Origin of the sequence: Amycolatopsis minnesotensis, assembly GCF_039529815.1 — a bacterium.
Lineage (GTDB): Bacteria > Actinomycetota > Actinomycetes > Mycobacteriales > Pseudonocardiaceae > Amycolatopsis > Amycolatopsis minnesotensis.
The window spans coordinates 17,521-74,746 of sequence record NZ_BAAANN010000034.1; the positions used below are offsets into that span (position 1 = coordinate 17,521).

A 57,226-nucleotide genomic window follows, 5' to 3' on the forward strand; every position below is an offset into this window, starting at 1 on the left:
AGGCCCCCTCCCCGGGGGGGGACCCCCCTTCGAGGTTTCCGGTGCCACGCGGGTGCCGAATTCGCGGCGCTGGATGCCCTGAGGGTCGCCTTCGGGGCGTGAGATTCGCTGAGGGGCGCCTTGGGGGCATGTGGTTTGGAGCAGGGCGGGCCCGCGAGGGTCAGATTCGCGTCTCTGAAGGCCCCCTTTTGGGGCGCCAGCACGGAAATGAGTCGCGGGATTCCGGCCCGTGCCCTGAGGGGCGCCTTGGGGGAATCTGACGCCACAATCTCGCCCTTCGTGGCGCATGGCGTGGCGGTGCTGGATGCCGTGAAGGGCGCCTTCGCGGCGTGAGATTCGCTGAGGGGCGCCTTGGGGGCATGTGGTTTGGAGCAGGGCGGGCCCGCGAGGGTCGGATTCGGGAGATTCGCGTCTCTGAACGCTCCTTTTGGGGCGCCAGCACGGAAACGAGAAAAAGCCGGGCCGCGAAATCCCAGCACATTCCCCGAAGGAGCCCTTCAGGGAATTGCCGGGCTCGCACCAAAGCAGCCGCCAGGAATCGAGAGCGCCGCGAAGGTGCCCTTCACGGCACCAGCGAACCCCCGGAAAAGATCAGAGCTTGACCGGGTAGACGGGTTCCGGGACGTCGGGCTTGATGCGGTGCTCGACGAAGATGCCGTGCCACAGCATGAACACCAGCAGTGCCCAGAGCTGGCGGCTGCGGTCGAGCTGACCGGCCTTGTGCTCGTCGAGCAGTGCCAGCACGGCCTTCTTGTCGAGCAGCTCGTCGGTCTTCGAGTCCGAGATGATGCCGCGGGCCCAGTCGTACATGTCGGTGCGCAGCCAGTGCCGGATCGGGACCGGGAAGCCGAGCTTGCGCCGGTTCAGCACGTGCTCCGGGATGATCTTGGCCAGCGCCCTGCGCAGCGCGTACTTCGTGGTGCCGTGCGCGAGCTTCTGGTCGAGGGGGATCGAGGCGGCGACCTTGAACACCTCGGCGTCGAGGAACGGCACCCGCAGCTCCAGCGAGTTCGCCATGGTGACCTTGTCCGCCTTGACCAGGATGTCGCCGCGCAGCCAGGTGTAGAGGTCGACGTGCTGCATGCGCGCCACCGGGTCCCAGCCGCGCGAAACGTCGTACCAGGGCGCCGTGACGTCCTGGAAGCCGACGCCTTCCCGGTAGTCCCGCAGCACGGCGCGCAGCTGCTCGTCGCGGAAGTTGCGCGCGTTGCCGTAGTAGCGCTCCTCCAGCGTCAGCGCGCCGCGGCGCAGCAGGTCCTTGCCCCGGGTGCCCTCGGGGATCTTCGTCGACACCCTGCCGAGCAGCTTCCGCACCCCACCGGGGATCTTTTCGAACGGCGCCAGCGAAATCGGCTCGTTGTAGACCGTGTAGCCGCCGAAGAGCTCGTCCGCGCCCTCACCGGAGAGCACCGCCTTGACGTGCTTGCGTGCCTCGCGCGCGATGAACCACAGCGGTACCAGCGCCGGGTCGGCCACCGGGTCGTCGAGGTACCAGACGATGAGCGGCAGCGCCTCCATCATCTCCTCGGCCGACACGGTGCGGACGACGTGCTTGACCCCGATCGCCGCCGCCGACTCGGCCGCGACGTCCACTTCGGAGTACCCCTCGCGCTCGAACCCGGTGGTGAACGCGATCAGGTTCGGGTTGTGCTCCTTCGCCAGCGTCGCGGTGGCCGTGGAGTCGATGCCGCCGGAGAGGAACGCGCCGACCGTGACGTCCGGGTCGGAGATCATGTGCTTGGAAACCGAGTCGCGCATCACATCGGCGATGCGCTCGTACAGCGCTTCGGCCTCGGCCTGGCCGGTGACCGGCTTCGCGGCGAACTGCGGGTGGAAGTACCGGGTGAACTCGACGGTGCCCCCGGGGCTGAGCCGGAACGACGTGCCGGACTCGACGCGGCGGATCCCGAGGTGCAGCGACTCCGGCTCCGGCACGTACTGCAGGGTCAGGTAGTGCTGCAGCGCCGTCGGGTCCAGCTCCTCGGCCACGCCGAGGGTGGACGACAGCTCCAGCAGGCTCTTCTTCTCACTGGAGAAGGCGACACCGTGCGGGCCGGCCGAGTAGAACAGCGGCTTGATGCCGAACGGGTCGCGCGCGCCGAACACGGTCTTGGTGTCGGCGTCCCAGATCATGAAGGCGAACATGCCGCGCAGCTTCTTCACCGCGTCCGCGCCGAGGTGGTGGTAGGCGGCGACGATCGCCTCGCCGTCACCCTCGGTGGCGAACTTCGCGCCGTGCTCGGCGGCCAGCTCCTCGCGCAGTTCGAGGTAGTTGTAGATCTCGCCGTTGAAGTTCATCGTGTACCGGCTCGGCGACTCCGGCGGGCCCCAGGTCAGCGGCTGGTGCGAATGCGCGAGGTCGATGAAGGCGAGCCGGTTGAACCCGTAGACGACCTCGGCGTCGGCCCAGGTGTCGGTCTCGTCGGGGCCGCGGTGGCGCTGGCAGCGCAGCGCGGCGCCGACCGCGTCACGCGCGTTCGCCGCCTCGGTCTCGGTGGCGCAGATCAGTCCAAGCAGGCCGCACACGCGTAGTCACACACCTCAGGTTTGTGGCCGGGAAACGAAGCCCCAAGTATGCCGGTCGCCGACGAGGGCACGGGCGCGCCCCGGTGTCCGCGCGCGACACCGCCCGCCCGTGGTTACCCCTTGGTCAGCGAGACCGGGCAACTCGGCTAGGCTCCGCACTGTCCAACAGATCGGTCTAGGAGGCTCTGGGTGAAAGGGCACGACGCAATGCCCGAAGCAACGCGGCCCAAAGCGAAGCGTTCGGTGAGGACCACCAAGATCGCCGCATTGGGTGCGCTGGTCGCGCTCGCGGTGACCGGGTGCTCCGGCGACGAGGTCCTGCGCTTCGGCTGGCCGGTCGGGGTCACCCCGCAGGCCGACAAGATGCGCGATCTGTGGACCTGGTCCGTGATCGCCGCGCTGGTCGTCGGTGTGATCGTCTGGGCGCTGATCTTCTGGACGGTGGCGTTCCACCGCAAGAAGAAGCTCGCCCCCGGCGAGAACGAGGAGCTGCCGAGGCAGTTCCAGTACAACGTGCCGCTCGAGCTGTTCTGCGTCGTCGTGCCGGTGATCATGGTGTGCGTGCTGTTCTTCTTCACCGCCACCACCGAGGGCTCGGTGCTCGACAAGAAGAAGGACCCCGACGTCACCGTCGACGTGGTCGCCTTCCAGTGGAACTGGGAGTTCCGCTACCCGGGCACGGCGAAGCCGGACGGCCAGCCCGTCTCCACCGTCGGCAGCTCCGGCGAGATCCCGCTGCTGGTACTGCCCACCGGCAAGACCATCCAGTACAACCTCCGCTCGACCGACGTGATCCACTCGTTCTGGGTGCCGGAGTTCCACTTCAAGCGGGACGTCATGCCGTACCCGGAGAAGAACAACCAGGACTTCTCGTTCCAGAACTCCATCGACCGCGAGGGCTCCTTCGTCGGCCGGTGCGCGGAGCTGTGCGGCACGTACCACTCGGTGATGAACTTCGAGGTGCGCGCGCTGTCGCCGGACAAGTACCAGCGCTACCTGCAGCTACGCACCCAGCTCAACCCGATGACCGCCGCGCCGAACACCGCGGCCGAGGCGCTGACCGCGCTCAACTGCGGTGAGCTGTGCACGCCGCACGCGGTGACCACGCAGCCGTTCGACACCGACCGCACCCGACGGACGGCCACCGGCTGAGGCCGGGTACGCCCAGCCAGCCGCCAGCAGCGTGTGAGAGTGAGGACAGGACCATGAAGGTCGAAGCCCGGATCTTCGACATCATCACGGGGTTTGCGTTCCTCGTGGCGATCGTTTACGGCGTCATGACCGCGTACATGAGCGGTTACGGCGTCGAGCCGGTCGGGCTGGTCGCCCTGATCCTGACCGGCGGGTTGTCCCTGCTGGCCGGGAGCTACCTGCGGTTCGTGGCGCGCCGCATCGAGCCGCGCCCCGAGGACAGGGAAGAAGCCGAGATCAGCGACGGTGCCGGCGAGCTGGGCTTCTTCAGCCCCGGCAGCTACTGGCCCATCGCGATGGCCGCCGCCGTGGCGCTGGCCGGGATCTCGCTGGCGTTCTTCCACATCTGGATGCTCATCGCCACCCTGGTGGTGCTGCTGATCGCGATCGGCGGCCTGGTCTTCGAGTACCACACCGGCCCGAACGAAGAGTAGAACCCACGAAAAGGCCCTCCGGAACGCTGGTTCCGGAGGGCCTTTTCCGTGTGTGCCTCAGGTGCCGCGTGTGGCTCAGGCACGGGCGTCGCGTGAGAACGCCGCCCAGCGGGCCAGCAGGTCACCCGCCGCACCGCTGTCGATCGCGGTGACCGCCTTCGCCATGCCAGTGCGGAGATCGTCGTCGAGCGAGCCGGAGAAGCCGGTGAAGGCCGCCAGCGCGGCAGCCGAGTTGAGCAGCACGGCGTCGCGCACCGGTCCGGTCTTCCCGCTCACCAGCTCGCGCACGACCTCGGCGTTGACGGCCGCGTCGCCGCCGCGCAGGTCTTCCGCGGTCGCGGCGGGGATGTCCAGTGCGGACGGCCGCACGGTGGCCTTGCGCACCGCGCCGCCGTGCACCACCCACGCCGTGCTGGTGGTCGTCGTGGTCAGCTCGTCGAGCCCGTCGTCACCGCGTACCACGAGCACCGTCGCACCGCGGCGGGCGAACACCTGCGCGAGCACCTCGGTCTTGTCCTGGTAGGCGCACCCGATCAGCGCCGACGAGGGCTGTGCCGGGTTCGTCAGCGGGCCGAGCAGGTTGAACGTGGTCGGGACGCCCAGTTCGCCGCGGGTCGGGCCGGCGTGCCGGAACCCGGGGTGGAACACCGGCGCGAAGCAGAACCCGATGCCCAGTTCGGCGATGCAGCGCCGCACGTCGGCAGGTGGCAGGTCGATCGCGACGCCGAGTGCCTCCAGCACGTCGGCGGCACCCGATTTCGACGACGCCGCGCGGTTGCCGTGCTTGACCACGGGCGCACCGGCCGCGGCCGTCACGATCGAGGCCATGGTGGAGATGTTCACCGACCCGGACCGGTCACCGCCGGTGCCGACGATGTCGACCGCGCGCCCGTCGACCTCGACGCGGCGCGCGTGCGCGAGCATCGCGTCGGCGAGGCCGGAGATCTCGGCCGCGGTCTCGCCCTTGGCGCGCAGCGCGACCGCGAACCCGGCGATCTGCGACGGCGTCGCCGCGCCGGACATCACCTGGTTCATCGCCCAGGCGGTGTCGGCGGCCGACAGGTTTTCGCCCGCCATCAACGGTCCGAGCAGCGCGGGCCAGGTGTGCGGCACGGCCGTCACCCGCTGACGACAGGGACCCGCCGCGCGCGCAGGACGTCGGCGACGGTCTCGGCGGCGGTCAGCGGGTCGAGCGGGTGCACCAGCACGGCGTCCGCCTGCGACCAGGTCGCGAGCCACCGGTCGTCCTTGCGCCGCACCGACACCACGATCGGCGGGCAGTCCGCGATCTCGTTCTTGAGCTGGCGGGTGAGCCCGATGCCCCCGGTCGGCTGCGCCTCGCCGTCGAGGATCGCGAGGTCGACGGTGCCTTCGTCCATGTCGGCCAGCACGTCGCCGACACCGGAGTGCTCGACGTACTCGACCCTGCCGATGTCGGCGGCGGGCCTGCGGCCGATGGCGGAGATGATCGACTCGCGGACCTCCGCCCGGTGGCTGAACACCAGGATCCTCATCGGCTGCTCGGACATGCTGCCTCCGGCCTTTTCGCGTGGTGGGTCACGCGATGCTATCGCCTGGCGCCTGTCCCGCGGTACCGGGCTGGAGGGCGTCCCAGCCGAGTGAATCCCCGCCGAGGCGCTGCGCGAGCCCGGCCATCCGCGACCGCTCCTGCGCGCAGTGCAGCGCGTCGAGCACCTGGACGCGCCGGGCGTGCACCAGCACCGTCCCGCCGGTGGGGGCCTCCGGTCCGCCCAGCGCCCAGCCGTCCTGGGCGAGCACCTTCGCCGCCTCGGCGACCCGGCCGGGTGGAAGCCGGAGGTGGTGGCGCAGCACCGCCGGTTTTTCCGCTACCCAGCCGGGTGATCGTGCCAGCGCGGCGGAGTCCGCTTCGGCCACGTCGAAGGCCTCCACGACCACTTCGAGCCCAGGGCTGTCGATCGACAGCGGTGGCTCCTTCGGCTTTCTGACCAGGTCACGCACTCGATCTAGGAAACCCACGAGTAGCCCCCGTCCTTTCTCGCGTCCAGTGTGATCAAGTCGCGCGCGCGACCCGCCGGGACCCGAACGGCGGGGTCCGGGCTCGGGGAGACATAATGCGACTCGTGACAACGGCAGCTCCCACCATCAGCCAGCGGGTGCACTCGCTGAACCGGCCGAACATGGTCAGTGTCGGCACCATCGTGTGGCTGTCCAGCGAGCTCATGTTCTTCGCTGGGCTGTTCGCGATGTTCTTCACCGTCAAGGCACAGAACTCGAGTGGCCACTGGCCGCCGATCCTGGAGTCCAGCGGTGAGCCGATCCACCTGAACGTGCCGTACGCGATCCCGTTCACGGTGATCCTGGTCGCCTCGTCCTTCACCTGCCAGCTCGGCGTGTTCGCCGCCGAGCGCGGTGACGTGTACGGCCTGCGCCGCTGGTACATGCTGACCCTGATCATGGGGGCGATCTTCGTCGCCGGCCAGGGCAACGAGTACCTGAACCTGATCGGCGAAGGGGTGACGATCCCGTCCGGCGCGTTCGGCACGGTCTTCTACCTCACCACCGGTTTCCACGGGCTGCACGTCATCGGTGGCCTGATCGCCTTCGTGTTCCTGCTGATGCGCACCAGGCTCAGCAAGTTCACGCCGGCGCAGGCGACCTCGGCGATCGTCGTGTCCTACTACTGGCACTTCGTCGACATCGTCTGGATCGGCCTGTTCGCGGTCATCTACCTGATCCCGTGACCGCAGAGCCCGCCACCACTGGTCCCGAACTGACAGCAAGGGTTGCCGCAGAATGACCACCACGGAAAAGTCTTCGAAGGGCCGCTCCCGCGCCCGGACGAAGGCGCGCAGGCGGATCGCCGGCGCGCTCGCGCTCTTCGTCGCCCTCGTCGGTGCGGGCGCCGCCTACGGGATCTTCGCCCCGAAGCCGCAGACCGCGCAGGCGCAGGGTGACCCGGCGCTGCTGCGCCAGGGCGAGCAGGTCTACAACAACACCTGCATCGAATGCCACGGCGCGAACCTCGAGGGCGTGAAGGACCGCGGCCCGAACCTGATCGGGATCGGCGAAGCCGCCGTCTACTTCCAGACCTCGTCCGGCCGCATGCCCGCGGTGCGCCAGGAAGCTCAGGTCGCGCGGAAGCCACCGAAGCTGACGCCGGAGGAGATCGACGCGGTCGGCGCGTACATCCAGTCGCACGGCGGCGGCCCGCAGCGGCCCGCCGAGAAGGGCGAAGCCCTGCGCGGGCCCGACACCGCCCGCGGTGGTGAGCTGTTCCGGCTCAACTGTGCGTCGTGCCACAACTTCACCGGCCAGGGCGGCGCGCTCTCCGCCGGGAAGTTCGCCCCGGAACTCGCCCCCGCCACCGAAGAGCAGCTCTACGACGCGATGCTCAGCGGCCCGCAGAACATGCCGAAGTTCTCCGACCGGCAGCTCTCGCCGGAGGAGAAGAAGGACATCATCGCTTACGTCAAGTCGGTGTCGGACGGTAACAACAACCCCGGCGGTAACGGGCTCGGTGGGCTCGGCCCCGCCACCGAGGGCCTCGTGGCGTGGGTAGTGGGGATCGCCGCGCTGGTCGGCGTCACCTTGTGGATTGGATCGAAGGCATGAGTGGCGAGGAAGTGAAGCCGCCGTCGGAGGCGGAACTCGCGAAGATGGACCGGGACCAGCTCGTCGAGCTGGGTACCAAGCTCGACGGCGTCACGCTCGTCGAATACCCGGACCCGTGGCCGGTCAAGGACACCCGCGCGGAGAAGCGCGCGGAGCGCCTCGTCGCACTGTGGTTCGCGATCTCCGGCCTCGCCGGGCTGCTGTTCGTGGTGTCGCTCATCTGGTGGCCGTGGAAGTACGAGGCGCCGGACAACGAGCACGGGCATTTCCTGTACAGCCTGTACACGCCGTTCCTCGGCATCACGCTCGGCCTCGCCGTGCTGGGCCTCGGCGTCGGAATCCTGCTGTACACCAAGAAGTTCATCCCGCACGAGCTGGCGGTGCAGGAGCGCGGTGACGGCGGTTCCAAGGAGGTCGACAAGGCCACCATCGTCGCGCAGCTCGCCGACACCGGCACCCGCAGCACGATCGCCCGCCGCTCGCTGATCAAGCGGTCGGCAGGCCTCGGCGCCGCCGGGCTCGGTCTCGCCGCCGCGGCGCTTCCCGTCGCGTCCTTCATCAAGGACCCGTGGAAGAACACCGACAACAAGGAATCGCTGTGGCACACCGGCTGGCAGCCGGAGCACCCCGGTGAGGTCGTCTACATGCGACGCAACACCGGCAGGCCGCACGAGGTCGCGCTCGTGCGCGCCGAGGACCTCGACGCGGGCGGCATGGAGACGGTGTTCCCGTTCCGCGAGTCCGAACGCCACGACGAAGAGGCCCTTTCCGCGGCACTGCACCGCTCGGACAACCCGGTCATGCTGATCCGCCTCCGCCCGGCGGACTCGGCACGGGTGGTCAAGCGGAAGGGCCAGGAGGACTTCAACTTCGGCGACTACTACGCGTACACGAAGCTCTGCAGCCACGTCGGCTGCCCGACCTCGCTGTACGAGCAGCGCACCAACCGCATCCTGTGCCCGTGCCACCAGTCGCAGTTCGACGCGCTCCACTACGGCAAGCCGATCTTCGGCCCGGCGACCCGTGCGCTCGCGCAGCTTCCCATCACGGTTGACGACAAGGGATACTTGATCGCGCGAGGCGACTTCATCGAGGCCGTTGGACCGGCCTTTTGGGAGCGTAAGTCATGAGTTCACTCACCACGCCGACCAAGGGCACGAACCCGGCGGAGCAGGCGGCGGGGTCCGCCGCGAAGTGGGCCGACGACCGGTACCACCTGGCCAAGGGCATGCGGCACCAGCTCAACAAGGTGTTCCCGACCCACTGGTCGTTCCTGCTCGGCGAGATCGCGCTCTACAGCTTCATCATCCTGCTGCTCTCGGGTGTCTACCTGACGCTGTTCTTCGACCCCTCCATGCAGGAGGTCGTCTACCACGGCAGCTTCAAGAACCTGCAGGGCCAGGAGATGACCAGGGCGTTCGCCAGCACCCTGGACATCTCGTTCGACGTGCGCGGCGGGCTGTTCGTCCGCCAGCTGCACCACTGGGCGGCGCTGCTGTTCGTGGCGTCGATGATGGTGCACATGTTCCGGATCTTCTTCACCGGAGCGTTCCGCAGGCCGCGCGAGGCGAACTGGGTGATCGGCTCGCTGCTGCTGATCCTCGGCATGTTCGAGGGTTTCTTCGGCTACTCGCTGCCGGACGACCTGCTCTCCGGCATCGGCATCCGGGCGACGCTGTCCGGCATCGTGCTGTCGGTGCCGGTGATCGGTACCTGGCTGCACTGGGCGCTGTTCGGCGGGGAGTTCCCCGGTACGGAGATCATTCCCCGGCTGTACACGATCCACATCCTGCTGCTGCCCGGCATCATGCTCGGGCTGATCGCGGTGCACCTCGCGCTGGTCTGGTACCAGAAGCACACCCAGTTCCCCGGGGTGCGGCGCAAGGAGACCAACGTCGTCGGCGTCCGGATCATGCCGGTGTTCGCGCTCAAGGGCGGCGCGTTCTTCGCGGTCGTCACCGGTGTCACCGCGCTGATGTCGGGGTTGTTCCAGATCAACCCGATCTGGAACTTCGGCCCGTACAACCCGTCACAGGTGTCCGCCGGCTCCCAGCCGGACTTCTACATGGCCTGGGCCGACGGCCTGCTGCGAATCTTCCCCGCGTGGGAGGTCTACCTCGGCAACTACACGATCCCCGCGGTGTTCTTCGCGGGTGCGGTCGGCATGCCGATCCTGATCGTGCTGCTGCTGGTGTACCCGTGGCTGGAGCGCAAGCTCTCCGGCGACACCGCTCATCACAACCTGTTGCAGCGTCCGCGTGACGTGCCGGTGCGGACGAGCCTCGGCATGATGGCGCTCGGGTTCTTCCTGGTGATCGAGCTGTCCGGCTTCAACGACATCATCGCGGACAAGTTCGACATCTCGCTGAACGCGACGACCTGGGCAGGCCGCATCGGGATCCTGATCGTGCCGCCGCTGGCGTACTTCATCACGTACCGGATCTGCCTCGGCCTGCAGCGCGGGGACCGTGAGGTGCTGGAGCACGGCGTGGAGACCGGCATCATCAAGCGGCTCCCGCACGGCGAGTTCATCGAAATCCACCAGCCGCTCGGCGGCGTGGACGACCACGGCCACGCGATCCCGCTGGAGTACCAGGGCGCGACGGTGCCGAAGAAGATGAACAAGCTGGGCACGGCGGGCCAGCCGGTGGCCGGTTCGCTGCTGCGGCCGGACCCGGTGGAGGAAACCGCCGCGCTGGCCAGGGCACACGCCAACGGGCACGGTGCCAACGGTCATGGTGCCAACGGGAACGGCACCAACGGGCACAGCTCGAACGGCCACGGCGAGGACGCGCCGAACGAGATCACCTCGGAGTCCAACGCCAGCTCGAAGCACTGACGTACCACGAAACGCGGCCCCTGGTTCCTCTGCGGAACCGGGGGCCGCTTTCTTTTCGCCACTTCGCGCACGCAGGCTGCGAAGAATGCTCCTGTGGATGACGCGAGGGGAGAAGTCCGCGACGAGGCTGCTCGCCCGTGCCCCGAAGGCGCCCTTGCGGGAATCTGATGCCGCGAAGGCCACCTTCGGGGCATGCTGCCCCACCCGCCCCGCCTACGGTGAGCGCCACCCACGACGTTTAGCCCGCGAACTGCACTCCGCGCCCCACTCCCACTTCGCGCGCCTACGGGAGGTCCACTCGCCTGCCTACCCTCCGAGTGCCGCGAGGCCCGCGCCGAAGGCGCGGTCACTCCCAACCCGGCCAGGCACCCGGCGATCCGGTGCGCCCCGCGCGCCGGGAGCGTGCAAGTCGGTCGCAGGGCCCCCTGGGCCCTCTGAGTTCAGTCCCCGATGGAGAAGGCGCTTTCGGTGGCGGCGCTCGCGTAGGAGCGGAACGCGATGTGGGTGTCGGTGTCGATGACGCCGGGGACCTTGCCGATCTTGGCGGGGATGAGGTCGGCGAGGTCCTCGTGGCCCGGTACGCGCACGATGGCGATGAGGTCGACGTCGCCGGCGCAGGAGTAGACCTCGGAGACGCCGTCGATGTCGGCGATCGTCTGCGCGGCCTCCGGGATGTCTTCCGCCTTGACGTGGATCAGCACGATCGCGGTGATCACTCGGGTCTCCTTGGGCATCGGGGTGCTGGTGAGCCGATGGTAGCCCGCCGCGCGCGGTTCAGTTCGCCGCGTACTCGAGCTCGCGCGCGTGGCCGGCGAGGTCGACCCAGGAGCGCCACCGGGCGGCGCCGTGGGCGGGTTCTGCCCACGGCATGGCGGTCTTGACGAGGCGGACTCCCGGCCGCCCGAGCCAGCGCAGCAGCACGCCGATTTCTTCGCTCGTGCCGCCGCGCAGCGGGTCGGTGCCGGGGATGACGGTTTCGGCCGCGGCGATGAGCTGGTCGACGATCGGCATCGGCGGCACGCCGCGCCGGGCCACGCCGGCGGAGGCGAGCCTGCCGTAGCGGAGCACCGCGAACTCCCAGCCACCGGAGCCGTCGGGGGAGGCGGCGACGAGTTCGGGGATGGCGGCGAGCGCGGACATCCGGTGCGCCTTGTCGACGGAGCGGATGAGCCCTGCCAGCTCGTCGCGGCGGCGGGCGGCCTGTTCGTAGTGCTCGGCGGCGGCGAGTTCGTCGATCTGGCGGATCGCGTTGTGCAGCGGCTCGTTCCCGATGCCGCCGATGAGGTCGGCCACGGATTCGACGGCGGGCGCGTACTCGGCCACGCTCTGCCTCCCCGCGCACGGCGCGCCGCAACGGCCGAGCTCGGCGAGGACGCACGGGGTCCCGGAGACCGCGTTCGCCGGGATCCGCTGGGTGCAGGTGCGCAGCCCGGTGGCACCGGCCAGCACGTCCGCTCCGGTCTTCGCGCCTGCCTGGGTGCGGAACGGGCCGAGTGCGCCGTCACGGGCCACCCTGACCACGGACAGCCGCGGGAAGGCTTCATCGGTGAGCACGACCCACCACGCGTTGCGCGGGTTCTTGGACCGCCGGTTGTAGGCGGGCCGGTGCGCGGCGAGCAACCGCAGCTCGCGCACCTCGGCTTCGAGCGAATGGGCGCATTCGACGGAGTCGACGCGGACCGCCAGCGCGACCATCTCCCTGATCCGGCCGCGGGTCTCCGAACCGGTGAAGTACTGGCGGACGCGGCGCCGCAGGTTGCCCGCCGTGCCGACGTAGAGCACTTCGTCGCCGGGCCCCCGGAACAGGTAGACACCGGGTCGTTCCGGCAGGTCGGCGGCGAGGCCGCGCTTGCGGCGCTGGGCGGGGGTGATCTCGGGCAGGTAGTCGAGCAGCTCTTCGAGGGAGTGCACACCGAGGTTGCCGACGCGCCCGAGCAGCCCGTGCAGCACGTCGACGGTGGCACGGGCGTCGGCGAGCGCGCGGTGGTTGGGCGTGGTCGAGGCGCCGAAGAGCTGAGCCAGCGCGGACAGCCGGTAGCTCGGGGTCTCTTCGCGGGGGATGACGCGCCTGGCCAGCCGCACCGTGCACACCACGGCGGCCTTCGGCCACGCGTAGCCGTGCGCGGCGCAGGCGGCGCGCACGAACCCGGTGTCGAACCCGGCGTTGTGGGCGACCAGCACGGCGCCGCCGATGAATTCGAGGAACGAGGGCAGCACGCGTTCGATGCGCGGGGCGTCGTGCACCATCGCGGTGGTGATCCCGGTGAGTGAGACGATCTGCGGCGGGATCGGCATGCCCGGGTTCACGAAGGTGCCGAACTCGCCGAGCACCTCACCGCCGCGGACCTTCACGGCACCGATCTCGGTGATCCCGTCCGGACCCGGTTTGGTACCGGTGGTCTCCAGGTCGAACACCACGAAAGTGGTGTCCCGCAACGGCGTGCCCAGCTCGTCGAAGGTGAGCTGGAGATCGGTGAACCGGCGTCCGACGTCCATGATCGGGACCCTAGGGGCGGGCACCGACAGTTTCCGCGTGTTGGCGCGCTGCCACCTCCGGCCTGTCCGCGGCGCGTCGGCGTCGCCGGGGGCCTACCCTGGACGGATGCAACCGTATCCCCAGCGAGGGGGCGCCCAAGACGGCGAGGCGCCTTCCGGTGAAGCTGCCCGTGAGCAGCTCGACTGGGGTGCGCTGCCGGACGCCGTGCGGGCGCGGCTCGCCGAGCTCGCCGCCGCCGCGCTCGGCACCTTATCCAAAGTGGACATCCCGCAGGCGGTGCGCCCGGTGGCCAAGTTCGCGCCTGCCAAGCGCGCGAAACTGGGCGCGCCCGCGCTGCTGTCCGCGCTGCGGGACTCCGCCGCCTTCCGGACCGCGGTGCTGGAGTGGCTGCGCGAGCGCCGCCAGGACGCGCTCGACCCGAACGCGCCCGATTCGGTCGCCGCGGCGGCGGCCGCGGTGCTGCTGGGGGAGTCGGACGCGAGTTCCCGGGTGCGGCTGGTCGCGAAGAACGCCGAAGAGACCACCCTGCGCGCGGAACGCGACCAGGCGCTCACCAGGGCGCAGCGGCTCGAAGGCGAGGTCGAACGGCTGCGTGCCGAGCTTTCCGCGGCGCTGGAGGCCGTCGATGAGGCCAGGAGCGAGCGCGAGGCGGAGCTGGACAAGCTTCGCGGCAGGCTGCGCGAACAAGGTGTGGTCCTGCGCCAGGCCAAGGACGCCGCCGCCGAAGCGCGCGCCGTCGCGGCCGCGGGCGGTGACCAGCGCGACGCCGAGATCAAGGCGCTGACGGCGCGGCTCGAGCGGGAACGCCAGCGCGTCGCGACCGAGCGGGCCAGGGCGGACCGCGCGGTGACGGAGGCGAACAACGCCCGTCAGGCCGCGCGCGACGCGCGCGAGGCCGACGAGGTGCGGCTCGGCATGCTCGTCCAGACGATCGAGGGCGCGGCCTCCGGGCTCCGCCACGAGCTGTCGCTCGGCGGCAGCAGCACGCGACGGCCGGCGGACAGCGTGCGCGGTGCCAGCGCGGGCGGCGGTGACGGTGCCAGGGTGCGTGACGGCTCGGCGCTCGACAGGCTGCTTTCGCTGCCGAACGCGCACGTGATCGTGGACGGCTACAACGTGACGAAGACCGGGTACCCCGAGCTCGCGCTGGCCGATCAGCGGGACCGGCTGGTCGGCCAGCTGGGTTCGCTCGCGGCGCGCACCGGTGTCGAGGTGACGGTGGTGTTCGACGGCGCGGGCGTGCTCTCGGTGCCCGCCGCCGCGCCCCGTGGCGTGCGCGTCCTGTTCTCCGATCCCGGGGTGCTGGCCGACGACGTGATCCGCTCACTGGTCGCCGCCGAACCGGTCGGACGGCCGCTGATCGTGGCCACCACGGACCGCGCGGTCGCCGAGTCGACGCGGCATTCGGGCGCCCATCCGGTGCCGTCGGCCGTGCTGCTCACCCGGCTCGGCCGGGTCTAGGGAAAAACGCTCTGAACTGCGGAAACGCACTATTCTATCGAGGTATACACCGGAGGTATACGTCTCGTGTATAGTCCTTCCCGTCCCCGGAAACCGGGGCCAGGGAGGGAACAGGGAGATGTCGGTTTCACATACGTTGCTCGCCTTGCTCGAGCCGGGCCCGCGCCACGGTTACGACCTCAAGCGGGCCTACGACGAACAGTTCGGGCACGACCGCCCGCTCGCCTACGGCCAGGTCTACTCGACCCTGTCGCGCCTGCTGCGCAACGGGATGGTCGAGGTGGCCGGCGTGGAAAGCGGCGAGGGTCCGGAGCGCAAGCGGTACACCATCACCGGCGCCGGGGTCACCGACGTCGAGACGTGGCTCCGCACGCCGGAGAGCCCGGAGCCGTACCTGCAGAACACGCTGTACACGAAGGTCGTGCTGGCGCTGCTGTCCGGGCGGAGCGCCACCGAGGTGCTCGACGCGCAGCGCTCGGAGCACCTCAAGGTCATGCGCGCGCTCACCAAGCGGAAGATCGACGGGGACCTCGCCGATCAGCTGATCTGCGATCACGCGCTGTTCCACCTCGAGGCGGACCTGCGGTGGCTGGAGCTCACCGCGGCGCGGCTCGACGAACTCGCGAAGGTGGTGCTCTGATGACCGCGCGCAAGGCACTGCTCGCCGCGAACGGGCTGCGGAAGTCCTTCGGCCAGACGCACGCGCTCGACGGCGCCGGGCTCACCATCGCCGCGGGCGAGGTGCTCGCGATCATGGGGGCGTCCGGTTCGGGGAAGTCGACGCTGCTGCACTGCCTCGCCGGGATCGTCCGGCCGGACGGCGGCACCATCACCTACGACGGCCGCGATCTCGCCGGGATGGACGACAAGGGCAGGAGTGCGTTGCGGCGCACCGAGTTCGGGTTCGTCTTCCAGTTCGGCCAGCTCGTCCCCGAGCTGTCCTGCCTGGAAAACGTCGCGCTGCCGCTGCGCCTGACCGGGGCCAAGCGGAAGCCCGCCGAAGCGAAGGCCATGGAATGGCTCGCCAGGCTCGAGGTCGACAACGAGGCGTCGAGGCGCCCCGGTGACGTCTCCGGCGGCCAGGCGCAGCGGGTCGCCGTGGCGCGGGCGCTGGTGACCGGGCCGAAGGTGGTCTTCGCCGACGAGCCGACCGGCGCGCTCGACTCGCTCAACGGCGAAAAGGTGATGCGCATGCTCACCGAAGCCGCGCGGGAGACCAACGCGGCGGTGGTGCTGGTGACGCACGAACCGCGGGTCGCGGCCTATTCGGACCGCGAGATCGTGGTGCGGGACGGGCGCACGGTCGACCGGGAGCTGGTCGCATGATGCGGGATCTGTTGCTGGGACTCCGGCTGGCCGTCGGGGGCGGCCGGATGTCCGGCGCGGCACTCCTGCGGCTGGCGATGACCGCGTTCGGGATCGCGCTCGCGGTCGCCGTGCTCCTGCCCGCCGCCTCGGTCGGGCACCTCATGGACGCCAAGTCGGACCGCGAGGCGGCGATCAAGGCGGACACCACGCCGCGGCCGGGTGTTTCGCCGCTGTCGACCTACGAGTGGTACGCCAGCAGCGGCACGGACCTGATCGAGGTGACCGCGGTGGCGGCGACGGGCCCCGGTTCCCCGGTGCCACCGGGGATCGGCCGGTTGCCCGCGCCGGGCGAAATGGTCGTCTCACCCGCGCTCGCGGAGAAGCTGAACTCGCCGGAAGGCGGTTCGGTGCGGGCGCGGCTCCCGGGGAAGGTCGTCGGGGAGATCGCGAAGGCGGGCGTCGGTGACGCCGGTGACCTGGCGGCCTACGCGGGGGCGTCCCCCGCCGAGATCGCGGCCGAAGGCGAGCGGGCCAACACCGTCTACGCGTTCGGCGAACCGAGCGGGGGCTTCACGCTCCCGTTGACCATGCTGATCATGGTCGCGCCGATCGCCGCGGTGCTGCTGCTGCCGCTGCTGATCTTCGTGACCACGGCGTCGCGGATGGGGGCCGCGCAGCGGGAACGCAGGCTCGCGGCGTTGCGGCTGGTCGGCGTGGACGCGCGGCAGATCAAGCGGATCGCGGCGGCGGAGTCCCTGGTCGGGGCGGTGCTCGGACTGGTGGTCGGTGGCGCGCTGTTCTACGGGCTGCGCCCGCTCATCGCCGACGTTCACCCGTTCGGGATTCGCGTGTTCGCGGAGGACTTCGTGCCGTCGTGGCCGCTCGCACTGGTGATCGCGCTGCTGGTGCCCGGCCTCGCGATCGGCTCCGCGCTCTTCGGGCTGCGGCGGACGATCGTGGAGCCGCTCGGTGTGGTCCGGCAGGGGAAGCCGGTGCGGCGGCGGATGTGGTGGCGCTGGACGCTCGCCGGGATCGGCGCGGTGTTCCTGCTCGGCACGCTGCTCTTCGACCCGGGGTCCAGCAACGAGTCCGGGGCCGTCGCGCTCGCGATCGGCAGCGTCTTCCTGCTCGTCGGCGTCGCGGCGCTGCTGCCGTGGGCGGTCGAGCGGATCGTGCGGGGGCTGCGCGGGGGGCCGCCCTCGTGGCAGTTCGCGGTGCGCCGCCTGCAACTCGACAGCGGCACCGCGAGCAGGGTGGTGTCCGGGCTGGTGGTCGTGCTGGCAGGCACGATCCTGATCCAGGTCATGATCGGCTCGATCACCACGCAGCAGCGGCCCCACACCGTCCCGGCCGGAATGGCCGCGGCCCCGGTGCGGGTGGTGACCGATACCGCGCACGAGGCAGAGGTTCGGAAACGGCTGTCCGGTGTGGACGGTCTGACCGCCCCGCACGCCATCAAGCACGTACAACTCGGCTCCGACGGGAAAGCGGGCCAGGGCGACTACGCGTTGATCGGGGACTGCGCGGCGCTCGCGATCCAGGCGAACCTCGGTGCCTGCACCGACGGCCAGGTGTTCTACCTGCCGGAGAAGCAGTCGAAGCGGGGCCCCGCACGTGCGGACGCGCCGCCGTCGGGGACGGTGCGGCTGCTCGGCGACGACCCGTCGGGGAAGACGGGATACGCGAAGGACGGTCCACAGTGGACCATTCCGGCCGGGATCCGGGTGGTGCCCGGCGACCAGAGCGCGTCGGCGTACGGCGGCGGTACCGTGCTGATCACCCCGGGTGCGCTCGGCGGGATCGCCGTCCCGCAGGGGAGCGTGGACGTCCTCCTCGGCGGCACCGGGGACGCCAAGGCGATTTCCGACCGGGTCGCGGCCGCGGTGAGCCAGCTCGCCTGGCACGCCGAGGTCCGCAGCAGTGATCCGTTCGCCGATTTCACGGACCGCGACCAGCGGATGGTCGACAACTTCCGCAGCGTGCTGCTCACCGCGGCGCTGTTCGTGCTCGCGGTGGCCGCGATGAGCCTGCTGATGCTGTCCATCGAGCAGATCAGCGAGCGGCGGCGGCCGCTGGCGGCGCTGTCCGCGGCGGGCGTGCCGCTCGGGGTGCTGGCGAGGGGATCGCTGTGGCAGACCGCGATCCCGGTCGTGGTCGGCGTGGTGCTCGCGGTGGCGGCGGGACTCGGGCTGACCGCGCCCATCCTGCGGCTGGCGAACCTGCCGATGGTGGTCGACGGGGGAGTGCTCGCGGGGCTGGCCGGTGCCGCGGTGCTCGCGGTGCTGCTGGTGACGGCGCTGACCCTGCCGCTGCTGCGGCAGGTGACCAGGCTGGACGCGCTGCGCGCCGAGTGACCCACCCGGTTGGGGGAGTACCAACGCCGGCGCGCCGGCGTTGGTACTCCATAGGGGACCGGGGTACACGGGAGGTCGGATGCGCGTCGGCGCGGTGCTGGTGGCGGTACTGCTGACGGGTGGCGCCGTGGCGGGCACAGCGGGGTCGCCCGCGACGGCCCAGCAGCCGCCACCGGCCGACCCCGGCGAGCTCAGGGTGGAGGCGGGGGTGGCGCCGGGCGCGGGGGTGCCGGACCCCCGCCCCGGCGAGGCCTTCGCCGATCCCAAGGTGGCGGACCTGCAGCGCACCGCGTCCGGGATCCAGCGCGAGCTCGGCGATCTCGCGGGCCAGGTCAAGGCCGCGCAGGACGGCGTGGCCGCGGCGGGGGAGAAGCTGCGGCTGGCGAAGGCCGACCGGGAGCGCGCCGACGCCGAGGTCGCGGCGCAGCAGAAGGAGGTCGACGCGTTCTCGCGCGCGATCTTCACCGCGAAGGGGCGGCCGGGGAGCCTGCAGCTCGTGCTCACCGCGGACAGCGCGAAAGACCTCCTCGACGGCGCGTCGATGCTGGCGACCATCTCCGGGGATACCGACGTCAAGCTGCGCGCCGCGCTCGACCGGCACCGGCGGGCGGTGGCCGCGGAGGGCCAGGCCGCCGGCGCGGAACGGCAGGCCACCGCGCTCAAGGACGAAGTGACCCGTCGCGACGGGGACGCGAAGAATCGCGCGGACGCCGTTTCGTCCGAGTTGCGCGGCCCGGCAGGCGCGGCGAACGAAGCGGTGATCGCGCAGCAGAAGGCCCAGCAGGAGCGCAATTCCCGTACCACGGCGAACTGGAAGGCCTACACCGACCGCCTCGGCGCGGCCGGGATCGCGCCACCGCCCGCGGCCGCGCTGCGGGATCCGGCGCACCTGCCTGCCGGGATGACCGCGCTTCCCGGCGCCGACGGCAGGCCGCAGCCGGGGGTGGCGCAGGTCAGCGCGGGCGGTCAGCGGCTGCTGGTGCTGCCGAAGGAGACGATCGGCGCGGTCACCGCCGCCGTCGGCGCGCTCGGCAAGCCGTTCGTGCCGCACGACGACGGCGAGGGGCCGGTGGCGTATTCGTGCGACGGGCTCGTGCGCTCGGTGTTCGGCGGCGCCGGGCTGCCGGTGCCCGCGGCGGCGGGGGAGCAGTTCGCGCGCGGTGTCCCCGCCGGGCAGGCCCAGCCGGGTGACCTGGTGTTCGCCGGTCCTGCCAAGTACGGCGTGCAGTCGGTCGGCATCGTGCTCGACGAGCGCACCATGCTCGCGGCCGACGCCAGGCTCGCCGGTGTCGTGGTCACCGACCTCCCCGCCGGGGACAGCGTGCTCGGCTACTCGCGGCCGTCGCTCGGGGAACGGGCGCCGCAGCCGGTGCCGCAGCGCGCCGCGGGCGAACTGACCTGGCGGTGCGGCGGCGTCGAACTCCCTCCGAGCCCGGCCGGGCCGCAGGGCGCGGACCAGGCGGCCGGTGCGTGGGGCGGGTACCCGAACGGGCTGATCCCGTCGGCCGCGCTGTGCCGGCTCGGGATGGGGTCGCACGTGCTGCGCTGCGACGCCGCGCAGTCGTTCCAGGCGCTGTCACGGGCCTACGCCGGAGTGTTCGGCACGCCGATGTGCGTCACCGACTCCTACCGCACCTTCGCCCAGCAGGTCGACCTCTACCGCCGCAAGCCATCGCTGGCCGCGGTGCCCGGCACCAGCAACCACGGCTGGGGCCTCGCGGTCGACCTGTGCGGCGGGCCGGAGTCGTTCGCGTCACCGCAGTACGCGTGGCTCGCCGCGAACTCCCGCGCGTTCGGCTGGGCCCATCCAGGCTGGGCGCGCGCCGGCGCCGGCCGCGAAGAACCCTGGCACTGGGAATACGCGGGCCGCTGACGCCGCTCCGACCGCGACGCGGAGGCCGTCAAGGCTCCCCTCAGGGCGTACCAACACCAATCCGCACGGTCGCGAGGGGTGCGTTCGCGGCGCCCAGGACCCCCAATGGCGCCTTCGGGGGCTCGTCAGCCGAGCATGCGGTCGACTTCTTCGGAGGCGGCGAGCACGAGGGTGCGCAGCACGTGCTCCGCTTCGGCGGCGGCGCCCCGCGCGATCGCGTCGGCGACCGCGACGTGCCGGTCCAGCGCGGTCGGGTCGGGGCGGTCCGGCATCAGACGCTGCTCGACCCTGCCGCGGAGCACCTCCGCGGTCACGTGCGCGAGATGGGCGAACATGTCGTTGCCGGACGAGGTCAGCACGAGCCGGTGGAACTCGATGTCGGCGGCGACGAACTCGGTGATGTCGGTCGCCGCGGCCATCCGGTCCGCGATCTCGCGCAGCCGCTCCCGCTGCTGCGGGGTGGCGGTGCGGGCGGCGAGCGCGGCCGCCGCCGGCTCCACCGCGGCCCGCAGCTGGGCGAGCTGGTTGAGCTGGCGCCCGCGCTGCCTGCCGGCGAGGCGCCAGCGGATCAGCAGCGGGTCGAACACGTTCCACGTCTCCGGCGGCCGCACGGTGACCCCGACCTTCGGCCTGCTCTGCACCATGCCGAGCGTCTCGAGCACGCGGATCGCCTCGCGCGCGACCGTTCTCGACACCGTGTGCGCCGCGGTCAGCTCGTCGATGCGCAGCACCGTGCCAGCGGGGTACTCGCCGCTGGTCAGTGCCGTGCCGAGGGTGTCGAGCAGGTGTCCGTGCAGGCCGCGAGGACGGGTCAAGACGTCAGCCTTTCGCCAGGGTTCACCGGCGCCGGCCGGACCAGGCGCCGGCGCCGTCTGGCGTACAGCTTGACCCACCGAGCCGCCTCGTCACCCTGGCGGGGCCGACTGACCGGTGGTGATCTTGCGGTAGTCCAGCGGGGAGACGGTTCGGGTGCATCTCCGCAGGTCACCCGTTCGGGTTAGCTCTGGTGGCCGGTGTGACCGGAATTGTCGGTGGTCGGCTCTAGCGTTCCTCCCAGCAGCTGCCGAACCCGTGGAAACGACATGCGTGTGAAAGCAGGGAGGACTGGCATGGACAGCTCGTTGGGCCCCGTGGACGAGGGCACGATGGTGATCGACTGCGATCGGTGCGAGGTCAGGGGTGACGCCTGTGCCGACTGCGTGGTGAGCGTGCTGCTGGGCGCACCGCCGGAGATCGAGTGGGACTCCAGCGAGCGGCTGGCGGTCGACGCGCTCGCGGAGGCCGGCATGGTGCCGCGGCTGCGGCTGGTGCCCACGGAGCCGGACCGCGCGCTTCGCGCCGGCTGATCCTGGAGAAGAGGGCGGGACACGCCCGGAGGGGAAGAAACTGACACCGAGCGACGAGTGGTCGATCCGATCAGGCGAACGGTCTATACCACTATCGGTCCCCTTCTGTTAGCCCAGTCACACTAGGCTATTCGGCGCTGGTCCGATGGTGTGTCAGCGATGGAACCCGGGAATTTTCGCTACGCATGGTGGACGAGCGGGCCACTCTTTCGTAACCTGGCCGAGATCTCGCGCCTGGTAGCCGTCACCACCAAGGGTCGGCGACGCGGGATTGCCGCCGAGGCAGCTTTGTCGGGGAGCTGTACCGGAGAACCACCGGGCATTTCCAGATGCGGTAGAGCCGTGCCGTAACCGGTGGGGAAGGATGCGTCACGCCGTGGCAGCCATTTGCCACAGCGGAGTGCGGAGAGGGCCCCCGACCTCTTCGCCGGCGAGTCCGGTCGGTGGCCGACGAGCAAAGGAGACACGCGCGGCGTGCAGTCGCAACCTGTTAAGCGCGTGGTATCAGGAGCACTGGCAGCAGGAGCCGTTATCGCGGCCGTCAGCATCGCCCAGTCACCGGCCACCGCAGTTCCCGCCCCCGCCCCCCAGACACCTCCCCCCGGTGACTCCTCGGACGCGCTCGCGAAGTACCGCGATCTCGCCGCGAAGGCCGAGCGCCTGAACGAGGACTACCTGAAGGCCCAGGACGACCTGAAGGCCAAGCAGGGTGAGCTCGACAAGGCAGGCGTCGACGTCGAGACCGCCAAGAAGTCCGGCGACGAGGCCAAGGTCAACGAACAGCGCTACCGCGTCGACGTCGACAAGTTCGCCGACGCCTCGTTCACCGGCGGCGCGCCGCTGAACAAGCTGTCCGCGCTGCTGACCGGTACCTCCACGCAGGACTTCCTCGACCGCTCCTCCGCGCTCGAGATCCTCGCGTCCGAGAAGAACGCCGCGCTCGGCCGCCTTTCCGGCGCCGTCAAGCAGGCCTCCGACGCCCAGGCACTCGCCACCGACGCGCAGGGCCGCGCGCAGGGGGCGAGGGATGCGGCCGCGAAGCTCACCGACGACATCGCGGCGCAGAAGAAGGTCCTCGACGATCAGAAGGCCGATCTCGAGAAGACCAGCAACATGCTGAGCGCCTCGGAGAAGGCGTCGCAGAAGGACACCGGCGGCGCGATGCCGGACGTCAAGAACGCCGGCCCGGCGGCGGCCGCCGCGATCGCGGCGGCGCAGTCGAAGCTCGGCAGCTCGTACGTGTGGGGCGCCACCGGCCCCGGCACGTTCGACTGCTCCGGGCTGACCATGTGGGCCTACAAGCAGGCCGGGGTCAGCATCCCCCGGTCCAGCCGCGCGCAGTCGACCTTCGGCACCCCGGTCGACCGTTCGCAGCTCCAGCCGGGCGACCTGGTGTTCTACTACTCGCCGGTCTCGCACGTCGGCATCTACATCGGCGACGGCAAGATGATCCACGCCCCGACCTCGGGCGACGTGGTCAAGATCTCGCCGCTGCAGTCGCAGTACAGCGGTGCCCGCCGCGTCGCCTGACGTCGGCTCGCATCCGGAGCTCCCGCCCGCGAGGGGCGCTGGTCACCATCGTGTGACCGGCGCCCCTCGCGTGTTTTCCGGGCGCGGTAGCCTCCGACGGTGCCGCGTACCCTCCTGCTGACCAACGACTTCCCGCCACGGTCGGGAGGGATCCAGAACTACCTCAACTCGTTCGCGACGCGGCTGCCCGCCGACGATCTCGTCGTCTACGCCCCGTCGTGGGAGGGCAGTTCCGGCTCGCACATCGAGTTCGACGCCGAGGCCGCGTTCGAAGTGGTCCGCCACCCGACCTCGCTCATGCTGCCGACCCCCGACGTGCTGCGGCGCGCGAAGGACATCATGCGCGCCAACCGGTGCGAGGCGGTGTGGTTCGGTGCCGCCGCCCCGCTCGCGCTGCTCGGCCAGCCGCTCCGGGAGGCCGGTGCGCGCCGGGTGGTCGCGTCGACGCACGGCCACGAGGTCGGCTGGTCGATGCTGCCCGCCGCCCGGCAGGCGTTGCGGCGCATCGGCGACACCACGGACGTGCTCACCTACGTCAGCAAGTACACGCGAGGCCGGTTCGCGGCCGCGTTCGGGCCGATGGCCGGTCTCGAACACCTTCCGTCCGGTGTGGACACCCGGCTGTTCCGCCCCGACCGGGGTGCCCGCGAGGAGATCCGCCGCAGGCACGGCCTCGGCGACCGGCCGACCGTGGTGTGCGTGTCGAGGCTGGTGCCCCGCAAGGGACAGGACATGCTGGTGCGCGCGATGCCGCGGCTGCGCGCGCGGATCCCGGACGTGGCGCTGCTGCTCGTCGGCGGTGGCCCGTACCGGAAGAAGCTCGCCGCGATGATCGACCAGCTCGGGGTCTCGGACAGCGTGGTGATGACCGGTTCGGTGCCGTGGAAGGAACTCCCCGCGCACTACGCGGCGGGTGACGTGTTCGCGATGCCGGCCCGCACCAGGGGCAAGGGCCTCGACGTGGAAGGGCTCGGGCTCGTCTACCTGGAGGCGTCGGCGACCGGGCTGCCGGTCGTGGCCGGCAACTCCGGCGGTGCCCCGGAAACCGTGCTGGACGAGGTGACCGGGCACGTGGTGGACGGTCGCGAACTCGGCCAGCTCGAAGAGACGGTCGCCGCGCTGCTGATGGACCCGACGCGGGCGAAGCGGATGGGCGAGGCGGGGCGGCAGTGGGTCGGGGACAACTGGCGGTGGGACGTGCTCACGCGGCGTCTGGCGAGGCTGCTGGAAGGCGAGCCCGCCGCCGCGATCCGGTGACTCAGCCTTCCCGCACCGCGGGGTGCCGCGGATCGTCCGCGCGCACCACCAGATCGGCGAGCCCGGCCGGGTTCACCTCGTCCTCGTAGCGGGCGAACGCGGGCAGCGCCCACGCTTCGTCTTCGGGGAGCCGCCGCCGGAGCGCGCCGGGCGAGAGCCACAGGTGCACGGCGAGGTCGAACGGCAGCCCGGCGCCGAGGAGGAACTCCCCGTCGACCAGGAGCACGCCGCCCGCCGCGAGCGCGGTGCGGGGAAGCCGGGTGGCGCGGTCGCGCTCGGCGTCCCACAGCGCGGGCAGCACCGCCCCCGAGCCGTCCGGTTCGAGCGGGCTCAGCACTTCCCGGCGGAGCGCGTTCGCGTCGAGCCAGCTCAGGTACCGCTCGTCGGGATCGTGGCGGCCCCGTTCGAACCGCAGCGACGCCGGGCGCAGGAAATCGCGCGCCGAGACGTGCAGCGCCGCGCGCCCGCGAACCCGCAGCGGCTCGACGAGCGAGCCGGCGAGGAGCCGGGGCCCGTCACCGGCCCCGTCGACCGCGACCCTCGTCCACCGGCGGTCGCGCTCGGTGATCAACTCGGTCAGCTCGGCGACGAGCAGATCCGGTGAGATCGGGCGGTAGCGCATCAGGATGCGCGCCGGTGAACGGGTTTCGCGAGCACGCACGGAGGTTAGCAACGCGGCACACTGTGGTGACAGCGCGTCAGATCCGGGTGCACGAGGGTGTGATTCATCTGACTCTTCCCGGACTTGCCCTCGGCGGGCCGTGGTGCGTCAGCGCTCGGCGTCGGGCCGGATCTCGCCTGGTCACACCCGGAGAAGCGGGCGAAGGCCGCGGCGAACGGGCCCCGAACCCGACGCGGCGCGCGCGATCGCGGTGATGCGACGATGGCCCGGTGGGCAAAGACGTGCGGAGCACCGCCGAAACCCGTTGGCAGGTAGGCGTTTCCCGAACCGTGCCACACGCGCTGGGGGACGCTTGGGACTTCCTGGTCGGCCGCGACGGTGTGCAGATCTGGCTGGGACCCGGTACCGAGCTGCCGCGCGAAGGCGGGGTCAGCTACGAGACCGCGAACGGCACGACCGGGCAGGTGGACCGGTTCACCCCCGGCGAGGCGGTGCGGCTGACCTGGCGGCCGAAGGACTGGGAGCACGACTCGACGGTGCAGCTCACGGTCAGCGCCAGCGGGCAGAAGACGACCGTGAAGTTCGAACAGGACAGCCTCGCCGACGCCGACGAGCGCGCGGAGCAGCGGGCGTACTGGACCGATGTGATCGAGCACCTCGCCGCCGCGCTGGCCGAACGCTGAGCTGACCGAGGGTATTAGGGTGCACGGCGTGCGCCCCGACGAACTGCTGGCACTCGACGCCCGCCACGTGTGGCACCCCTACGGTGCGATGCCGGGCAAGGTCGCGCCGCTCCTGGTCACCGAGGCCGCCGGGGTCCGGCTGACGCTCGCGGACGGCCGCGAACTGGTCGACGGCATGTCCTCGTGGTGGGCGGCGATCCACGGCTACCGGCACCCGGTGCTGGACGCGGCGCTGACCGAGCAGGCGGGGCGGATGAGCCACGTGATGTTCGGCGGGCTCACCCACGAGCCCGCGATCCGGCTGGCGCGCGAGCTGGTCGACCTCACGCCCGACGGTCTCGAGCACGTGTTCCTGTGCGATTCGGGATCGGTCTCGATCGAGGTCGCGGTGAAGATGTGCCTGCAGTACTGGCATTCGCTCGGCCGCCGGGGCAAGCGGAAGCTGCTGACCTGGCGCGGTGGCTACCACGGTGACACGTTCCACCCGATGAGCGTGTGCGATCCCGACGGCGGGATGCACGCGCTGTGGCGCGGCACGCTGCCGGAGCAGGTTTTCCTGCCCGCACCGCCCGCCGGGTTCGACGCGCCGGTCGAGCAGGCATACCTGGACGAGCTGGCGGCGGCCGTCGAGCGGCACGCCGACGAGCTGGCCGCGGTGATCGTGGAGCCGGTCGTGCAGGGCGCGGGCGGGATGCGCTTCCACAACCCCGGATACCTGCGCGCGCTGCGGGAGATCACCGAAGCGGCGGGCGTGCTGCTGATCTTCGACGAGATCGCGACCGGGTTCGGGCGCACCGGCGCGCTGTTCGCCGCCGGGCACGCGGGTGTCACGCCGGACGTGCTGTGCCTCGGCAAGGCGCTCACCGGCGGGTACCTGACGATGGCCGCGGCGCTGTGCACGCCACGGGTCGCCGACGGGATCTCCCAAGGCGAGGTCCCGGTGCTCGCGCACGGCCCGACGTTCATGGGGAACCCGCTGGCCTCCTCGGTCGCGCTCGCGTCGATCGGGCTGCTGCGGGACCGGGACTGGGCGGCGGACGTCCGGCGGATCGAGGCTGCCCTGATCGGGGGACTCGGCGGGGCCGCAACCGTCGACGGCGTGCGCGATGTCCGGGTACTCGGTGCGATCGGCGTGCTCCAGCTTGATCACCCGGTCGACATGGCGGCCGCCACGAAAGCGGCAACCGACTGCGGTGTGTGGCTGCGGCCGTTCCGCGATCTCGTCTACGCGATGCCGCCGTACGTGTGCGAAGACGCGGATGTGGCCGCGATCGCCAATGCGATGCTCGCGGTCGCCGCGCAAGCCTGAACGGCGTACCGGGGCCGGATTTCACCCGATCCGCTGTGATCCCGGCCACTGGGAGCATTGTCGTCACGTCTGGTCGTCACCCCACTTCTTCGTCACTCGAAAGAGTGAGACGTAGCACACCTTTTGTCTGCTTTGTCGGGTCAACACCCCGCTCACCTGTGACGACGCTGCGTAAGTCAGAACGTGAATGAAACTTACATAACAGACATTTGAGGCGTTTTTCGGTTACCTGGTGATCTACGGGCCGTCACTGCCGCCGGCACGGCGCAGCACATCCACCCCGCGTATCGAACCCAGATCACGGAGGCGCGAATGATCGACACCGCAGGCAGCAGCAGGCCCTCCGGGCCACCAGGCAGCAGCCACGGCGACCCCACCGGCCCCACCCGTTGGCGCACCGCGCTCGACAACCTCCGCCACGACGTCCCCGCTTCGCTCGTGGTGTTCCTCGTGGCCGTCCCGCTCTCGCTCGGGATCGCGCTCGCTTCCGGCGCGCCGATCGTCGCCGGGCTCATCGCCGCCGTCGTCGGCGGCATCGTCGCCGGACTGTGCGGCGGTTCCGCGCTGCAGGTCAGCGGCCCGGCGGCGGGCCTGACCGTGATCATGGCCGAGACCATCAACCAGTTCGGCTGGGTCGCGACGTGCGCCATCACCGCGGCCGCCGGGGTGGTGCAGATCCTGCTCGGGCTGAGCCGCATCGCGCGCGCCGCGCTGGCCATCTCGCCGGCCATCGTGCACGGCATGCTCGCCGGTATCGGCGTGACGATCGTGCTCGCGCAACTGCACGTCGTGCTGGGGGGCAAGGCGCAGAGTTCACCGATCGACAACCTGCTCGACCTGCCGCGCCAGGTCGTCGAGCACCACGACAAGGCGGTGCTGATCGGGCTGCTGACCATCGCGATCCTGCTCGTCTGGGGGAAGCTGCCGAAGGCCATCCGCGTGGTGCCCGGCCCGCTCGCGGCCGTCGTGGGGGTCACCGTGCTCGCCTCGGTCGCCAATTTCGACATCGCGCGCGTCGAGGTGCCCGCGAACCTGCTCGACATCCAGTTCGTGCCGAGGATGCCCGGCGGCGGCGTCTGGGACATCGGCCTCGCCGTGGTGACGATCGCGCTCGTCGCGAGCGTGGAGAGCCTGCTTTCGGCCGTCGCGATCGACAAGCAGCACACCGGGAAGCGCACGAACCTCAACCGCGAGCTCGTCGGGCAGGGCCTGGCGAACATGGCGTCGGGGTCGCTCGGCGGGCTCCCGGTCACCGGCGTGATCGTGCGCGGGTCCACCAACGTCCAGTCCGGCGCGCGCACCAGGGCCTCGGCGATCCTGCACGGGTTCTGGATCCTGCTGTTCGTGGTGGCGCTGTCCGGGCTGCTGCAGAACATCCCGCTCGCCGCGCTGGCAGGTCTGCTCGTGCACGTCGGCGCCAAACTGGTCAAAGTCGCGCACATCAAGGAGGTCTTCCGGCACGGCGACCTGGCCGTCTACCTGGTCACGCTGCTCGGTGTCGTGGCGCTCGACCTGCTCACCGGCGTGCTGATCGGCATCGGCGTCGCCGCGGTGCTCATGCTGCGGCGGCTGCTGTGGTCCGGCATCCACGCCGAGCGCGACGGCGACCACTGGCGCGTCGTGGTCGAAGGCGCGCTCGCGTCGCTGTCGATCCCGAGGCTCTCGACGGTGCTCGGCACCATCCCGCGCGGCAGCACGGTGACGCTCGAACTCGTCGTCGACTACCTCGACCACGCCGCGTTCGACGCGCTGTCCACCTGGCAGCACGCGCACGAGGCGGCGGGCGGCACGGTGCACGTCGACGAGGTCGGCCACCCGTGGTTCGCGCGGGGCAAGTCGGGAGAGCCGACGGTGACCCGCTCGGCCGCGCACCGCATCGTGCCGAGGTGGTTCGCGCCGTGGTCGGAGTGGCAGCGGGTGCACGAATCCGAGGCGGTCCCCACCCAGCGGACCTCGTCACCGAGCTCGATGCGGCGCGGCATGCTCGAATTCCAGCGCCGCACCGCGGACCTGGTGAAGCCGACGCTGACGAAGCTCGCGCACTCGCAGTCGCCGGAGACGCTGTTCATCACCTGCGGCGACGCGAGGATCGTGCCGAACCTGATCACCACCAGCGGGCCGGGCGACCTGTTCACGGTCCGCAACATCGGCAACCTGGTGCCGGACCACGCGGTGTGCGCCGCGGGCGAGGACACCTCGATCGGGGCCGCCGTGGAGTTCGCGGTCGACGTGCTGAAGGTGCGCGAGGTCGTGGTGTGCGGGCATTCGTCGTGCGGTGCGATGTCGGCACTGCTCAACGGCGCCCCCGACGGCGCACCGGCGCTGCGGTCCTGGCTCAAGCACGCCGAGTCGTCGGTGGCCAGGGCGAAGGTCGACCCGCCGATCGCCATCGACGGAGTGCCGCCGGAGCGGCCGGGCGACCGGCTGGCCCTGCACAACGTGCTGGAGCAGCTCGACCGGCTGCGCCGGTACCCCTCGGTGGCCCGCGCGGAGGCGCACGGCGAACTGGAGCTCGTCGGAATGTACTTCGACGTGGGCGCCGCCGGAGTGCACCTGTACGACGCCAAGACCGGATCGTTCCACTCTTCGGCGCCGGTACTACTGTGAAGTTCCGTGAGCATGCTGGTGGTGACGGGCACGGGGACCGGTGTCGGCAAGACCGTGGCGACCGCGGCGATGGCCGCACTGGCCACGGCCGACGACCGTAAGGTCGCCGTGCTGAAGCCCGCACAGACCGGAGTAGGGCCGGACGAGCCGGGTGACCTCGCGGAGGTCACCCGGCTCGCCGGTGCGGTGACCACGCGCGAGCTGCGGCGATACCCGGATCCGCTGTCGCCGGAGGCCGCCGCCCGCCGTTCGGGCGGCGGCACCGTTTCCCCCGGTGAGGTGGCGAGCGTGGCGACCGAGCTCGACGCCGAGCACGACCTCGTGCTGATCGAGGGCGCGGGTGGCCTGCTGGTCCGGTTCGACGAGAGCGGGAGCACGCTCGCGGACGTCGCCTGGGCGCTCGGCGCGCTCGTGCTCGTCGTCGCGGAGGCGGGGCTCGGCACGTTGAACGCGACCGCGTTGACGGCGGAGGTCGCCACGAAGCGCGGGCTCAACGTGGCCGGGGTGATCATCGGCTCCTGGCCGTCGGAACCGGACCTCGCGGCCTGGTCGAACGTGCCGGACCTGCCGGTCGCCGCGGGTGCCCCGTTGCTGGGCGCGCTCGAGGAAGGCATGGGCGCGCTGCCGAAGCCGGAGTTCGCCGCGGCGGCCCGGCGCGGCCTGTCGCCGTGGTTCGGCGGCGAGTTCGACCCGGACCGGTTCGCCGGGAGCACCTCCGCCCAGCGGTGACCGGGGCACAGCGCACAGTGACGCGCGTCGCTTTGCGTGGCGCGGCCGGTCGGGCACGATGGTGCCGACTTCGTGCCGCCGCCAGGAGGAGCAGCCCGTGACCACAGCGCCCGAACAGACCAGCCCGGCCGCCACGACGGCGGACGTGCTCGCCGTCGCGAGGGAGCAGGTGCTCGAACGCGGTGCCGGGCTCAGCGAGGAGCAGGTGCTCGCGGTGCTGCGGCTCGGCGACGACCGGCTCACCGAGCTGCTGGCGCTGGCCCACGAGGTGCGGATGCGCTGGTGCGGCCCGGAGGTCGAGGTCGAGGGCATCATCAGCCTCAAGACCGGCGGCTGCCCGGAGGACTGCCACTTCTGCAGCCAGTCCGGTCGTTTTCCGACCCCGGTGCGGTCGGCCTGGCTCGACATCCCCGGTCTGGTCAAGGCGGCTCGGCAGACCGCGGAGACCGGCGCGACGGAGTTCTGCATCGTCGCCGCCGTCCGCGGCCCCGACGCCAGGCTGCTCTCGCAGGTGCGCGAGGGGGTCAAGGCGATCCGCGCGGACGGCAACGACATCCAGATCGCGTGCTCGCTGGGCATGCTGACCAAGGCCCAGGTCGACGAGCTGGTCGAGATGGGCGTGCACCGCTACAACCACAACCTCGAGACCGCCAGGTCGCACTTCCCCGAGGTGGTCACGACGCACACCTGGGAGGAGCGCTGGGAAACCCTGCGCATGGTGCGCGAGGCGGGCATGGAGGTGTGCTGCGGCGGCATCATCGGCATGGGGGAGACGGTCGAGCAGCGCGCCGAGTTCGCGGCCCAGCTCGCCGATCTCGGTCCCGACGAGTGCACGATGAACTTCCTGATCCCGCAGCCCGGCACGCCGTACGAGCACTACGAGGTGGTCGAGGGCAAGGACGCGCTGCGGACCGTCGCGGCGTTCCGGCTGGCCATGCCGCGCCCGCTGATCCGGTTCTCCGGCGGCCGCGAGCTGACGTTCGGCGACCTCGGCACGAAGAAGGGCATGCTCGGCGGCATCAACGCGATCATCGTCGGCAACTACCTGACCAATCTCGGCCGCCCCGCGAGCAAGGACCTCGCAATGCTCGACGAGCTCAGCATGCCGGTCAAGGCGCTGAGCGACACGTTGTGACCGAGTACTGCGTCCATTGTGGACAGTCCGAGGAGGGTGGCGCCCACCCGGCCTGCCGCACGCCGCGGACCGAACTGGAGCCGCCGAGGTTCTGCGCGGCGTGCGCGCGCCGCATGATCGTCCAGGTGACCCCGGCCGGGTGGGCCGCCCGGTGCAGCCGACACGGTGAAGTGACCAGCGACGCCACGGGTTAGTCTCGTCCCGTCACGCGACGTAGGGGAGGGGTGAAGGTGGCCGACACGACGGGAACGCCGGTGGAGACGAGCGCGTCCGGATACGGTGACTTCCCGGTCCCGGCCTGGTTCGCCCTGCCCCAGGAAACCCCGAAGGTCGTGGTCAAGGCCGACCTGCTGCCCGCGGTCACCGTGCTGTCCACGGTGGGCCTGCTCGGCATCCCGCTCGGCTGGCTGTGGTCGAGGCTCGCGCCGCCGGAGCGCTTCCGGGTCGTGTCGCTGACCGAGAAGCCGGTTCCGCTGCAGCTGGAGAGCTGGCACCACTTCGACGACCTCGCCGTCTTCGCGCTGCTCGGCTTCGGCTTCGGGCTGTTCACCGGCGCGCTCCTGTGGCTGCTGCGCGAACGCCGCGGGCCGGTGGTGCTGGTCGCCGGGATGCTCGGCGGGCTCGTCGCAGGCTGGCTGGCGTCGCTGCTCGGGCCCGGCCTCTTCGCGGGGTGGGTCTATCCGGCGCCGTCGCCGCCCGCGCTCGGGGACGTCGTGACGCAGGCGCCGGTGCTCGACACCCTGTGGGTGCTCCTCACGCTGCCGCTGGGCATCGCGCTCGTCTACGGGGTGCTCGCCGCGTGGAACGGGCGGGAGGACCTCGGCCGCAGGCTGGGCTGAAATCGGCGAACCGCCACGGGCCGTCGGTGCGCGTCGTTAGCATGGCCGCATCGATTTGGGGAGGCGGCGCGTGCCGGACGAAGTGGAAGTCAAGTCCACCAGCAGGATGAAGTTCCCCGGGATCAGTCCACGGGCTTACGAACACCCCGCCGACCGCGGCGCGCTCGCGTCACTGCGGGCGGTGCCGGGGTTCGCGCAGGTGCTCAGGGCGGTTTCCGGGTTCTACACCGAGCGCGGCGAGCGGCTGATGGCGCTCGCGTCGCACATCAGGGTGGGGCCGAAGCAGTACCCGGCGCTGGACAGGATCCGCAACCAGTGCGCGGAGACGCTCGACCTGGAGGCGGTGCCGAACCTGTTCGTCGCGCGGAACGCGCAGGCGCAGGCGTGGTCGATCGGGATCGACGAGCCGTTCATCGTGGTCACCACGGGGCTGCTGGATCTGATGGACGCCGAGGGGCTTCGCTGGGCCGTCGGCCACGAGATGGGCCACGTGCTCTCCGGGCACGCGGTGTACCAGACGATGCTGATCCGGCTGATCGGCATCCAGGCCAGCATGTCGTTCATGCCGGTCAGCGCGCTCGGCATCCGCGTGATCATCGCCGCGCTGCACGAGTGGTACCGCAAGGCCGAGCTGTCCTGCGACCGCGCGGGCCTGCTCTGCAGCCAGGATCCGACCTCGACGCTGCGGGCGCAGATCCAGCTCGCCGGCGGTATCGATCCGTCCCAAGTGGACATTCCGTCGTTCCTGCAGCAGGCCAGCGAGTACGAGTCCGTGGACGACATCCGCGACAGCTTCCACAAGCTGCGGTTCGTGGAGACGCAGTCCCACCCGTTCGCGGTGGTGCGGTCGGCGCAGCTGCAGAAGTGGGCCGCTTCGCCGGAGTACCGGGACATCCTCGCCGGGAACTACCCGCGCCGCACCGACGACGAGCCGTCGAGCACCTGGAAAGAGGACGTCAAGGCGGCGGCCAAGTCCTACAAGGATTCGTTCACCGAGTCGACGGACCCGCTCGCCAAGGTGTTCAGCGATGTCGGCGAAGCGGTGGCAGGCGCCGCGGGCAAGGTGTGGAACAAGTTCGGCAACAACGGCAACGGTAACGGCGGCAATGGCGGAAATGGCGGTGACGGCACCGCCTGAGTTCGGCCCCTGACCGCGCCGCTTTTCGCGTTCCAGGCGTGGTTCGCGTGCCGGGCCGGGTCCCGGAAGGTAGCCTTCGGGCCTTGGCGCCGCGAACTCCGCCTACTTAGGAAGCTGGCGCGGCCTCAGCGGGTCCCGCATGCCCTGAAGGTGCCCTTCGGGGCAGCGCAACCTCGGCCGTGGGCAGCGGCGAACCGGTCAGTTGAGGTTGGACGGGCCGCTGAAGCGGGGGATTTCGGCGGGCGGGGCCGGTACGGCGCGCAGCCGCGACAGGAACCCCGCTTCCCTCGTCAGGAGCTGGCAGGCGATGCGGAGGCGGCGCAGCGGGTGCGTCTCTTCGAGCAGCCGCTGGCGGTCTCCCAGTGGCAGCAGGCAGTCGGCCGCGAGCAGGTAGGCGAGTTCGTCGATGCTCGCGTCTTCGCGGGGCGCGCTCCAGTCGCCGGAGTTCCACGCGGATTCGCAGTACCGCCGGTGCGCGTCGCGGGTGACGTCGGCGAGCTGGCTCGCGGCTTCGACCGTTCTCGGTGCGAGCTGCTCGTCGTCGACCCATTGCACGGTGCCGAGCAGGTAGGGCGCCGCGGTCGGGTCGACGTCGAGCAGCCGGAACCGGCGCCCGCCGGTGATGATGATGTCGAACCTGCCGTCCGGCAGGCGTTCCGCTTCCCGCAGCACGGCCTCGCAGCCGACCGTTTCGACGTGTTCGACGGTGTCGACCTCGCGCATCGCGGCCGAACGCAGCGCGACGATCCCGAAGCGGCGGTCGGGCACCGTGCCGGTCACCAGGTCCACGGCGAGCTGCCGGTACCGCGGCTCGAACAGGTGCAGCGGCAGGTTCGTCCCCGGCAGCAGCACCGTCTGCAGCGGGAACAGGGGCAGCGTTGCCCCCGCTCTGCCTGCTGGTGCTTGCTCGGTCACGCACCCACCGTACGGCGAAGGACCGCCCCCTGCTCGCTGGCTGGATTCAGCGAGTGCCCGCGGGCGGCCGGAACACCGCGAACGGATCGGTGACCTGCATTCCGTCGCCGGTGAACGAGTACAGCGCGGCGGGACGCCCGCCGGACCGGCCGGACGGCGCCATCGCGCCGGTGGCCGAGAGCAGCCCGCGGCGCGCGAGCACGCGCTGCAGGTTCGTCGCGGTGACCTTGTACCCGAGTGCCGCGGAATACAGGGCGCTCAGCGCGGAAATGGTGAACTCCGCCGGCGCCAGCGCGAAGCCGAGATTCGTGTAGCACAGCTTGGAGCGCAGCCGATCGCGAGCGCGCAGCACGATCGACTCGTGGTCGAACGCGGTGCGGGGGAGGTCGTCGACGGGGTGCCAGCCGGTGTCCTCGGGGACTTCGGGGTCGACGTCGGATGGCACGAGCGCGACGAACGCGGTCGCGACCACCCTCGGGCCCGGTACCCGGTCCGGCGCGCTGAACACCGCGAGCTGCTCGACGTGCTGGAGCTGGCGGACGTCGACCTTCTCCGCGAGCTGGCGCCGGATGGACGTTTCGACGTCCTCGTCGGGGCGGAGCCTGCCGCCGGGGAGCGACCACCGGCCGAGGTGCGGATCGAGCGCGCGTCGCCACAGCAGCACCTGGAGTGTGTCGCAGCGCACCTGAAGCACTGCGCCCAAAACCTCGTGTGCCAGGGGGGCGTGGGTGTTAATATGGCTTCGCACGGTTTTCGATTATAAGACGAAAACCTAGGCGAGGTCCAGGAGGGCCAAGAACATGACGAGCACTATCCAGGCGAACGACCTCACGCCCTTCGGGGGCGTCGAGCCGGACGAGGCGTGGGCCGAGGAGGTGCGACGGCTGGCGCGCGAGCGTGACGCGGTGCTGCTGGCGCACAACTACCAGGTGCCCGCGATCCAGGACATCGCCGACCACACCGGTGACTCGCTCGCGCTGAGCCGGATCGCGGCCGCGAGCGACGCCTCCACGATCGTCTTCTGCGGTGTCCACTTCATGGCGGAGACCGCGAAGATCCTGGCGCCGGAGAAGACCGTCCTCATCCCGGACGCGCGGGCGGGCTGCTCGCTCGCGGACTCCATCACCGGCGCCGACCTGCGGGCCTGGAAAGCGGAGCACCCCGGCGCGGTCGTGGTCTCCTACGTCAACACGACCGCCGAGGTGAAGGCGGAGACCGACATCTGCTGCACCTCGTCCAACGCGGTCGACGTGGTCGCCTCCATCCCCGCCGACCGGGACGTCCTGTTCTGCCCCGACCAGTTCCTCGGCGCGCACGTCAAGCGGGAGACGGGCCGGGAGAACCTGTACGTCTGGGCGGGCGAATGCCACGTGCACGCCGGGATCAACGGTGCCGAGCTGGCCGAGCGCGCGGCGGAATCGCCCGACGCGGACCTGTTCATCCACCCCGAGTGCGGCTGCGCCACCTCGGCGCTCTACCTCGCCGGTGAGGGCACCGTCGACCCCGGCCGGGTCAAGATCCTCTCCACCGGGGACATGGTGCACTCGGCGCGCGCGACGAAGGCGTCGTCGGTGCTCGTGGCCACCGAGATCGGGATGCTGCACCAGCTCCGCAAGGCCGCGCCGGAGATCGACTTCCGCGCGGTGAACGACCGCGCGTCCTGCCGGTACATGAAGATGATCACGCCCGCGGCGCTGCTGCGCTGCCTGCGCGGCGGGCTCGACGAGGTCCACGTCGATCTCGAAACGGCAGCGAAGGCCAAGGCCTCGGTGCGCCGGATGATCGAGATCGGGCAGCCGGGCGGCGGCGAATGACCGGCAGAGCGGCGGGCCCAGTGGCCACTGTGGTTCCTTCCTTCGAGGCGGAAACTAGGAATACCAACGGTTCCGGCTGCTGGGAGGCCCGCGCGGACCTGGTCGTGGTGGGCAGCGGGGTGGCCGGGCTGACCGCCGCCCTGCACGCGCAGGCCCGTGGCCTGCGGGTTCTCGTGGTGACGAAGGGCGAAGTCGCCGACGGCAACACGCGCTGGGCACAGGGCGGGGTCGCCGTGGTGCTCGCCGACCAGCACGACGAGGGCGACTCGGTGCGAAAGCACGCCGAGGACACCCTGACCGCCGGTGCCGGGCTGTGCGACGCGGACGCGGTGCGCGAGATCCTCGACGGCGGGCCGTCCGCGGTGGCGCGGCTGCGCACCGCCGGCGCGCGGTTCGACGGCGATCCCACCGGGCTGCTCGCACGGGCAAGGGAGGGCGGGCACACCGCGTTCCGGGTGATCCACGCCGGGGGTGACGCCACCGGCGCCGAGGTCGAGCGCACGCTGGTCGCCGAGGCGAACGGGCACCGGCTGCCCGTGCTGGAGCGCCACGTGGCGGTGGACGCGCTGAAGACGCCGTCCGGTGAGCTCACCGGGGTGCGCGTGCTCGACCCGAACGGCGTGCCCGGCGTGCTGCGCGCCCCCGCCGTCCTGCTCGCCACCGGCGGGCTCGGGCAGCTTTACCAGGCCACCTCGAACCCCGAGATCGCGACCGGCGACGGGCTCGCGCTCGCGCTGCGCGCCGGCGCCGCGGTCGCCGATGTCGAGTTCGTGCAGTTCCACCCGACCGTGCTCTACACCCCTGGCGCCCGCGGCCGGTGCCCGCTGGTCACCGAGGCGGTGCGCGGGGAGGGCGCGATCCTGCTCGACGCCACCGGCGCGCGCGTGATGGCCGGGGTGCACCCGCTGGCGGACCTCGCCCCGCGCGACGTGGTGTCCGCGGCGATCACCCGCCATCTCGCGGCGGCGCCCGGCGGGGTGGGCGACCACGTCTTCCTGGACGCCACCGGCGTGCCCGGTTTCGCGAAGCGCTTCCCCACGGTGCACGCCGCGTGCCTGAAGATCGGCGTCGACCCCGTCGCCCAGCCGATCCCGGTGACGCCGGCCGCGCATTTCTCGTGCGGGGGCGTGGTCACCGACATCGACGGTAGAACGGCGGTGCGCGGTTTGTACGCGGCGGGCGAGGCCGCGCGCACCGGGTTGCACGGCGCGAACCGGCTCGCGTCCAACAGCCTGCTGGAAGGTCTTGTCGTCGGCGAGCGGGTCGCGGCCGCGGTCGCGGCCGATCTCGCCGCCGGGGTGCTCGTCGACCCGAGGTCGGGGCGGGTCGGCGAGCACCATCTCCTCGAACGGCGTGCCGCGATCGCCGACCGCGACTCGCTGCAGCGCGTGATGAGCCGCTACGCCGCGATCGGCCGGGACGCCGACGGGCTCGCCGTCGTCGGCTCCGTGCTCGATCTTTCCATAAAGGACAGTCCACTCACGACACACCGCGCGGTGGAGGACGCCGCGCTCACCTTGGTGGCACAGGCTTTGGTGGCCGCGGCGGCGCGGCGAACCGAGTCGCGCGGCTGCCACGTGCGCAACGAACATCCCGAACGGGACGACGCGCGCTGGCTGCGCAGCCAGCTGATCAGGCTGAGCCCGTCCGGCCAGCCCGTGCTCGCCGATCCCGTCCTCGTCGAAGGGGCAGCATGATGACCGAGCTCAGCGCCGCGGTGCGGCGGCAACTGGCCGATTCCGGACTCGACGTGACCGACGTGCAGCGCGTGGTCGGCACGGCGCTCACCGAAGACCTGCGGTACGGCCCGGACGTGACGACGCTGGCCACCGTCGGCGTCGACGCGGTCGCCGTTGCCGAACTGCGGCCGAGGGTGAACGGCACGGTGGCGGGGCTTTCGGTCGCGCTCGCCGTCTTCGACTACGTCATCGGTGACGACTACGAAGTGCTGGCGAAACGGGAAGACGGCGCGCGGCTCGTCGCCGGCGAACCCGCGCTGGTGCTGCGGGGCGGGGTGCGCGGATTGCTCACCGCCGAGCGCACCGCGCTGAACCTGGTGTGCCACCTGTCCGGGATCGCCACCACGACCGCGGCCTGGGTGTCCGAAGTAGACGGTACCGGCTGCGTGGTGCGGGATTCGCGCAAGACGCTGCCGGGGCTGCGGCTGCTGCAGAAGTACGCGGTGCGCTGCGGCGGCGGTGCCAACCACCGGATGGGCCTCGGTGACGCGGTGCTCATCAAGGACAACCACGTGGTGGCGGCGGGTTCGGTGACCGCCGCGCTCGCCGCGGCGCGCGAACACGCGCCGGAGCTGGCCTGCGAGGTCGAGGTCGACACCATGGACCAGCTCGGCGAGGCGCTCGCGGCGGGTGCCGACGAGGTGCTGCTCGACAACTTCTCACCGGAGGAGTGCGCGGCCGCGGTACGGCTGCGCGACGCCGAATCGGCCAAGACCCGGCTCGAGGCTTCCGGTGGGCTGAAGCTGGAGAACGCCCGTGCCTACGCGGAGTCCGGCGTCGACTACCTCGCAGTCGGCGGGCTGACCCATTCCTCGCCCGGCCTCGACCTCGGGATGGACCTCGGCTGACTCGTGGCCGATCGTGGTTTGCGTCGCGCAGGCGAAGATCCGGTATCGAACACCCGGTCAGAGGTTGTCCAACCGCCCCAGTGTTGCTAGAAGTACCAACCGGGGGAGTTGGGGAAAGGGTGATGTCGCCAGTAGAAAACCCCGCGCCGGAGTCGAATTTCCTGGTCGCGCTGTTGCGCGACGGCGCGCCCGTGCTCGCGACGGCGCCGCGAGAACTGCCCGACGAGGTCGATGATCCGACGCCGGTGCCCGCCACGCGGCGCATCGCCGCGCTCGCCGCGACCGACCGGTCCGCGCCGAGGGACTCCCTGATGATCAGGGCGACCCGGTACGGCGTGCTGCTGCCGCTCGCCTTCCGGGCGCTGGCGGTGCCGGTGGCGTGGGGCTGGGTCGTGGCCACCTCCGGTTTCGCGGGCACCTGGCCGTGCACCGTGGTCGCGGCGCTTTCGCTGGTGAGCACGCTCGCGGCGGTCGTCCTGATCCTCAAGGTGCCCGATCTCAACGGCCACATCACCAGGGGCCTGCTCTACGCCGACGTCGTGTTCGCACTGGTCTCGTGCCTGGTGGTCAACGTGACCGTACCGGCCCAGTCGCACCCGCACGCGGTCTGGGTGCCGTGGGTGTACCTGTGCGGCACGGTCGCGTTGTGGACGATCGCCCGCGGCGTGCCGTCGGGGATGGCCGTGGTGCTGCTCAGCCTGCCGTTGCAGGCGGTGCTGCTGTGGACCGGCGGGCCGAGACCGGGCGGCATCGGCGCGCAGGTGGCCGGTGCGCTCGCCGGGTCGGCGATCCTCGTGGTCGCCTCGTTCACCGCGCTCGGTTCGCTGATGCTGGTCGGGCTCGGCAACCGGCTCGCGCTCGCGATCGGCATCCGCAACGGCCGCACCGCCGAGCGCGCCCGCACCGAGCGCGCGTTGCACGACACCGTGCTGCAGGTGCTCGAATCGATGGCGATGCGCACCACCGAGGACGAGGAAGACCCGCGCGCCGAGCTCGCCCGGCTGCGCTCCGCCGCCAGGGCGCAGGCCAACGATCTGCGCCGCGGCCTGGACACCGGCGACGGCCAGCAGGCCGACGGGCTTGGCGAGGAACTCGCCGCGGTCGCCACCGAGATGGCGCGCGACGGGCTGCGCGCCCAGCTCGTGGTCGCCGACGTGGACGACGACGTGCTCTCCGAGGTGCGGCGGATCGCCGTCCGCGACGCGGTGCGCGAGGCGTTGCGCAACACCATCAAGCACGCCGGCACCCGTGAGGTCGTGGTGCGCCTCGAAGAGCGGGAGGGCGGGATCGCGGTGATCGCGCGGGACCACGGGATCGGGTACGACGAAGCGGAACGCCCGCCGGGGTTCGGGGTGAGCAAGTCGATGAAGGCGCGGCTCGCCGAGGTCGGCGGCCGGTGCACGGTGGAGTCGCGGCCGGGGCGCGGGACGAGGGTCACGCTGTGGGTCCCGCGGTGAGGCGAGCCCTCGCCACGGCCTTCGTTTCCTTGCTGCTGGGCGGTTTTCCCGCTGCCGCCGCGGCAGAGCCCTCTTCGCCCGCGACCTGCGCCGACCCCGTCGGCGTGTACCCGGGCCAGGTGCCGTGGGGCCAGCGGCTCGTGGACCCGGCGCGGATCTGGCCACTGACCACCGGCGCCGGACAGCTCGTCGCGGTCGTCGGTACCGGTGTCGACGCGCGGAACGCGCAGTTCGGGCGCGGGCAGGTCGCGGCGCCGCAGGACATCGGCGAGGTGGCGGCCGAACCGGGTGCGGACTGCGACGGCCGCGGCACCATCGTGGCCGGAATCGTGGCCGCGCAAGCGAATCCGGCGACCACGTTCGCCGGGATGGCGCCGGGGGTGAAGATCCTCCCGGTGCGCTACCCGGCGGGCGGCGACGGTGAAGGCGGCGATCCCGACCGGCTGGCGGCGGCGATCACGGCCGCCGCCGCCGCGCGTGCCGGGGTCATCCTGGTGGCGGTGCCCGCGAACTCCGGCAGCGCCGCGCTCACGGCCGCCGTCGCGGAGGCGCGTACCCGTGGCGCGGTGGTGGTTTCGCCCGCGGCGGGGACCAAGGCCGGTGCGCCGACCTATCCGACCGCGACACCGGGTGTGCTCGCGGTCGGTTCGCTCGATCAGGCCGGTGCGGCCGTCGGGCAGGAGGCAGGCGACTACCTCGGCATCGCCGCACCGGGCGCGGGCCTGGTCAGCACCTCCGCGGGCGGGCACGGCGCGGTGGCGCACCGGTGGCCGCTCACCGATCCGGGGCTGGCCGCGGCCTACGTCGCCGGTGCCGCCGCGCTCGTCCGCGCCTACCACCCCGCGCTGTCCCCGGACCAGGTCGTCACACGGCTCGTGCTGACCGCGAACCGCCCGCCGAACGGCGGCCACGACCCGAAGCGCGGCTGGGGCACGCTGGACGCCTACGCGGCCGTCTCCGCGCAGATCCCCGCCGACGCGCCCGCACCGGGACCCGGTGCGGGCGCGGGGAAACCGGCCAGGGTGGTGCCCGCCGCGGCGGGCACCACCGCACCGGGTGACGGGCTGTCCGGCGGCCTCACGATCGGTGCGCTGGGATTCGCCGCGGCGGCGGGGATCACCGTCGTCGCGGTGCGCCGGGGCCGGGCGCGCGGGTGGCGCCCCGCCCGCCGCGACCCCTTGCCAGGTCCCCGAAGGTGACCTCCGGGGACCTGGGCTGAGCGGGGTGCGGGATCAGCCGACTTCGATCGACGGGTAGTCGGGGATGCGCCGGAAGTCGAGTTTGGCCACCTTCAGCCGCTTCGACTTCGCCGCGAAGCCCTTTTCCTCCCATACCGGGATCTGCGGCAGGTCCTTCGCGACCTGGTCCTCGGCCTGCTGGTAGAGCTTGATCGCCGCGGCCTTGTCCGCCGTGCCGTCGGCCCGGGTCAGCAGGCCGTCGGTGATCGGGCTGGAGTAGGCCGAGTCGTTCGAACTGGCGTCGGTCTTGTAGATCGGGTTCAGGAAGTCCTCGATCGAGGGGTAGTCCGCCGACCAGTCCGACCGGCCCATCCCGGTCAGCTTCTTCCCGGTGACGATGCCGCGGTACTGGCCGAAGTTCGTGGCTGGCACGAAGTCGCACTCGATGCCGAGCGCGTTCTTGATGCTGTTGCACGCCGCGACCAGCGGCTCCTTGCGGCCACCGTCGGCGTTGGAGGTGATGGTCAGCTTGCCGGTGAACCCGGACTGCGCCAGCTCCGCCTTCGCCTTGACCGGGTCGTACTTGCACGCCTCACCGCACACATCGGGGCGGTAGCCCTCGATGCCTCGCGAGATCCAGCCGTCCGCGGGGGAATAGGTGCCGTTCATGACCGTCTGCACGATCTGCTCGCGGTTGATCGCCATCGAGATCGCCTTGCGCAGGTGGATGTTGTCGTACCCGGGCACGTAGTACGGCACCGCGATGGTGCTGATGCTGAGCAGGTGGCCTTCGATCAGGCTGTCGCCCAGTTCGGTCTTGTACTTCCCGCCGGTGAGGGAGGACGGCGGCAGTGTCTCCATGAAGTCCAGCCGGTTGCTCTTCAGGTCCTGGTAGGCGGTTTCCTGGCTGGAGTAGATCTTGATGGTCAGGTCCTTGAACTTGACCTTGTCCTGGCCGGGGTAGTCGTCGAAGCGGGTCAGCTTGATGTCCACGTTCGGCGTGCGCGAGACGAACTTCAGCGGGCCGTTGCCGATCGGGTGCTCGGTGAACGCCTTCGGGTCGGTGAAGAACGAGTCGGGCAGCGGGGAGAAAGTGTCGTAGCCGATCTTGGTCGGGAAGACCGAGAACGGGGCCTTGAGCACGGCCTTGAACTCGTAGTCGTTGACGACCTGCAGGCCGGTCATCGTGTCCGCGGTCGGGGTTTTGCCCTTGCCGGGGTTGACCGCGTCGAAGCCCTCGATCTGCTCGAAGAACGAGGAGTTGAGCTGGCCGTTCTTGGCGCTGGCCGCCCAGTTCCAGGCGTCGACGAAGTTCTTCGCCTTGACCTCGGTCCCGTCGTGGAACTTCCAGCCTTTTTTGATCTTGATGTCGTAGGTCTTCGCGTCCGGCGACTCGATCGACTCGGCCATCGCGTTGGACGGTGCACCCGTTTGCGAATCGTAGCTCACGAGCTTGGTGAACATCGGCTCGAGCGCCTTCGTGCCACCGATCTCGTTCGTGTTCGACGGCAGCAGGCCGTTCTGCGGTTCGGTGCCGTACACCGTGACCGCGGCATTGCCCTTGTCATCGCCGCTCCCGCTTTCGCCACCGCTCCCGCAGGCAGCGAGCAGGCTCACCGATGTCAGCAGCACGGCCGCCGGAACCCAGCGCGATCGCCGCATATTTCCTCCAACCTCGAAAACGTCACGGGGGGAATTCACCACCCGAATGACTTTCTCCGTCAAAAAAGCGCAGGTTTTACCTCGGTAAAGAAGAGTCACTATTACACATCTCGAAGGGTGTGGAGTGCCTATTCTGCCGGAAATTCCGCCTATTCGATCAATCGTCCCGGCGGACGCGGTCAGCGCAGGTGGGCGTTCGTGCGCTGGACGAACGGGGCGAGCGCGGGGATCTCCACGACCGCACGGCCCGCTTCGGCGAGCAGCTCCGCGCCCGTGCCCTCCACGAAGATCGACGGCTCGCGCCAGGCGAAGACGACGCGGGGGATACCCGCGCGCAGGATGTGCTCGGTGCAGGTCAGCGGCCGCGAAGCGCGCTCACCGCACGGTTCGAGCGAGCTGTAGATGGTGGCGTGCGCGAGCCGGGGGTCCTGCGGGTCGATCTTCGCGAGCGCTGCTTCCTCGGCGTGGTCGCGCGGGTCGGTTTCGCCGGAGAAGCCGGTCGCGAGCACGGTGTCGTCGGCATCGGTGACCACGGCCCCGACCCGGAACGTCGCCGACGGCGGGCAGTTCTCGGCGAGGTCGATCGCCTGCCGGAGCCGGACGAGATCGCGCTCGTCCTGCTCGGCGAGCAGGTAGCGCATCAGCACGACGTCACCGAGCGCGCGGGTCTCCACCAGCTTCGCCCTGCCACCGGGGAACCGTCCCGGACGCAGGAACCGGGGCGCGGACTCGTCACCGACGAACACCGGCGCCACCGCGAGGTGCAGTTCGTCGGCGAGGCCGCCGGTGAGGAACTCGGTGTGCACCTCGCCGCCGCCCTCGACGAGCAGCCGCTCGACACCCCGGCCCTTGAGATCGGCGAGGGCGCCGGGCAGGTCGAGTCCTTTCACCACTGTCGCGTTGAGACCGTCCACCATCGCGGATTCACTCGCGTAGACCAGTTTCTCGCCAGCTCCGGCGGTGAAGAAAGCCGCTTCGGGATCGAGGTGCCCGCTCGTGGTCAGCGTGACCTTGACCGGGCTCTCGGCGAGCCCCCGTGCCACCCGCGAACCGCGCCGCTCGGCCGAGCGCACCAGCAGCCCCGGGTCGTCCGCGCGGATCGTACCCGCGCCGACCAGGATCGCGTCGACCCCGGCGCGCACCTCGTCGACCCGGTCGAAGTCCTCTTCGTTCGACAGCAGGAGCCGTTGCCCGCTCGCGTCGTCGAGGAACCCATCGAGCGACACGGCGGCGGAGAGCACGACATACGGACGGTCCACGCGGCCGAGTCTGCCACGTCCGCGCGGGTCAGGCCGCGACGCACCGCGTGGAGCCGAGGATGGCGACCCCGTCGTCCTCGGCCGCCACGTGCACGTTCAGGTTCGCCCCGTCCTTGCTGAACTGGACGACCAGCCGCCGCCCGCCGCTGCGGTCGGTCGGCTGCCAGCCCGCGCGCGCCAGTTTCGGCAGGATCACGCCGGACAGGCACTGCCGGGGGCCGCTCGGCCGCTCCAGCCGGACGCCGTACTGCCAGCAGCGCAGGCGCCCGGGTGCGGTGGGATCGCAGTCGAGGTCGCCGTCGACGGTGACCTGTACCCCGCCGCCGGTGCCGAAGTGGGCGGCCAGTTCGTCGACGAGTACGTGCAGGTTCTCGGCGAGCCGTTCCAGTTCCACGTTCCCGCCTCCTCGCCCGCCAGCACTGTCCACTGTGTCCGGATACTGTGGACTACCTTGCGTCCGGTTCGGTCCCGATCACCGGTGGTGCCACGGCCGCGGACTCACCCCAGACGTCCTCCGTCTCCACCAGCCACGGCGGGATCCGCCGCCCGGAGCCGAGATCGCCCGCCCCCATGCCCATCGGCATGAACGGCATCATCGGCATGGCCGACTTCGCGGCCGCCGCCCCTGCCGCGCCTGCCGCGCCACCGGCGAGCCCGCTCAGCGCGCCGCCCGTGCCGGTGGCCCCGGACAGCCCGGTGTGCGCGGCCGGGGCCGCGCCGTCGACCCCGGCGCCACCGCCGATCGCGCCACCGTCGAAGCCGCCCAGCCCGCCGGAACCGCCGAGCCCGCCGGCGGCATCGGGTATCCCGCCGCCGGAGCCGCCGGTCACCGCGGTGCCAGCGGGGTCCTTTTCCCTGTCCTTGTCGCCTTCCGGCTTCTTGCCGCTCGCCCAGCCGGGAACCTTGGGCATGATCGAACCGAACCGGCCGAACGCCGCGGCGGACGCGGCCGCGAGACCGGCGGTGAACATGTCGCCGAACAGCGGGCTGGCGGGCTTCGGGGCGCCCGGTGTGGTGCCGCCGGGTGTGGTGCCGCCGTCGGCGGGGGCCGTCGGCTGGCCGCCGGGGACGACCGTGGTGCCATCCGGTGCGCCGCTGGGAAGGCCACCGCCGTCGTGCCCGCCGCCGGGCGAGCCGCCGGGTGCCGGGGCGCCGGGCACCTCGGCCGCGTCCGGTGCGGCCGGAATGGACTGTTCGGTGGTGGTGTACCCGGTGGCGAGCGTGGTCATCACGACGACCGCCTTGTCGTGCGCGGCGTTCGCCGTCGCCGCCGCCTGCTGCTGAGCCTGCACCGAGCTGATCGCCGTGGCGCGCTGCCGTGCCGCCGCCAGCACCACGTCCTGGGACGCGTCCGCGGGCAGCAGCGGGGGATTGGCCGCGAGCGAGATGTCCGCGGGGGACACGGCAGGCACGTCGACCGGCGGCGGCATCTCGGCCTTCGCCTTGTCGAGGTCGTCGGCGGCGTCTTCGAGCAGGTCCCGCATCGCGGACGCGGTGTGCGCGACCTTCCTGATGCCGCCGACCAGATCCGTGATCATCGTCCGGTACTTGTCCGCGGCACCACCGCGCCAGCCGTCTTCGAACCCGTGCAGCTCGTCGGTGAGACCGCCGGCCTGGTCGTGGAGCCCGGTCGCGGTGGCCTGCCACTGCTGGGCGGCCGTGCGCGCGGTGGCCGCGTCGCCTGCCTGGAGCATCGCGTAGAGCTGCTGGTGGCTGTACGCGGCGAAGTTCGTGCTCACAACCCCTCCGTCGAGTCAGGTTCGTACCCGCCGAGCAGGCCGCCTGCCAAGGCCGCGACGCCGCCGAGCAACCCGGCGTCCTGCCCTGACCGGTGCAGGTCGCCCGCGACGACCTGGTCCGCCTGTTCGTAGCCGTCGGCGACGGTCGTGGTGACCTCGCGCGCGAACGTGATCGCGCCCTTCACCTGCTCGAGAAGGCCTTGCATCTCGGCGACGGCCGCCTGGTGCGCCCGTGCGAGCGAGGACGCTTCGCCGAAGTCACCGAAGAGCGGCGCGCGCTCGCCGAGGCTGCCCAACCGCTCGCCCGGTTTCGCCATGCCTTCGAGCTGGGTCTCCAGCTCCCGCACGAAGTCGTTTAGCGACTGGAGATGGACGTAGTAGGACTGGTCGTACATCGTCGCTTGGCTCCTGGTGAGTGCGGAGGGGCGGGATGAGCCGGCTGGCCGGTGCGGTTGGGGGGAGGCCCGCACCGGCCAACCGACACCTTGCCGCGGTCAGACCGCGAAGTAGCCGGTGTTCTTGTTCTCCAGCGAGTGCTGCAGGTCGTGCGCCTCGCCGACCTTTCCGCCGAACTGCGCGATGATCGCGACGATGTCGGCGGTCGCCTGGCGCAGCCTGGTCTCCGAGGACTCCGCCGCCGCACCGGCGGTGCTGCCGGAGGCGTACCAGGTCGCCTTGATCGGCTGGAGGTTCGCCTGCAACTGCTCGAGCTGCGTGGTGAGGGTCTTGGCCTTGGCGGCCAGTGAGGCGGAACTGTGCTGCAACGCGGCGAAGTTGACTTCCACGACGTCGGCCATGGGATGTCCTCTCTTGGCTTGGCTGGCGGGAATGGCCGGGGACGCCTCAGTGGGCGCCGGACAGGCGGCCGAGCACCGAACCGCCGGCATCGGAGGCGAGGTTCGACACCTGCCGAAGCTGGTGCGACACGTCGGCGTCACCGCTGCCGTAGTTGTGGAAGCTCTGGTTCACCAGGCTCGACATGGTGTCGAGCTCCCTGACCGCGGCGGCCATCTTCTCCTGGAGCGCGCGCTGCAGGTCCCAGAACGCGATGGCCTGGTCGCCCTTGTAGCTGCGCAGGGTTTCGGTCAGCTCCGTTTCCAGGCTGGCCATGGTGGTCTTGGCGTCCGAAGCGGTTTCCTCGAACCCTTGGACCGCGCGCGTCATCGCCGCGGCATCACTCTGGTAGCCGGCACTGCTCACGGGCCACCTCCTCTCGACTCGCGGAAGATCGTGGCGGGCGCCGGTGCGCGCCGCTCGTTCCTGGTGTGAATGTCACGCTAGAAAGTCCCCGTGCGTGGTCAAACGGCACAAAGACCCGGTTCCGTGGCGGCACTATTACCCACGCCGGAGCCGTTGCGCGCCAAAGCGCCCGCCCCGCCGGTGCGGCGGGACGGGCGCTTCGTGCCGATGTGCGCTGCCGGGGGTCAGACTCCGGCGGTCTCCTTGATCCAGCTCCTGCTGTTCGCGACGCTGGCGTAGTTCTGCGTGCCGTGCGGGTCGGAGCCCGAGTTGTCGCCGGTCGAGCAGACGCCGACCTGTACGCCGTTCGCGAGCTGCGGGCCGCCGGAGTCGCCGTGCCAGGCGGCGCCGGTGTCGCCCTTGCTCGCGATCGCCTTGCCCCCGAAGGCATCCGTGCTGCTGCCGGTGATCTTCACGTCCGCGGTCTTGAGGCTGCTCGCCGGCGGGCCGCTGCCCTCGGTGCGGCCCCAGCCGTAGATCTGGTTGGTTTCGCCGTTCTTCGGGTCGCCGTCACCGAGCTTCATGTAGGTGGCTTCGACCTTCGTCGACAGGTGCAGCAGCGCGATGTCCCCGTTGGGGGACTTCTTCTGCTGGTCCACTTTGGCGTCCTTGCCCTGCCCGAGCTTCACGTCGCCGACCTTGACGTGGATGCCGGGGTCGTTGAGGCAGTGCTGCGCGGTCAGCACCCACTCCGGCGCGATGATCGTGCCGGAGCACTCGAACCCGCCGTTGTCGGTGACGTCGTCCCAGAACACCTGCGCGCCCCACGGGGCGGAGTCGGCGTTGCCGCCGCCGATGATGTTCGTGCCGACGTCCTGCGCGTTCGCGACGCCCGACGACGCGATGCTCAGTGCTGCGGCGACCCCCGCCAGCAGTGCTGCCCTCGTCTTTCGCATGGAGAAACCTTCCGCACGCCTTCCGAGTGGAGAATCTCGCTCCGGGTGGAGCGGACACCGGTGAATTTATTTCGTCGAGATATTCACCGGTACCTACCGAAGTCGGGTAACGGTTTTCGTTCGATCGCTGGGCCGGGCGAGTGATCACCGCGCGAGTTTTGTCCGTCTCCCACCGTTCCCCGGCTCGCCGGGTACCACGCTGGGTGATCCGCATCTCGGTAACACCGTCCCCTTCGGACACGATGATCGTCGCGAGCGCCACCGCTGGTCGAAGCGGCAGGCCCGCCATCATGGGGAGAACTGGACAGAAATGAACACCGAGGAAACAACCACCCACGGTGACGACTCGAGTGAGCCTGCCCGGGGCTCCGGTCGCAAGTGGCTGGTGGGTGGGATCGGCTTGGTCGTCGCGGCTGCCGCCGTCGCTGGCGTGCTGATCGCGGTGAACAGCGGCAGTGACGGCGACGCCGTCGCCGCGGCCGGTGCTCCGGACGGTCCCAAGCAGTTCGGCTTCGACGGTTTCGGGAAGCTGAAGCCGGGGATGCGCAAGGACGAGGCGGTGGCCACCGGGGAACTCGGCCCGGCGCCGGTCGCGGTCGTGACCGGCTGCGAGGACTACTCGTTCGCGGGCGGCCCGCTGCCGGACCCGGTCGAGATCGCGAAGGACGCCGAACTCGAAAAGTCCTATCAGGACGCTCGGCGCAAGTCGGACGAGCTGAACAAGGCCGCCGATGTCCAGCCTGGCAAGAACGCGGGTGCCAAGCAGTACGCGGAATCGGCGCAACGGTACGCCGACTCCGCGATGGCGATCGCCGAACTGAAGAAGATCGGCGAGCAGCAGGCGGACCGATCCGCGGCGCGGATCGAGCGTTCCAACGCCGCGGGCGGGGTCTCGTTCGGCGGTGGCGTGCTGCGGCTGCTCAGCGCGCCGCCGGGGATCACCACGCCGGAGGGAATCGGCCGGGAGTCCACTGTGGACCAGCTACTGGCCGCGTACCAGCCGAAGGGGCTGAAGCTCGACTCCGACGGCCGCTACGAAATGGCCGTGCCGGGGCACCCCGGCTGGGTCGCCGATTTCGACACCAAGGCGGGCAAGGTGACGAACTTCCTGCTGCGCAGCACCGAAATCAGGTGCAAGCAGGCGAGCTGACCAGGTGCCCCGATGGCGCGGAAGCGTGGAGCCGCCTGGGGAGCCGCCCCGGGGCTGGTCCCTGAAGGTCGCCTTCGGGGAATCTGACGCCCCAATCTCGCCCCTCGCGGCGCGCGGCATGGTGCTGTTGATGCCCTGAAGGTGCCCTTCGCGGCGCCAGATTCCCTCAAGGGCACCTTCGGGGCATGCGCCCGGAAGCCGGGCAGGCCCGTGAAGGCCACATCCGCGACATGCACGTCCCAGAAAGGCCCCCGCAGGGACCACGGCGAGGGAACCTCCCCGGCACACGGTGAGCTACTCGCGGGTGAACAGCCCCGCCCGCGGTCAGGACTCCGGGGGTTTGGTCCAGGCGATCTGGACGAGGCCGGTGCCGTGGCGCCTGCTGACCAGGGTGCCTCGCCCTGGTGGCTGCGGGCCCGCCTTGACGTCGCCGAGCAGGGCGCCTTCGTCCTTGGTGCCGGACATCACGACGCCGGGGGTGCCCAGTTCCCTGACCCGTTGCAGCACCGGTTCGAACAGGGCGCGCCCGGCGCCGCCGCTGCTGCGCGCGAGTACGAAGTGCAGGCCGATGTCCCTGGCCTGCGGGAGGAATTCGAGCAGCGGCAGCAGCGGGTTCCTGCCGACGGTGGCGACGAGCTCGTAGTCGTCCACCAGTACGAACAGCTCGGGACCGGTCCACCACGACCGCGTCCGGAGCTGCTCGGCGGTGACGTCCTGGCCGGGCAGCCGCAGCCGCATCGCCTGCTCGCATTCGGCGACGAGCCCGCTCAGCACGTTCTCCGAGCCCGCGTACCCGAGCAGGTGCCTGCCGGTGACCGCGTCGAGCAGGCCGCGCCGGTAGTCGGCGACGATGATCGCCGCGTCGTCCTCGGCATAGGCGTCCATGATCCCGCGCGCGATCGTGCGCAGCAGCGCGCTCTTCCCGGATTCGACGTCGCCGAAGGCGAGGAAGTGCGGATCGGCCGCGAAGTCGAGGTGCACCGGTTTCAGGTCCGCTTCGGCGAGGCCGAGCGCGATCTTCCCGGCCGGGGCGGGCGGCAGCGCGTCGAGCGGGATCTCGGCGGGGAGCAGGCGCACCTGCGGCGCCCGCGGCCCGTGCCACGCCGAGGAAATCCGGTGCACGAGGTCCGCGCCGCCGGTGCCGATGGTCTCCGCGCGCTGGTCGCCGTCGACGCGGGGCAGCGCGCCGAGGAAGTGCAGCTTGTCGGCGGTGAGCCCGCGGCCCGGCGCGCCGGCGGGCACGTTCTGCGCGGTCCTGCGGTCGACGAGCGAGTCGGCGGGATCGCCGAGCCGCAGCTCGAACCGGGTGCCGATGGCGTCGCGCAGCGGGGCGCGCGCACCCATCGGCTGGTTGAGCGTGATCACCACGTGCACGCCGAACCCGAGCCCTCGCTGCGCTAGCCCGGTGATCCGCTCCTCGAGCTGTTCGTACTCCTGCCGGATCGTCGTCCAGTTGTCGACGAGCAGGAACACGTCGCCGAATTCACGGCCTTCGGGGCTTTCGGTGAACTCCGCGCGCCGCTGCCGGAAGGCGGCCATCGACTCGATCCCGTTGGCGGAGAAGAACTCCTCGCGCTGTTCGAGCAGCGTGGTCAGCTCCGCGACGATGCGACGGCAGCGCTGGGCGTCTCGCCGGGTGGCGTAGCCCGCGATGTGCGGGAGCCCCGCGATCGGGGCGAGCGCGCCGCCGCCCATGTCGAGCACGAAAAGCTGCAGTTCCGCCGGGGTGTGCGTCAGCGCGAGCATCGCCGCGAGCGAGCGCAGCAGCGTGCTCTTGCCGCTCTGCGGCGCGCCGACGACCAGCGCGTGCCCGCCCGCGCCGGAGAAGTCCGCCCACAACAGGTCGCGCCGCTGCTCGAACGGCTTGTCCACCAGCGCGACCGGGACTACGAGCCTGCCGTTGCCGCCCCAGCCGACCGGGCCGAAACCGCGCCGCGGGTCGACGCCGAGCGGCGGCAGTAGCTGGTCGAGCGTCGGCGGGATGTCCAGTGGCGGCAACCAGATCTGGTGCGCGGCGGGACCGTGATCCGCCAGCCGCGACAGCATCGCGCCCATGATCGTCTCGTCCGGATCCTCCGAATCGGACTGTCCGGTGTGGACAACCGGGGTGGCCTGCGGATCGACGGGGTCCAGCGAGAACGGCAGCACGCCGTGGTCGGGTGGCTCGCTCCCGTCCACCTTGTGGCGCTGCGGGAGCGCGCCAGAGACGTACGCGGCCTTGAGCCGGGTCAGCGTGTCCGTATCGGATTTCAGGTACGCCGAACCGGGCACCGGCGGGAGCTGGTAGGCGTCCGCGACGCCCAGCACCGTGCGGCTTTCCGAGGCGGAGAACGTGCGAAGGCCGACCCGGTAGGAAAGATGCGAGTCGAGCCCGCGCAGGCGGCCCTCCTCCAGCCGCTGCGAGGCCAGCAGCAGGTGGATCCCGAGGCTGCGGCCGAGCCGCCCGATGGTGACGAACAGGTCGATGAACTCGGGCCGCGAGGAGAGCAGCTCGCTGAACTCGTCGATGATCACCAGCAGCGACGGCAGCGGTGCCAGGTCCGCACCGGCTTCGCGGGCCCGTTCGTAGTCGCGCGCGGAGGCGTGGTTCCCCGCCGCCCGCAGCAGTTCCTGGCGGCGGAGCAGCTCGCCGTTGATCGCGTCGGCCATCCGGTCGACGAGCGCGAGGTCGTCGGAGAGGTTGGTGATCACCGCGCAGGTGTGCGGCAGCCCGGTCATCCCGGCGAACGTGGCACCGCCCTTGAAGTCGATCAGCGCGAGGTTGAGCTTCTCCGACGAGTGCGTCACCGCGAGCCCGGTGACGAGGGTGCGGAGCAGTTCGCTCTTGCCGGAGCCGGTGGCGCCGACGACGAGCCCGTGCGGGCCCATTCCGCCCTCGGCGGATTCCTTGAGGTCGAGTGCGACGGGACGGCCCTGAGGGTCGACCCCGATCGGGATGCGCAGGCGGTCCCTCGGTGCGCGGGGTGCCCAGGTGAGGGCGGTGTCGATGTCGCGCGGGTCGCCGAGCCCGAGCAGCCCGGAGAGGCCGAACGTGGCGGCCATCGGGGACTCCCCGACGACGGGCGTGACGTGGTGCAGCGGCGTCAGCGTGCGCGCCATCGCCTCCGCGGCCCCGGTGTCGAGTGCGTCCGGGGCGCCGAGGAACGCCAGCCGCTGCTCGGCGCCTTCGCCGACGAGCATGCCCATCCGGTCGTTCGCCACGTGCAGGCACAGCGTGTGGTCTTCGGGAACCCGGCCCTCGTCGCCGACGGCCAGCACGGTGACGCCGTGGCGGCCCAGCAGCCGGGGTTCGGCCATCCGCCCGCCGTCCACCACCACGACGACGTGCGGGTGGTCGAATCCCGCGCCTGCCGCGCGCGCGAACGCGGGGCGGTCGCCGAGATCGGGGCCGAGCAGGTCGGCGAGTGCGGCGGCGTCGTCGGCGGCGAGCCTGCGCGGGCCGGTCGCGTCCGTCGCCGTGGTCGCGGTGGCGTGCGGCAGCCACTTCGCCCAGTCCCATTCCGCGCGGCACTGGTCCGAGACGCACAGCGCGATGCGGAGATCGGCGGGGGAGTGGAAGGTCGCGAGCTGGGCGAGCAGCGCCCGCGCCAGGTCGAGCGCGCGCGGCCGGTCGCCGGAGAGCACGACCGCGGCGAAAGCGCGCAGCGAAACGGCGACCGGCAGATCGGGCACCGCGGAGTAGGTCCGGATGAAGTGGCGGAGGTTCGTCGAGGACACCGGGTCGAGGTCCTCCAGCGGTACCGTCTGCGGTGCCTTGAGCGGGGTGATCAGCCGCTGCGGCCCGGTGCCGACGCGGACCTGGCCGAACTGCGGGTCCGCGCGGCGGCGGTCCCACAGCCTCGGGGTGCCGGCGTAGGCCCACAGGTCGGCGGGATCGGGTTGCAGCGAAACCATGGTCGTGCGCTGGCGGTCGGCGATCTCGCGCACCTGCCCGCGCAGGCCGGCGAGGTAGCGCTGGTAGTCGCGGCGCTCCTCGTTGATCTGCGCCTTCTTCGCCGCACCGCCGCGGGACAGCGACATCACCACCATGCCGATCATCGCGGTGAGGAACAGCGCGCCGAAGACCCACGTCATCGCGCCGCCGTCGCGTCCGATGTAGACGAACGACATGGCGCCCATGCCGAGCATCATCGGCAGGAACAGCATGAGCTGCATCAGCCCACCGGACGAGCCCTTCGGCAGCATCGGCGGGGACTGCAGCACGATTTCGTCCGGCTGCTCGCCGAGCAGCGGGAGCCGGTCGCGGGAGACGGTCATGTCGAGGGACGTCCAAGCGGTGGTGCGGGCAGTGATCCGCTCGCGCGGGTGCCGTTCATTGTGGCGACTTCGCCCCTGGACACGGTGGGTACTTTTGCCGTCCGTCGGCCGTTCGGCGCGCTCCTAGTGTGGTTCTCGCCCCGAGTGCGGAGAGAGGAGGCGCCCATGGCCGACGGCGGTGAATACCGTGCCGAGCCCGAGGCCATGCGCGCCGGTGCCGGCAACGTCGGCGGCATCATCATGCAGGGCGTCAGCGCCGCGGCCGATCTCGAACGGCTGGTGCTCGCGCCGTCGTCGTTCGCGGCGTTCGGCACCGCGGTGGCCACCGCGAACGGGGCGCTGCAACGCGGCCAGGTGACCGCGCTGCGGTCGCTGCTCGGCGTGCTCCAGCAGGTCAACGATCTGGTCCGGCGCAGCGCCGACGACTACCAGTCGGCGGACGAGGCGGTGGCCGAGGGCTACGGCGGGCGTGGGGGGACCACCGCGCCGTCGGCGATCTGGGGCGCGCCGCACGCGCCGGAGCTCCTCGCGCACGCGATGCGGGACAGCGCGGGCGGCGCGGGCGAGCCGGGGTCCGTGGCGAACGTCCTGCGCTATCTGGGCGAAGCCGGTCTCGGCCAGCTCGGCGAGCACCCGTTGAGCGACAGCCGGTTCGGCGGGGTGGCCGATTTCAACGACTGGCTTTCCGGCGACGCGGGCAACCAGGCGAGGATCGGGATGATCGAGGTCTATTCGGGGGCCGCCCGCGACTTCCGCGACGTCCCCGGCGGGGTGGCCGTCGGCGACATGGTCGTCGTCGAGCCGTCCGGCGGCGCCGACCCGGTGATCGGCATCGCGGGCAAGGCAGGCCACCTGTTCAACCACGGCAGGGTCGACGCCGCCCTGTCCGGCCCGGTGACCCTCAGCGTGTACCGGCCAGCGCTCGCCCGACCCTGACGAGAAGAGAAGAGGCGGAGAAATGCTCAGCTTCCCGAATTCCAGCGCGATGGACGCCACCGCGTCCTCGGGCGGGCCGATCACGATCCTGCCCGAGATCGTCACCGGTTCCCCCGAGCAGATCGCGAAGCACGTCGGCGAGCTGCTGAAGAAGGCGACCGAATTCACGAACCTGATGACGGAGTTCACGAAAGCCGCCGAACAGCTCGAAAAGGCGTGGTCCGGCGCGGCATCGGAATCGGCGTTGAAGAAGATCTCCGATTCGATCGCGGCACTGACGAAGATCATCGGAGTGGTGGAAAAGGGCGCGGAACTGCTCGGGATTTCCGGCACGCTGGTGCGGACCGCGCAGGAGGCGTACCGGTCGGTCGTCGGCGCGGTGAACCCGACGGTGGCCTCGCTGATGTCGAATCCGTGGACCTACGGCGCCGCGGTCGCGCTGTCGACCGCGACGAGCGCGTCGCTGCGCGGGTTCATCGAGGCGGTCGGTGGGCTGCTGAAGGCGCTCGGCGCGGTCGATCTCGCGAACCAGATCTCCCAGATCGGCACCATCATCGGCGAGATCGACAAGCTGCTCGGCGGCGGTGACAAGGGCGGTGGTGACAAGGGCGGTGACAAGGGCGGTGACAAGGGCGGTGACAAGGCGCCCGGTGCCGCGGCGGCCGGCGGCACGCCGGTGGCGGCGCCTCAGGCCCCGGCGCCGGTGGCGAGCCCGTCGGGGCAGCGGGTGGCCGCGCCGAACCACGGTTTCACCGACTACGTGCCGCCCGCGCTGGCGGGGCAGCAGCCGCCGGTGTGGTCGCCGGGCGGGCAGCGGCTCGACCCCGCGCAGAGCTGGATCCCGGTGGACCCCGCCACCCATCCGGCCGCCCAGCCCGCCGACGGCGACGTGGTCGTCCGCGCCCAGCGCGGCGACGTCTCGACGGTGGTCGAGGTGCCGTCCGGCAAGGACGTCGACATCGATCTCGAGTTCACTGTGGACGGTCATCGGTTCGAGCAGCACATCGACGTCGACGCGGACGGTTCCGTCTCGATGGACCGTTGACCGGCCCCAATCCGTCCACTGAGGACAGCGACCGCCCAGGAGGAACCCCGTGAACACCGATCCGCAGGCCGCACCGGACCTGGAGGAACTGCTCGCGCAGGTGCGCAGGCAGACCGAGCAGGTGCACCGGATCCAGCGCAGCGTCGAAGCGATGGAGGTCAAGGGGCACTCGCGCGGGAACGAGGTCACCGCGACGCTGCGCGGCGACGGCCGGTTCACCGGGATCGACATCGACCCCGACGCCGCGCGCCGCTACGACGCGCGCAACCTCGGCGAAATCGTGCTGGAGGCGGTGAACAACGGGTTGGCGAGGCTGGCCGAGGCGAGCAAGTCGAAGTTCGCGCCGGTGCTCGACCAGCCGGGTCCGGGCGAGTGACGGCCGCACCAGCGGGCACCACCCGCCGCGTCACCGTGGTCACCCCGCTGGCCAGGATGGACGTCGCGCTGCCGCCGCGCAGCACGCTCGCGGAACTGGTGCCGCAGCTCGTGCGGCTGGCCGGTGCCGAGGGACAGGCGACCGCGGAGCACCCCGGCTGGGTGCTGTCCCGGCTCGGCGGCGCGCCGCTCGCGGCGGGCCTCACGGTGTCCGAGGCCGCGGTCCGCGACGGCGAGGTCCTCTGCCTGAACCCCCGCGAGCGCCCGCGCACGCCGCTGCTGTTCGACGACGTGGTGGATTCGATCGCGAGCGTCGCCGGATCGTCTTCGCGGGCCTGGGGTCCCGAGACGGCGCGGCGGGCCGGGCTGGCCGCGGCCGCGGTGCTGCTCACCGGTGCCGCGGCTCTGGTGCAGGCGTCGACGGCGGGCACCGCGCTCGCACCGGTCGCCTGCGGCCTGCTCGCGGTCGTGCTGCTCCTCGGCGGTGGCGCGCTGAGCCGCGCCTACGGTGACGCGGAAGCGGGCGTCGCGGTCTCGGTGGCCGGGTTCACCTCCGCGCTGCTCGCCGGGATGTCCGCGCTGCCACCGCATCCGCCGTTCTCGCTCGCCGCCGGACCGCTGGGCTGCGGCCTCGCCGCGGTCACCGTGTACGGCGTGCTCGCGGCCGTTTCGGTGGCCGACCGGCTGCCGTGGTTCGTCGCGGTCACCGTCGCCGCCGCGCTCGGCGCCGTCACCACGGCCGTCGTGCTGCTGGTGGGCGGCGGTGCGGGCACCGCGGAGTCCGCCGCGGCGGTGCTGGCGGTAGTGGTCACCGCGCTGACGGCCGCCGCCCCGATGCTTTCGCTGCGCCTCGGCAAACTCCCGCTGCCCCGCGTCCCGGACGACATCGATGCCTTCCGCGCCGACGAACGGCCGTCCCTCGGCGCGGACATGGTCGGCCAGACCGCATACGCGCGGCGACTGCTCGGCGGACTGCTCGTGGCCGCAGGTCTGGTGCTCCTTGGCTGCGCTCTGGTGCTGGTACGGGGATCCGCCTGGGACGCCGGCCTGCTCGCCCTGCTCGGCATCGCGTGGACGTTGCGCTCACGGTCCTATTCGGACGCTTCGCACCGAGTTCTGCTCGCCGTCCCCGGCGTCGCGACGCTCGCTTTCGCCGCCGTATGGCTGGTGCTCAACTCCGACCGCGCACTGGTGCTGTCGGCAGGACTCGCCGTCGTGGCGGCCGCTTCGAGCTGCGTCGCCTACGCGGGCAGGGTCGCGCGTGGCCACCATTCCCCGTACTGGGCGCGGGTACTGGACGTCGCCGAGTTCCTCGCGCTCGTGTCGCTCATCCCGATGGCAGCCATGGTCACCGGTATCTACGAAGCGGTACGCGGCTAGCGGGGCGGAGGTTCTTCGGTGTAGTTGCGGCCGTCGGGCGCGGTGACGGTGAGGGTGCCGGTGTC

52 protein-coding genes (1 of these 52 cut by a window edge) are annotated in these 57,226 nt (G+C 71.3%); 32 read left to right on the forward strand and 20 right to left on the reverse strand.

From position 1 onward, the window contains the following. Positions 1-591: 591 nt before the first annotated feature. Complete coding sequence (gene asnB / locus ABD256_RS33515; RefSeq protein WP_344428410.1) at positions 592-2,526, reverse strand: asparagine synthase (glutamine-hydrolyzing); 1,935 nt, start codon at positions 2,524-2,526, stop codon at positions 592-594. A 207-nt stretch (positions 2,527-2,733) separates the two neighbouring features. On the opposite strand from asnB, the gene ctaC reads away from it, so the two are divergent. Both ctaC and ABD256_RS33525 read left to right on the forward strand, forming a co-directional pair. After that, the gene (gene ctaC, locus ABD256_RS33520; protein WP_344428412.1) at positions 2,734-3,678 is read left to right on the forward strand and encodes an aa3-type cytochrome oxidase subunit II; all 945 of its coding nucleotides are present in this window, start codon (positions 2,734-2,736) and stop codon (positions 3,676-3,678) included. Positions 3,679-3,731: 53 nt separating this feature from the next. Next, positions 3,732-4,151 carry a cytochrome c oxidase subunit 4 gene (locus tag ABD256_RS33525; RefSeq protein ID WP_344428415.1) on the forward strand — a complete coding sequence of 140 codons (420 nt, stop codon included), beginning with the start codon at positions 3,732-3,734 and terminating at the stop codon, positions 4,149-4,151. Between the two features lie 75 nt (positions 4,152-4,226). Here ABD256_RS33525 and trpD read toward each other — a convergent pair whose 3' ends face one another. Genes trpD through ABD256_RS33540 form a run of 3 tightly spaced genes read right to left on the reverse strand, consistent with a single transcriptional unit; the run spans position 4,227 to position 6,149 of the window. Then, complete coding sequence (gene trpD / locus ABD256_RS33530) at positions 4,227-5,273, reverse strand: anthranilate phosphoribosyltransferase (RefSeq protein WP_344428418.1); 1,047 nt, start codon at positions 5,271-5,273, stop codon at positions 4,227-4,229. Beyond that, positions 5,270-5,680, reverse strand: coding sequence for a hypothetical protein (locus ABD256_RS33535; RefSeq protein WP_344428421.1), 411 nt, complete (start codon positions 5,678-5,680; stop codon positions 5,270-5,272). Before ABD256_RS33535 ends, trpD begins: the two co-directional genes overlap by 4 nt. A 28-nt stretch (positions 5,681-5,708) precedes the next feature. Next, positions 5,709-6,149, reverse strand: a complete 441-nt coding sequence (locus ABD256_RS33540) for a hypothetical protein (RefSeq protein ID WP_344428424.1) — start codon at positions 6,147-6,149, stop codon at positions 5,709-5,711. A gap of 95 nt (positions 6,150-6,244) precedes the next feature. Here ABD256_RS33540 and ctaE point away from each other — a divergent pair, with 95 nt between their 5' ends. The 4 genes from ctaE to qcrB are packed head-to-tail and all read left to right on the forward strand — an operon-like array spanning position 6,245 to position 10,584. Beyond that, positions 6,245-6,874 (forward strand): aa3-type cytochrome oxidase subunit III, encoded by a 630-nt coding sequence (ctaE, locus tag ABD256_RS33545; protein ID WP_344428427.1) that lies wholly within the window; start codon positions 6,245-6,247, stop codon positions 6,872-6,874. Positions 6,875-6,926: 52 nt separating this feature from the next. Beyond that, a complete protein-coding gene (gene qcrC, locus ABD256_RS33550; protein ID WP_344428430.1) occupies positions 6,927-7,745 on the forward strand; it encodes a cytochrome bc1 complex diheme cytochrome c subunit in 819 nt (272 codons plus the stop codon). After that, positions 7,742-8,875, forward strand: coding sequence for a cytochrome bc1 complex Rieske iron-sulfur subunit (gene qcrA / locus ABD256_RS33555; protein ID WP_344428433.1), 1,134 nt, complete (start codon positions 7,742-7,744; stop codon positions 8,873-8,875). The genes qcrC and qcrA overlap by 4 nt, the downstream gene beginning before the upstream one ends. Continuing rightward, a complete protein-coding gene (gene qcrB / locus ABD256_RS33560; protein ID WP_344428435.1) occupies positions 8,872-10,584 on the forward strand; it encodes a cytochrome bc1 complex cytochrome b subunit in 1,713 nt (570 codons plus the stop codon). The genes qcrA and qcrB overlap by 4 nt, the downstream gene beginning before the upstream one ends. A 440-nt stretch (positions 10,585-11,024) precedes the next feature. On the opposite strand, the gene ABD256_RS33565 is transcribed toward qcrB, so the two are convergent. Together ABD256_RS33565 and ABD256_RS33570 are read right to left on the reverse strand one after the other, a co-directional pair. Continuing rightward, a complete protein-coding gene (locus ABD256_RS33565) occupies positions 11,025-11,300 on the reverse strand; it encodes an Lrp/AsnC family transcriptional regulator (RefSeq protein WP_344428438.1) in 276 nt (91 codons plus the stop codon). Positions 11,301-11,358: 58 nt separating this feature from the next. Then, a complete protein-coding gene (locus tag ABD256_RS33570) occupies positions 11,359-13,080 on the reverse strand; it encodes a DEDD exonuclease domain-containing protein (RefSeq protein WP_344428441.1) in 1,722 nt (573 codons plus the stop codon). A 106-nt stretch (positions 13,081-13,186) separates the two neighbouring features. Here ABD256_RS33570 and ABD256_RS33575 point away from each other — a divergent pair, with 106 nt between their 5' ends. The 5 genes from ABD256_RS33575 to ABD256_RS33595 all read left to right on the forward strand — a co-directional run bounded on the left by ABD256_RS33575 (position 13,187) and on the right by ABD256_RS33595 (position 20,077). Continuing rightward, a complete protein-coding gene (locus ABD256_RS33575; RefSeq protein ID WP_344428444.1) occupies positions 13,187-14,542 on the forward strand; it encodes an NYN domain-containing protein in 1,356 nt (451 codons plus the stop codon). Positions 14,543-14,660: 118 nt separating this feature from the next. Further along, on the forward strand, positions 14,661-15,182 hold the full coding sequence (locus ABD256_RS33580; protein WP_344428447.1) for a PadR family transcriptional regulator: 522 nt from the start codon (positions 14,661-14,663) through the stop codon (positions 15,180-15,182). Then, positions 15,182-15,868 carry an ABC transporter ATP-binding protein gene (locus ABD256_RS33585; RefSeq protein ID WP_344428450.1) on the forward strand — a complete coding sequence of 229 codons (687 nt, stop codon included), beginning with the start codon at positions 15,182-15,184 and terminating at the stop codon, positions 15,866-15,868. The genes ABD256_RS33580 and ABD256_RS33585 overlap by 1 nt, the downstream gene beginning before the upstream one ends. Next, positions 15,865-18,204, forward strand: a complete 2,340-nt coding sequence (locus tag ABD256_RS33590; RefSeq protein ID WP_344428453.1) for an FtsX-like permease family protein — start codon at positions 15,865-15,867, stop codon at positions 18,202-18,204. The genes ABD256_RS33585 and ABD256_RS33590 overlap by 4 nt, the downstream gene beginning before the upstream one ends. A 79-nt stretch (positions 18,205-18,283) precedes the next feature. Next, a complete protein-coding gene (locus tag ABD256_RS33595) occupies positions 18,284-20,077 on the forward strand; it encodes a D-alanyl-D-alanine carboxypeptidase family protein (RefSeq protein WP_344428456.1) in 1,794 nt (597 codons plus the stop codon). A gap of 125 nt (positions 20,078-20,202) precedes the next feature. On the opposite strand, the gene ABD256_RS33600 is transcribed toward ABD256_RS33595, so the two are convergent. Continuing rightward, positions 20,203-20,892 (reverse strand): FadR/GntR family transcriptional regulator, encoded by a 690-nt coding sequence (locus ABD256_RS33600; protein ID WP_344428459.1) that lies wholly within the window; start codon positions 20,890-20,892, stop codon positions 20,203-20,205. A gap of 294 nt (positions 20,893-21,186) precedes the next feature. Here ABD256_RS33600 and ABD256_RS33605 point away from each other — a divergent pair, with 294 nt between their 5' ends. The 3 genes from ABD256_RS33605 to ABD256_RS33615 all read left to right on the forward strand — a co-directional run bounded on the left by ABD256_RS33605 (position 21,187) and on the right by ABD256_RS33615 (position 24,210). Then, positions 21,187-21,423 carry a hypothetical protein gene (locus ABD256_RS33605; protein ID WP_344428462.1) on the forward strand — a complete coding sequence of 79 codons (237 nt, stop codon included), beginning with the start codon at positions 21,187-21,189 and terminating at the stop codon, positions 21,421-21,423. Positions 21,424-21,897: 474 nt separating this feature from the next. Then, positions 21,898-22,953: an NlpC/P60 family protein gene (locus tag ABD256_RS33610; protein WP_344428465.1), complete on the forward strand. Its 1,056-nt coding sequence runs from the start codon at positions 21,898-21,900 to the stop codon at positions 22,951-22,953. 99 nt (positions 22,954-23,052) lie between these two features. Continuing rightward, on the forward strand, positions 23,053-24,210 hold the full coding sequence (locus tag ABD256_RS33615) for a glycosyltransferase family 4 protein (RefSeq protein ID WP_344428468.1): 1,158 nt from the start codon (positions 23,053-23,055) through the stop codon (positions 24,208-24,210). Between the two features lies 1 nt (position 24,211). On the opposite strand, the gene ABD256_RS33620 is transcribed toward ABD256_RS33615, so the two are convergent. Next, a complete protein-coding gene (locus tag ABD256_RS33620; RefSeq protein ID WP_344428629.1) occupies positions 24,212-24,832 on the reverse strand; it encodes a nucleoside/nucleotide kinase family protein in 621 nt (206 codons plus the stop codon). A 329-nt stretch (positions 24,833-25,161) separates the two neighbouring features. Here ABD256_RS33620 and ABD256_RS33625 point away from each other — a divergent pair, with 329 nt between their 5' ends. The 8 genes from ABD256_RS33625 (at position 25,162) to ABD256_RS33660 (ending at position 33,272) form a co-directional block, all read left to right on the forward strand. Then, the gene (locus tag ABD256_RS33625) at positions 25,162-25,515 is read left to right on the forward strand and encodes an SRPBCC family protein (RefSeq protein WP_344428631.1); all 354 of its coding nucleotides are present in this window, start codon (positions 25,162-25,164) and stop codon (positions 25,513-25,515) included. 19 nt (positions 25,516-25,534) lie between these two features. Beyond that, positions 25,535-26,824 (forward strand): adenosylmethionine--8-amino-7-oxononanoate transaminase, encoded by a 1,290-nt coding sequence (locus ABD256_RS33630; protein WP_425546568.1) that lies wholly within the window; start codon positions 25,535-25,537, stop codon positions 26,822-26,824. Positions 26,825-27,136: 312 nt separating this feature from the next. Continuing rightward, positions 27,137-29,431: a SulP family inorganic anion transporter gene (locus tag ABD256_RS33635; protein WP_344428473.1), complete on the forward strand. Its 2,295-nt coding sequence runs from the start codon at positions 27,137-27,139 to the stop codon at positions 29,429-29,431. Between the two features lie 12 nt (positions 29,432-29,443). After that, positions 29,444-30,160 carry a dethiobiotin synthase gene (bioD, locus tag ABD256_RS33640; protein ID WP_344428633.1) on the forward strand — a complete coding sequence of 239 codons (717 nt, stop codon included), beginning with the start codon at positions 29,444-29,446 and terminating at the stop codon, positions 30,158-30,160. A 97-nt stretch (positions 30,161-30,257) separates the two neighbouring features. Further along, positions 30,258-31,295, forward strand: coding sequence for a biotin synthase BioB (bioB, locus tag ABD256_RS33645; RefSeq protein ID WP_344428476.1), 1,038 nt, complete (start codon positions 30,258-30,260; stop codon positions 31,293-31,295). Then, a complete protein-coding gene (gene bsaP / locus ABD256_RS33650; protein ID WP_344428479.1) occupies positions 31,292-31,489 on the forward strand; it encodes a biotin synthase auxiliary protein BsaP in 198 nt (65 codons plus the stop codon). Before bioB ends, bsaP begins: the two co-directional genes overlap by 4 nt. A gap of 36 nt (positions 31,490-31,525) precedes the next feature. Next, entirely contained in the window at positions 31,526-32,134 is a 609-nt protein-coding gene (locus ABD256_RS33655) for a DUF2567 domain-containing protein (RefSeq protein ID WP_344428482.1), read from the forward strand. 70 nt (positions 32,135-32,204) lie between these two features. Further along, positions 32,205-33,272, forward strand: coding sequence for a M48 family metallopeptidase (locus ABD256_RS33660; protein WP_344428485.1), 1,068 nt, complete (start codon positions 32,205-32,207; stop codon positions 33,270-33,272). Positions 33,273-33,470: 198 nt separating this feature from the next. Here ABD256_RS33660 and ABD256_RS33665 read toward each other — a convergent pair whose 3' ends face one another. Both ABD256_RS33665 and ABD256_RS33670 read right to left on the reverse strand, forming a co-directional pair. Continuing rightward, positions 33,471-34,187, reverse strand: coding sequence for an LON peptidase substrate-binding domain-containing protein (locus tag ABD256_RS33665; protein WP_344428488.1), 717 nt, complete (start codon positions 34,185-34,187; stop codon positions 33,471-33,473). A 46-nt stretch (positions 34,188-34,233) separates the two neighbouring features. Then, positions 34,234-34,872, reverse strand: coding sequence for an NUDIX hydrolase (locus ABD256_RS33670; RefSeq protein ID WP_344428491.1), 639 nt, complete (start codon positions 34,870-34,872; stop codon positions 34,234-34,236). Between the two features lie 115 nt (positions 34,873-34,987). Between ABD256_RS33670 and nadA the strand changes: the two genes are divergently transcribed. The 5 genes from nadA to ABD256_RS33695 all read left to right on the forward strand — a co-directional run bounded on the left by nadA (position 34,988) and on the right by ABD256_RS33695 (position 41,244). After that, positions 34,988-36,001: a quinolinate synthase NadA gene (gene nadA, locus ABD256_RS33675; protein ID WP_344428494.1), complete on the forward strand. Its 1,014-nt coding sequence runs from the start codon at positions 34,988-34,990 to the stop codon at positions 35,999-36,001. Between the two features lie 29 nt (positions 36,002-36,030). Further along, on the forward strand, positions 36,031-37,698 hold the full coding sequence (locus tag ABD256_RS33680; RefSeq protein ID WP_344428497.1) for an L-aspartate oxidase: 1,668 nt from the start codon (positions 36,031-36,033) through the stop codon (positions 37,696-37,698). Next, positions 37,698-38,588, forward strand: coding sequence for a carboxylating nicotinate-nucleotide diphosphorylase (gene nadC / locus ABD256_RS33685; RefSeq protein WP_425546569.1), 891 nt, complete (start codon positions 37,698-37,700; stop codon positions 38,586-38,588). Before ABD256_RS33680 ends, nadC begins: the two co-directional genes overlap by 1 nt. A 122-nt stretch (positions 38,589-38,710) precedes the next feature. Next, positions 38,711-40,045 (forward strand): sensor histidine kinase, encoded by a 1,335-nt coding sequence (locus ABD256_RS33690; RefSeq protein WP_344428502.1) that lies wholly within the window; start codon positions 38,711-38,713, stop codon positions 40,043-40,045. Next, a complete protein-coding gene (locus ABD256_RS33695) occupies positions 40,042-41,244 on the forward strand; it encodes a S8 family serine peptidase (protein WP_344428505.1) in 1,203 nt (400 codons plus the stop codon). The genes ABD256_RS33690 and ABD256_RS33695 overlap by 4 nt, the downstream gene beginning before the upstream one ends. 33 nt (positions 41,245-41,277) lie before the next feature. Here the strand turns inward: ABD256_RS33695 and ABD256_RS33700 are convergent, their stop codons facing one another. The 8 genes from ABD256_RS33700 to ABD256_RS33735 form a co-directional block, all read right to left on the reverse strand. Further along, the gene (locus tag ABD256_RS33700; protein WP_344428508.1) at positions 41,278-42,885 is read right to left on the reverse strand and encodes a peptide ABC transporter substrate-binding protein; all 1,608 of its coding nucleotides are present in this window, start codon (positions 42,883-42,885) and stop codon (positions 41,278-41,280) included. A gap of 179 nt (positions 42,886-43,064) precedes the next feature. Continuing rightward, positions 43,065-44,144 (reverse strand): dihydrofolate reductase family protein, encoded by a 1,080-nt coding sequence (locus ABD256_RS33705; protein ID WP_344428510.1) that lies wholly within the window; start codon positions 44,142-44,144, stop codon positions 43,065-43,067. Between the two features lie 28 nt (positions 44,145-44,172). Next, a complete protein-coding gene (locus tag ABD256_RS33710) occupies positions 44,173-44,538 on the reverse strand; it encodes a hypothetical protein (RefSeq protein WP_344428513.1) in 366 nt (121 codons plus the stop codon). A gap of 52 nt (positions 44,539-44,590) precedes the next feature. Continuing rightward, positions 44,591-45,883 carry a WXG100 family type VII secretion target gene (locus ABD256_RS33715; protein WP_425546570.1) on the reverse strand — a complete coding sequence of 431 codons (1,293 nt, stop codon included), beginning with the start codon at positions 45,881-45,883 and terminating at the stop codon, positions 44,591-44,593. Then, positions 45,880-46,278 (reverse strand): hypothetical protein, encoded by a 399-nt coding sequence (locus ABD256_RS33720; RefSeq protein ID WP_344428516.1) that lies wholly within the window; start codon positions 46,276-46,278, stop codon positions 45,880-45,882. Before ABD256_RS33720 ends, ABD256_RS33715 begins: the two co-directional genes overlap by 4 nt. 99 nt (positions 46,279-46,377) lie before the next feature. Then, positions 46,378-46,680, reverse strand: coding sequence for a WXG100 family type VII secretion target (locus ABD256_RS33725; RefSeq protein WP_344428519.1), 303 nt, complete (start codon positions 46,678-46,680; stop codon positions 46,378-46,380). 46 nt (positions 46,681-46,726) lie between these two features. After that, entirely contained in the window at positions 46,727-47,083 is a 357-nt protein-coding gene (locus ABD256_RS33730; RefSeq protein WP_425546571.1) for a WXG100 family type VII secretion target, read from the reverse strand. 224 nt (positions 47,084-47,307) lie between these two features. Next, on the reverse strand, positions 47,308-48,018 hold the full coding sequence (locus ABD256_RS33735) for a S1 family peptidase (RefSeq protein WP_344428522.1): 711 nt from the start codon (positions 48,016-48,018) through the stop codon (positions 47,308-47,310). A gap of 400 nt (positions 48,019-48,418) precedes the next feature. Between ABD256_RS33735 and ABD256_RS33740 the strand changes: the two genes are divergently transcribed. Then, positions 48,419-49,168, forward strand: coding sequence for a hypothetical protein (locus ABD256_RS33740; RefSeq protein WP_344428525.1), 750 nt, complete (start codon positions 48,419-48,421; stop codon positions 49,166-49,168). Positions 49,169-49,492: 324 nt separating this feature from the next. Here the strand turns inward: ABD256_RS33740 and eccCa are convergent, their stop codons facing one another. Beyond that, positions 49,493-53,425, reverse strand: a complete 3,933-nt coding sequence (gene eccCa, locus ABD256_RS33745) for a type VII secretion protein EccCa (RefSeq protein ID WP_344428528.1) — start codon at positions 53,423-53,425, stop codon at positions 49,493-49,495. 165 nt (positions 53,426-53,590) lie between these two features. Here eccCa and ABD256_RS33750 point away from each other — a divergent pair, with 165 nt between their 5' ends. From ABD256_RS33750 to eccD, 4 genes are read left to right on the forward strand one after another with little or no spacing between them, the layout of a single operon-like run. Next, entirely contained in the window at positions 53,591-54,361 is a 771-nt protein-coding gene (locus ABD256_RS33750; protein ID WP_344428531.1) for a WXG100 family type VII secretion target, read from the forward strand. Positions 54,362-54,383: 22 nt separating this feature from the next. Continuing rightward, positions 54,384-55,406, forward strand: coding sequence for a WXG100 family type VII secretion target (locus ABD256_RS33755; RefSeq protein WP_344428534.1), 1,023 nt, complete (start codon positions 54,384-54,386; stop codon positions 55,404-55,406). Between the two features lie 49 nt (positions 55,407-55,455). Then, positions 55,456-55,782 (forward strand): YbaB/EbfC family nucleoid-associated protein, encoded by a 327-nt coding sequence (locus ABD256_RS33760; protein ID WP_344428536.1) that lies wholly within the window; start codon positions 55,456-55,458, stop codon positions 55,780-55,782. Further along, positions 55,779-57,161: a type VII secretion integral membrane protein EccD gene (gene eccD, locus ABD256_RS33765; protein ID WP_344428539.1), complete on the forward strand. Its 1,383-nt coding sequence runs from the start codon at positions 55,779-55,781 to the stop codon at positions 57,159-57,161. The genes ABD256_RS33760 and eccD overlap by 4 nt, the downstream gene beginning before the upstream one ends. On the opposite strand, the gene ABD256_RS33770 is transcribed toward eccD, so the two are convergent. Beyond that, a protein-coding gene (locus ABD256_RS33770; RefSeq protein ID WP_344428542.1) for a hypothetical protein crosses the window boundary here: on the reverse strand, positions 57,158-57,226 show its 3' portion. 63 nt of this gene lie beyond the right edge of the window; the window shows 69 of its 132 coding nt (coding positions 64-132); the start codon falls outside the window, past its right edge — the gene reads right to left on this strand; the stop codon is at positions 57,158-57,160. The genes eccD and ABD256_RS33770 overlap by 4 nt on opposite strands.

Coding starts and splice junctions, on each gene's coding strand:
- ctaC (WP_344428412.1), top strand. CDS start 2,734: ATGCCCGAAGCAACGCGGCCCAAAGCGAAGCGTTCGGTGAGGACCACC.
- ABD256_RS33525 (WP_344428415.1), top strand. CDS start 3,732: ATGAAGGTCGAAGCCCGGATCTTCGACATCATCACGGGGTTTGCGTTC.
- ABD256_RS33535 (WP_344428421.1), bottom strand. CDS start 5,680: ATGTCCGAGCAGCCGATGAGGATCCTGGTGTTCAGCCACCGGGCGGAG.
- ctaE (WP_344428427.1), top strand. CDS start 6,245: ATGCGACTCGTGACAACGGCAGCTCCCACCATCAGCCAGCGGGTGCAC.
- qcrC (WP_344428430.1), top strand. CDS start 6,927: ATGACCACCACGGAAAAGTCTTCGAAGGGCCGCTCCCGCGCCCGGACG.
- qcrA (WP_344428433.1), top strand. CDS start 7,742: ATGAGTGGCGAGGAAGTGAAGCCGCCGTCGGAGGCGGAACTCGCGAAG.
- qcrB (WP_344428435.1), top strand. CDS start 8,872: ATGAGTTCACTCACCACGCCGACCAAGGGCACGAACCCGGCGGAGCAG.
- ABD256_RS33570 (WP_344428441.1), bottom strand. CDS start 13,080: ATGGACGTCGGACGCCGGTTCACCGATCTCCAGCTCACCTTCGACGAG.
- ABD256_RS33575 (WP_344428444.1), top strand. CDS start 13,187: ATGCAACCGTATCCCCAGCGAGGGGGCGCCCAAGACGGCGAGGCGCCT.
- ABD256_RS33580 (WP_344428447.1), top strand. CDS start 14,661: ATGTCGGTTTCACATACGTTGCTCGCCTTGCTCGAGCCGGGCCCGCGC.
- ABD256_RS33585 (WP_344428450.1), top strand. CDS start 15,182: ATGACCGCGCGCAAGGCACTGCTCGCCGCGAACGGGCTGCGGAAGTCC.
- ABD256_RS33590 (WP_344428453.1), top strand. CDS start 15,865: ATGATGCGGGATCTGTTGCTGGGACTCCGGCTGGCCGTCGGGGGCGGC.
- ABD256_RS33595 (WP_344428456.1), top strand. CDS start 18,284: ATGCGCGTCGGCGCGGTGCTGGTGGCGGTACTGCTGACGGGTGGCGCC.
- ABD256_RS33605 (WP_344428462.1), top strand. CDS start 21,187: ATGGACAGCTCGTTGGGCCCCGTGGACGAGGGCACGATGGTGATCGAC.
- ABD256_RS33620 (WP_344428629.1), bottom strand. CDS start 24,832: ATGCGCTACCGCCCGATCTCACCGGATCTGCTCGTCGCCGAGCTGACC.
- ABD256_RS33635 (WP_344428473.1), top strand. CDS start 27,137: ATGATCGACACCGCAGGCAGCAGCAGGCCCTCCGGGCCACCAGGCAGC.
- bioD (WP_344428633.1), top strand. CDS start 29,444: ATGCTGGTGGTGACGGGCACGGGGACCGGTGTCGGCAAGACCGTGGCG.
- nadA (WP_344428494.1), top strand. CDS start 34,988: ATGACGAGCACTATCCAGGCGAACGACCTCACGCCCTTCGGGGGCGTC.
- nadC (WP_425546569.1), top strand. CDS start 37,698: ATGACCGAGCTCAGCGCCGCGGTGCGGCGGCAACTGGCCGATTCCGGA.
- ABD256_RS33690 (WP_344428502.1), top strand. CDS start 38,711: ATGTCGCCAGTAGAAAACCCCGCGCCGGAGTCGAATTTCCTGGTCGCG.
- ABD256_RS33700 (WP_344428508.1), bottom strand. CDS start 42,885: ATGCGGCGATCGCGCTGGGTTCCGGCGGCCGTGCTGCTGACATCGGTG.
- ABD256_RS33720 (WP_344428516.1), bottom strand. CDS start 46,278: ATGTACGACCAGTCCTACTACGTCCATCTCCAGTCGCTAAACGACTTC.
- ABD256_RS33725 (WP_344428519.1), bottom strand. CDS start 46,680: ATGGCCGACGTCGTGGAAGTCAACTTCGCCGCGTTGCAGCACAGTTCC.
- ABD256_RS33735 (WP_344428522.1), bottom strand. CDS start 48,018: ATGCGAAAGACGAGGGCAGCACTGCTGGCGGGGGTCGCCGCAGCACTG.
- eccCa (WP_344428528.1), bottom strand. CDS start 53,425: ATGACCGTCTCCCGCGACCGGCTCCCGCTGCTCGGCGAGCAGCCGGAC.
- ABD256_RS33750 (WP_344428531.1), top strand. CDS start 53,591: ATGGCCGACGGCGGTGAATACCGTGCCGAGCCCGAGGCCATGCGCGCC.
- ABD256_RS33755 (WP_344428534.1), top strand. CDS start 54,384: ATGCTCAGCTTCCCGAATTCCAGCGCGATGGACGCCACCGCGTCCTCG.